Origin of the sequence: Naasia sp. SYSU D00057, from assembly GCF_017916505.1 — a bacterium.
Classification (GTDB): Bacteria; Actinomycetota; Actinomycetes; order Actinomycetales; family Microbacteriaceae; genus Naasia.
This window is the reverse complement of sequence record NZ_JAFMSZ010000004.1, coordinates 1-55,071: the sequence shown is the minus strand read 5'-3', so window position 1 is coordinate 55,071 and position 55,071 is coordinate 1. Positions and strand designations below refer to the sequence as shown.

The 55,071-nt window shown below is 73.4% G+C and carries 57 protein-coding genes and 1 tRNA gene (1 of these 58 only partly in view); 29 read left to right on the top strand and 29 right to left on the bottom strand.

The features are described 5' to 3' along the window. The 4 genes from lysA to argS form a co-directional block, all read right to left on the bottom strand. Positions 1-890, bottom strand: partial view of a diaminopimelate decarboxylase gene (gene lysA, locus J3P36_RS13140; RefSeq protein ID WP_210508664.1) — the 5' portion only. Its footprint begins 532 nt before the window's first position; only the first 890 of its 1,422 coding nucleotides appear in the window; it begins with the start codon at positions 888-890; the stop codon falls past the left edge of the window. A gap of 94 nt (positions 891-984) precedes the next feature. Then, positions 985-1,212 (bottom strand): hypothetical protein, encoded by a 228-nt coding sequence (locus J3P36_RS13135; protein ID WP_210508663.1) that lies wholly within the window; start codon positions 1,210-1,212, stop codon positions 985-987. A gap of 45 nt (positions 1,213-1,257) precedes the next feature. Further along, positions 1,258-1,773: an LmeA family phospholipid-binding protein gene (locus J3P36_RS16410; RefSeq protein ID WP_210508662.1), complete on the bottom strand. Its 516-nt coding sequence runs from the start codon at positions 1,771-1,773 to the stop codon at positions 1,258-1,260. Beyond that, positions 1,770-3,446, bottom strand: a complete 1,677-nt coding sequence (gene argS, locus J3P36_RS13125; protein ID WP_307807094.1) for an arginine--tRNA ligase — start codon at positions 3,444-3,446, stop codon at positions 1,770-1,772. Before argS ends, J3P36_RS16410 begins: the two co-directional genes overlap by 4 nt. A 208-nt stretch (positions 3,447-3,654) precedes the next feature. Between argS and J3P36_RS13120 the strand changes: the two genes are divergently transcribed. The 4 genes from J3P36_RS13120 (at position 3,655) to J3P36_RS13105 (ending at position 5,500) form a co-directional block, all read left to right on the top strand. Further along, a complete protein-coding gene (locus J3P36_RS13120) occupies positions 3,655-4,251 on the top strand; it encodes an iron ABC transporter ATP-binding protein (RefSeq protein ID WP_210508660.1) in 597 nt (198 codons plus the stop codon). 117 nt (positions 4,252-4,368) lie between these two features. Continuing rightward, positions 4,369-5,016 carry an NADPH-dependent F420 reductase gene (locus J3P36_RS13115; protein WP_210508883.1) on the top strand — a complete coding sequence of 216 codons (648 nt, stop codon included), beginning with the start codon at positions 4,369-4,371 and terminating at the stop codon, positions 5,014-5,016. Between the two features lie 65 nt (positions 5,017-5,081). After that, positions 5,082-5,153 (top strand) — tRNA-Arg (locus J3P36_RS13110). A 107-nt stretch (positions 5,154-5,260) separates the two neighbouring features. Next, the gene (locus J3P36_RS13105; RefSeq protein WP_210508659.1) at positions 5,261-5,500 is read left to right on the top strand and encodes a hypothetical protein; all 240 of its coding nucleotides are present in this window, start codon (positions 5,261-5,263) and stop codon (positions 5,498-5,500) included. A 2-nt stretch (positions 5,501-5,502) separates the two neighbouring features. Here the strand turns inward: J3P36_RS13105 and J3P36_RS16640 are convergent, their stop codons facing one another. After that, positions 5,503-5,634, bottom strand: coding sequence for a hypothetical protein (locus tag J3P36_RS16640; RefSeq protein ID WP_282595183.1), 132 nt, complete (start codon positions 5,632-5,634; stop codon positions 5,503-5,505). Positions 5,635-5,822: 188 nt separating this feature from the next. Here J3P36_RS16640 and J3P36_RS13100 point away from each other — a divergent pair, with 188 nt between their 5' ends. Genes J3P36_RS13100 through J3P36_RS13080 form a run of 5 tightly spaced genes read left to right on the top strand, consistent with a single transcriptional unit; the run spans position 5,823 to position 10,189 of the window. Beyond that, positions 5,823-6,644, top strand: a complete 822-nt coding sequence (locus J3P36_RS13100) for an arginase family protein (protein WP_307807093.1) — start codon at positions 5,823-5,825, stop codon at positions 6,642-6,644. Between the two features lie 11 nt (positions 6,645-6,655). Beyond that, positions 6,656-7,447 carry a crotonase/enoyl-CoA hydratase family protein gene (locus J3P36_RS13095; RefSeq protein ID WP_210508658.1) on the top strand — a complete coding sequence of 264 codons (792 nt, stop codon included), beginning with the start codon at positions 6,656-6,658 and terminating at the stop codon, positions 7,445-7,447. A gap of 20 nt (positions 7,448-7,467) precedes the next feature. After that, the gene (locus tag J3P36_RS13090) at positions 7,468-8,904 is read left to right on the top strand and encodes an NAD(P)/FAD-dependent oxidoreductase (RefSeq protein WP_210508657.1); all 1,437 of its coding nucleotides are present in this window, start codon (positions 7,468-7,470) and stop codon (positions 8,902-8,904) included. After that, the gene (locus J3P36_RS13085; protein WP_210508656.1) at positions 8,901-9,287 is read left to right on the top strand and encodes a Fe-S oxidoreductase; all 387 of its coding nucleotides are present in this window, start codon (positions 8,901-8,903) and stop codon (positions 9,285-9,287) included. Before J3P36_RS13090 ends, J3P36_RS13085 begins: the two co-directional genes overlap by 4 nt. Then, positions 9,284-10,189, top strand: a complete 906-nt coding sequence (locus J3P36_RS13080) for an SDR family NAD(P)-dependent oxidoreductase (protein WP_210508655.1) — start codon at positions 9,284-9,286, stop codon at positions 10,187-10,189. Before J3P36_RS13085 ends, J3P36_RS13080 begins: the two co-directional genes overlap by 4 nt. Here the strand turns inward: J3P36_RS13080 and J3P36_RS13075 are convergent. The 6 genes from J3P36_RS13075 to J3P36_RS13050 all read right to left on the bottom strand — a co-directional run bounded on the left by J3P36_RS13075 (position 10,149) and on the right by J3P36_RS13050 (position 15,177). Continuing rightward, positions 10,149-11,090, bottom strand: a complete 942-nt coding sequence (locus tag J3P36_RS13075; protein WP_210508654.1) for a siderophore-interacting protein — start codon at positions 11,088-11,090, stop codon at positions 10,149-10,151. The genes J3P36_RS13080 and J3P36_RS13075 overlap by 41 nt on opposite strands. A 61-nt stretch (positions 11,091-11,151) precedes the next feature. Beyond that, the gene (locus J3P36_RS13070; RefSeq protein WP_210508653.1) at positions 11,152-12,579 is read right to left on the bottom strand and encodes an amidase; all 1,428 of its coding nucleotides are present in this window, start codon (positions 12,577-12,579) and stop codon (positions 11,152-11,154) included. Next, a complete protein-coding gene (locus J3P36_RS13065; protein WP_210508652.1) occupies positions 12,580-13,158 on the bottom strand; it encodes a GNAT family N-acetyltransferase in 579 nt (192 codons plus the stop codon). Between the two features lie 28 nt (positions 13,159-13,186). Continuing rightward, positions 13,187-13,885, bottom strand: coding sequence for a uracil-DNA glycosylase (locus J3P36_RS13060; protein WP_210508651.1), 699 nt, complete (start codon positions 13,883-13,885; stop codon positions 13,187-13,189). Between the two features lie 18 nt (positions 13,886-13,903). Further along, a complete protein-coding gene (locus J3P36_RS13055; RefSeq protein WP_210508650.1) occupies positions 13,904-14,632 on the bottom strand; it encodes a Type 1 glutamine amidotransferase-like domain-containing protein in 729 nt (242 codons plus the stop codon). 23 nt (positions 14,633-14,655) lie between these two features. After that, positions 14,656-15,177, bottom strand: a complete 522-nt coding sequence (locus J3P36_RS13050) for a phosphoribosyltransferase (RefSeq protein ID WP_210508649.1) — start codon at positions 15,175-15,177, stop codon at positions 14,656-14,658. Positions 15,178-15,229: 52 nt separating this feature from the next. Between J3P36_RS13050 and J3P36_RS13045 the strand changes: the two genes are divergently transcribed. Further along, positions 15,230-15,775 (top strand): helix-turn-helix domain-containing protein, encoded by a 546-nt coding sequence (locus J3P36_RS13045; RefSeq protein WP_210508648.1) that lies wholly within the window; start codon positions 15,230-15,232, stop codon positions 15,773-15,775. Then, positions 15,772-16,461: a hypothetical protein gene (locus J3P36_RS13040; RefSeq protein ID WP_210508647.1), complete on the top strand. Its 690-nt coding sequence runs from the start codon at positions 15,772-15,774 to the stop codon at positions 16,459-16,461. Before J3P36_RS13045 ends, J3P36_RS13040 begins: the two co-directional genes overlap by 4 nt. A gap of 23 nt (positions 16,462-16,484) precedes the next feature. Here J3P36_RS13040 and J3P36_RS13035 read toward each other — a convergent pair whose 3' ends face one another. Continuing rightward, positions 16,485-17,258 (bottom strand): SDR family oxidoreductase, encoded by a 774-nt coding sequence (locus J3P36_RS13035; protein WP_210508646.1) that lies wholly within the window; start codon positions 17,256-17,258, stop codon positions 16,485-16,487. An 81-nt stretch (positions 17,259-17,339) separates the two neighbouring features. Between J3P36_RS13035 and J3P36_RS13030 the strand changes: the two genes are divergently transcribed. From J3P36_RS13030 to J3P36_RS13020, 3 genes are all read left to right on the top strand, one after another. Beyond that, positions 17,340-18,428 carry an acyltransferase family protein gene (locus J3P36_RS13030; protein ID WP_210508645.1) on the top strand — a complete coding sequence of 363 codons (1,089 nt, stop codon included), beginning with the start codon at positions 17,340-17,342 and terminating at the stop codon, positions 18,426-18,428. Between the two features lie 81 nt (positions 18,429-18,509). Further along, complete coding sequence (locus J3P36_RS13025) at positions 18,510-19,823, top strand: bifunctional o-acetylhomoserine/o-acetylserine sulfhydrylase (RefSeq protein ID WP_210508644.1); 1,314 nt, start codon at positions 18,510-18,512, stop codon at positions 19,821-19,823. A 129-nt stretch (positions 19,824-19,952) separates the two neighbouring features. Further along, positions 19,953-21,170, top strand: coding sequence for a homoserine O-acetyltransferase (locus J3P36_RS13020; RefSeq protein WP_210508643.1), 1,218 nt, complete (start codon positions 19,953-19,955; stop codon positions 21,168-21,170). On the opposite strand, the gene J3P36_RS13015 is transcribed toward J3P36_RS13020, so the two are convergent. Further along, positions 21,160-21,351 carry a hypothetical protein gene (locus J3P36_RS13015; RefSeq protein ID WP_210508642.1) on the bottom strand — a complete coding sequence of 64 codons (192 nt, stop codon included), beginning with the start codon at positions 21,349-21,351 and terminating at the stop codon, positions 21,160-21,162. The genes J3P36_RS13020 and J3P36_RS13015 overlap by 11 nt on opposite strands. A gap of 289 nt (positions 21,352-21,640) precedes the next feature. Between J3P36_RS13015 and J3P36_RS13010 the strand changes: the two genes are divergently transcribed. The 4 genes from J3P36_RS13010 (at position 21,641) to J3P36_RS12995 (ending at position 25,659) form a co-directional block, all read left to right on the top strand. Further along, positions 21,641-22,267, top strand: coding sequence for a response regulator transcription factor (locus J3P36_RS13010; protein ID WP_307807092.1), 627 nt, complete (start codon positions 21,641-21,643; stop codon positions 22,265-22,267). A gap of 209 nt (positions 22,268-22,476) precedes the next feature. Continuing rightward, a complete protein-coding gene (locus J3P36_RS13005; protein ID WP_210508640.1) occupies positions 22,477-23,682 on the top strand; it encodes a sensor histidine kinase in 1,206 nt (401 codons plus the stop codon). Further along, positions 23,679-24,953, top strand: coding sequence for a hypothetical protein (locus tag J3P36_RS13000; protein WP_307807091.1), 1,275 nt, complete (start codon positions 23,679-23,681; stop codon positions 24,951-24,953). Before J3P36_RS13005 ends, J3P36_RS13000 begins: the two co-directional genes overlap by 4 nt. Positions 24,954-25,005: 52 nt before the next feature. Next, complete coding sequence (locus J3P36_RS12995) at positions 25,006-25,659, top strand: response regulator transcription factor (RefSeq protein ID WP_210508880.1); 654 nt, start codon at positions 25,006-25,008, stop codon at positions 25,657-25,659. Positions 25,660-25,837: 178 nt separating this feature from the next. Here J3P36_RS12995 and J3P36_RS12990 read toward each other — a convergent pair whose 3' ends face one another. The 4 genes from J3P36_RS12990 to J3P36_RS12975 all read right to left on the bottom strand — a co-directional run bounded on the left by J3P36_RS12990 (position 25,838) and on the right by J3P36_RS12975 (position 29,222). After that, positions 25,838-27,091: an MFS transporter gene (locus J3P36_RS12990; protein WP_210508639.1), complete on the bottom strand. Its 1,254-nt coding sequence runs from the start codon at positions 27,089-27,091 to the stop codon at positions 25,838-25,840. A gap of 100 nt (positions 27,092-27,191) precedes the next feature. After that, the gene (locus J3P36_RS12985; protein ID WP_210508638.1) at positions 27,192-27,578 is read right to left on the bottom strand and encodes a DUF1801 domain-containing protein; all 387 of its coding nucleotides are present in this window, start codon (positions 27,576-27,578) and stop codon (positions 27,192-27,194) included. 16 nt (positions 27,579-27,594) lie between these two features. Beyond that, the gene (locus J3P36_RS12980) at positions 27,595-27,927 is read right to left on the bottom strand and encodes a thiamine-binding protein (RefSeq protein ID WP_210508637.1); all 333 of its coding nucleotides are present in this window, start codon (positions 27,925-27,927) and stop codon (positions 27,595-27,597) included. A gap of 29 nt (positions 27,928-27,956) precedes the next feature. Beyond that, entirely contained in the window at positions 27,957-29,222 is a 1,266-nt protein-coding gene (locus J3P36_RS12975) for a glycosyltransferase 87 family protein (protein ID WP_210508636.1), read from the bottom strand. 72 nt (positions 29,223-29,294) lie between these two features. On the opposite strand from J3P36_RS12975, the gene J3P36_RS12970 reads away from it, so the two are divergent. Genes J3P36_RS12970 through J3P36_RS12960 form a run of 3 tightly spaced genes read left to right on the top strand, consistent with a single transcriptional unit; the run spans position 29,295 to position 31,764 of the window. Further along, positions 29,295-30,146: an ABC transporter substrate-binding protein gene (locus J3P36_RS12970; protein WP_210508635.1), complete on the top strand. Its 852-nt coding sequence runs from the start codon at positions 29,295-29,297 to the stop codon at positions 30,144-30,146. Beyond that, positions 30,143-31,003 carry an amino acid ABC transporter permease gene (locus J3P36_RS12965; RefSeq protein WP_210508634.1) on the top strand — a complete coding sequence of 287 codons (861 nt, stop codon included), beginning with the start codon at positions 30,143-30,145 and terminating at the stop codon, positions 31,001-31,003. Before J3P36_RS12970 ends, J3P36_RS12965 begins: the two co-directional genes overlap by 4 nt. Next, on the top strand, positions 31,000-31,764 hold the full coding sequence (locus tag J3P36_RS12960; protein WP_210508633.1) for an amino acid ABC transporter ATP-binding protein: 765 nt from the start codon (positions 31,000-31,002) through the stop codon (positions 31,762-31,764). Before J3P36_RS12965 ends, J3P36_RS12960 begins: the two co-directional genes overlap by 4 nt. Before the next feature lie 28 nt (positions 31,765-31,792). Here J3P36_RS12960 and J3P36_RS12955 read toward each other — a convergent pair whose 3' ends face one another. The 4 genes from J3P36_RS12955 to J3P36_RS12940 all read right to left on the bottom strand — a co-directional run bounded on the left by J3P36_RS12955 (position 31,793) and on the right by J3P36_RS12940 (position 35,529). Further along, entirely contained in the window at positions 31,793-33,292 is a 1,500-nt protein-coding gene (locus J3P36_RS12955; RefSeq protein ID WP_210508632.1) for an FAD-dependent oxidoreductase, read from the bottom strand. Next, positions 33,289-34,152 (bottom strand): FAD:protein FMN transferase, encoded by an 864-nt coding sequence (locus tag J3P36_RS12950; protein WP_210508631.1) that lies wholly within the window; start codon positions 34,150-34,152, stop codon positions 33,289-33,291. Before J3P36_RS12950 ends, J3P36_RS12955 begins: the two co-directional genes overlap by 4 nt. Next, positions 34,139-34,609 carry a hypothetical protein gene (locus J3P36_RS12945; protein ID WP_210508630.1) on the bottom strand — a complete coding sequence of 157 codons (471 nt, stop codon included), beginning with the start codon at positions 34,607-34,609 and terminating at the stop codon, positions 34,139-34,141. Before J3P36_RS12945 ends, J3P36_RS12950 begins: the two co-directional genes overlap by 14 nt. Before the next feature lie 80 nt (positions 34,610-34,689). Continuing rightward, positions 34,690-35,529, bottom strand: coding sequence for an ADP/ATP-dependent (S)-NAD(P)H-hydrate dehydratase (locus J3P36_RS12940; protein WP_210508629.1), 840 nt, complete (start codon positions 35,527-35,529; stop codon positions 34,690-34,692). 140 nt (positions 35,530-35,669) lie between these two features. Here J3P36_RS12940 and J3P36_RS12935 point away from each other — a divergent pair, with 140 nt between their 5' ends. Continuing rightward, the gene (locus J3P36_RS12935; RefSeq protein WP_210508628.1) at positions 35,670-36,752 is read left to right on the top strand and encodes an NADH:flavin oxidoreductase/NADH oxidase; all 1,083 of its coding nucleotides are present in this window, start codon (positions 35,670-35,672) and stop codon (positions 36,750-36,752) included. A gap of 36 nt (positions 36,753-36,788) precedes the next feature. On the opposite strand, the gene J3P36_RS12930 is transcribed toward J3P36_RS12935, so the two are convergent. The 3 genes from J3P36_RS12930 to J3P36_RS12920 all read right to left on the bottom strand — a co-directional run bounded on the left by J3P36_RS12930 (position 36,789) and on the right by J3P36_RS12920 (position 39,835). After that, positions 36,789-37,826 carry a hemolysin family protein gene (locus J3P36_RS12930; protein WP_210508627.1) on the bottom strand — a complete coding sequence of 346 codons (1,038 nt, stop codon included), beginning with the start codon at positions 37,824-37,826 and terminating at the stop codon, positions 36,789-36,791. Next, a complete protein-coding gene (locus J3P36_RS12925; protein ID WP_210508879.1) occupies positions 37,823-39,130 on the bottom strand; it encodes a hemolysin family protein in 1,308 nt (435 codons plus the stop codon). The genes J3P36_RS12930 and J3P36_RS12925 overlap by 4 nt, the downstream gene beginning before the upstream one ends. Positions 39,131-39,421: 291 nt before the next feature. Beyond that, the gene (locus J3P36_RS12920) at positions 39,422-39,835 is read right to left on the bottom strand and encodes a hypothetical protein (protein ID WP_210508626.1); all 414 of its coding nucleotides are present in this window, start codon (positions 39,833-39,835) and stop codon (positions 39,422-39,424) included. A gap of 30 nt (positions 39,836-39,865) precedes the next feature. On the opposite strand from J3P36_RS12920, the gene J3P36_RS12915 reads away from it, so the two are divergent. Further along, positions 39,866-40,363 carry a hypothetical protein gene (locus J3P36_RS12915; protein WP_210508625.1) on the top strand — a complete coding sequence of 166 codons (498 nt, stop codon included), beginning with the start codon at positions 39,866-39,868 and terminating at the stop codon, positions 40,361-40,363. Between the two features lie 73 nt (positions 40,364-40,436). Here the strand turns inward: J3P36_RS12915 and J3P36_RS12910 are convergent, their stop codons facing one another. Continuing rightward, on the bottom strand, positions 40,437-41,873 hold the full coding sequence (locus tag J3P36_RS12910) for a GuaB1 family IMP dehydrogenase-related protein (protein WP_210508624.1): 1,437 nt from the start codon (positions 41,871-41,873) through the stop codon (positions 40,437-40,439). Positions 41,874-41,990: 117 nt separating this feature from the next. On the opposite strand from J3P36_RS12910, the gene J3P36_RS12905 reads away from it, so the two are divergent. Then, positions 41,991-45,974 carry a multifunctional oxoglutarate decarboxylase/oxoglutarate dehydrogenase thiamine pyrophosphate-binding subunit/dihydrolipoyllysine-residue succinyltransferase subunit gene (locus J3P36_RS12905; protein ID WP_282595182.1) on the top strand — a complete coding sequence of 1,328 codons (3,984 nt, stop codon included), beginning with the start codon at positions 41,991-41,993 and terminating at the stop codon, positions 45,972-45,974. Between the two features lie 134 nt (positions 45,975-46,108). On the opposite strand, the gene J3P36_RS12900 is transcribed toward J3P36_RS12905, so the two are convergent. Together J3P36_RS12900 and J3P36_RS12895 are read right to left on the bottom strand one after the other, a co-directional pair. Further along, positions 46,109-46,348, bottom strand: coding sequence for a zf-HC2 domain-containing protein (locus J3P36_RS12900; protein ID WP_210508622.1), 240 nt, complete (start codon positions 46,346-46,348; stop codon positions 46,109-46,111). Next, on the bottom strand, positions 46,345-46,986 hold the full coding sequence (locus tag J3P36_RS12895; protein ID WP_210508878.1) for a sigma-70 family RNA polymerase sigma factor: 642 nt from the start codon (positions 46,984-46,986) through the stop codon (positions 46,345-46,347). The genes J3P36_RS12900 and J3P36_RS12895 overlap by 4 nt, the downstream gene beginning before the upstream one ends. Positions 46,987-47,337: 351 nt before the next feature. Here J3P36_RS12895 and aroA point away from each other — a divergent pair, with 351 nt between their 5' ends. From aroA to hisN, 3 genes are read left to right on the top strand one after another with little or no spacing between them, the layout of a single operon-like run. Beyond that, entirely contained in the window at positions 47,338-48,744 is a 1,407-nt protein-coding gene (aroA, locus tag J3P36_RS12890) for a 3-phosphoshikimate 1-carboxyvinyltransferase (RefSeq protein ID WP_210508621.1), read from the top strand. Positions 48,745-48,757: 13 nt separating this feature from the next. After that, positions 48,758-49,861 (top strand): ribosome small subunit-dependent GTPase A, encoded by a 1,104-nt coding sequence (rsgA, locus tag J3P36_RS12885; protein WP_210508620.1) that lies wholly within the window; start codon positions 48,758-48,760, stop codon positions 49,859-49,861. A gap of 9 nt (positions 49,862-49,870) precedes the next feature. Beyond that, positions 49,871-50,653 (top strand): histidinol-phosphatase, encoded by a 783-nt coding sequence (hisN, locus tag J3P36_RS12880; RefSeq protein ID WP_210508619.1) that lies wholly within the window; start codon positions 49,871-49,873, stop codon positions 50,651-50,653. 198 nt (positions 50,654-50,851) lie between these two features. On the opposite strand, the gene J3P36_RS12875 is transcribed toward hisN, so the two are convergent. Next, positions 50,852-51,805, bottom strand: coding sequence for a glycosyltransferase family 9 protein (locus J3P36_RS12875; RefSeq protein ID WP_210508877.1), 954 nt, complete (start codon positions 51,803-51,805; stop codon positions 50,852-50,854). Next, positions 51,805-52,941 (bottom strand): glycosyltransferase family 9 protein, encoded by a 1,137-nt coding sequence (locus J3P36_RS12870; RefSeq protein ID WP_210508618.1) that lies wholly within the window; start codon positions 52,939-52,941, stop codon positions 51,805-51,807. The genes J3P36_RS12875 and J3P36_RS12870 overlap by 1 nt, the downstream gene beginning before the upstream one ends. Positions 52,942-53,060: 119 nt before the next feature. Here J3P36_RS12870 and rfaE2 point away from each other — a divergent pair, with 119 nt between their 5' ends. Further along, complete coding sequence (gene rfaE2, locus J3P36_RS12865; RefSeq protein ID WP_210508617.1) at positions 53,061-54,629, top strand: D-glycero-beta-D-manno-heptose 1-phosphate adenylyltransferase; 1,569 nt, start codon at positions 53,061-53,063, stop codon at positions 54,627-54,629. Further along, positions 54,626-55,071: glycosyltransferase family A protein (locus tag J3P36_RS12860; protein WP_307807090.1), on the top strand; the 446-nt coding region annotated here is incomplete at its 3' end. The genes rfaE2 and J3P36_RS12860, both read left to right, overlap by 4 nt.

Below are 55,071 nucleotides of genomic sequence, written 5' to 3'. Positions count from 1 at the left end.
ACGATCTCCGCCATCCCCCGGGCGATGTCGCCGATCGGAGCCGGGTCGTCGGCGACGGTGTAGGCGATGCCGAAGCCGCCGCCGAGGTTGAGCTCGGGCACCGGGCCGCCCTCGAGCAGCTCGGCCTGCAGCTCGAGCAGGCGGCGGGCGGCCTCGCCGAAGCCGGCGGTGTCGAAGATCTGCGAGCCGATGTGCGAGTGCAGGCCGAGGAACGTGAGGTTCGGCTCGGCGCGGATCGCGGCGACGATCTCGGGGATGTCCTGCACGGGCAGGCCGAACTTCTGGTCCTCGCGCGCGGTGGCCAGGAACTCGTGGGTCGAGGCGTGCACGCCGCTGTTGACGCGGATCCGCAGGCCCTGGCGCACCCCGCGCTCGCGGGCGGCGCGCAGGACGTGGTCGAGCTCGGCCCGGTTGTCGAGGATGATGCTGCCGACTCCGGCCTCGACGGCCGCCTCGATCTCGCGCACCGACTTGTTGTTGCCGTGGTAGCCGATCCGCGCCGGGTCGAACCCGGCGGCGAGGGCGACCGCGAACTCGCCGTCGCTCGCGACGTCGAGCCGCAGCCCGAGCTCCTGCATCCAGCGGGCGACCCCGACGGAGAGGAACGCCTTGGCGGCGTAGTACACCTTCACGGTGGTGCCGATGCCGGCGAACGCGTCCGTGAACACGCCGAGGATCTCGGCGGCGCGGCGGCGCGCATCCGCCTCGTCCACCACGTAGACGGGCGTGCCGTAGGTCGCGGCCAGCTCGCTCGCGCGGATGCCGCCGACGGTCAGCTCGCCGCCCCGGCGGGTCGCGCTGCCCGGCCAGATGGCGGGATCGAGCGAGTTCGCGTCGGCGGGCACGCGCAGCCAGGCGGGCGCGAGCGGATTGGTGGTGGGGGAGGTCACGAAAGCTCCGGTGGTGTCGGGAAGGCGAGCGAACCCGGATTGGTCCCTGAAGCCGATGTGATCGCGGAAGATCCTACCGAACGGCGGCGCGCCGTCAGGTGCAGGCCCCGCGCTGAGCGAGCCCCTGCTCGGTGAGCACGACGTCCTCGCCCGAGAAGGTGACGCGGGCGGAGCCGTCGCCGACCTGCAGCGAGTCGAGCACGATGGTGTCGGGCAGGTACTCGGCGAGGCAGACGGACAGGCCGTCCGGCGCCACCCGGTCGAGGAGGGCGCTCGCGTCGAGGTCGACGTCGCCGCTGCGGACGGCGGCCGAGGTCGGCACGAGGTCGAGCCGACCGCCCTCGAGGTTGGGCCGCGCGGTGATCTCTTACTCGACCGTCGCACCGAACAGCTGGGCGTCGTCGGTGTACACGATGCCGCCGTCCGCGATGGCGGCGGTGCCGGGATAGCCCTGCGCGGTGAGGATCGCCTGCACCGCTCGCTCGTCGAGCCGGACGCTGCCGGTCGCGCGCTCGACCGGCTGCGAGCGGTCCACCGGCACTCCCTCGAGCTCCACCCGCGCCTCGACGGGAACCCCCTGCACCTCGAGGTTCTCGGAGGTGAGGCGCACGTCGTCCAGGCGGCCGCTCAGGTACTGGGCGACGAGGGAGACGCCGCCCAGGCGGGCGTCGACGTCGCCCTCGACGCCCTCGGGCAGGTTCCGCTCCACCTCCTCGGCGATGTAGCCCTCCGCCCAGGCCCGGGCGGCGATGCCGAGCACGACGGCGAGGACCGCGAGGACGACCAGGACGGCCAGCGGGGCGATCAGCCAGAGACGGCGGCGACGGCGCGGGCTCGCGTCCCGATAGCGGATCGCCCGCTGCTGCTCCTCGCCGGAGGTCACATCCGCTCCGGCGCCGAGACGCCGAGCAGGCCGAGGCCGGAGCGCAGGACCTGGCCGACGGCGTCGTTGAGCCACAGCCGGCTGCGGTGCACGTCCTCGATCGGCGCGTCGCCGAGCGGGATGACGCGGCAGCTGTCGTACCAGCGGTGGTAGGCGCCCGCGAGCTCCTCGAGGTAGCGCGCGACCCGGTGCGGCTCGCGCAGCTCCGCGGCCTGGGCGAGGATGCGCGGGAACTCCTGCAGCACCCCGAGCAGCACCGACTCCGTCTCGTGGCCGAGGGTCGCCGGGTCGAAGGCGGGCTCGCCGCCCTCGACGCGGTTCACGCCCGCCGAGGCCGCGTTGCGGTCCACCGCGCACGTGCGGGCGTGCGCGTACTGCACGTAGTAGACGGGGTTGTCGTTGGTGTGCTTCGCGAGCAGGTCGAGGTCGACGTCGAGCTGGGAGTCGGCGGAGGAGCGCACGAGCGCGTACCGGGCGGCGTCCACGCCGACCGCCTCGACGAGGTCCTCCATGGTGACGACGTTGCCGGCGCGCTTGCTCATCCGGACCGGCTGACCGTCCTTGACGAGGTTCACGAGCTGCCCGATGAGGATCTCGAGGTTCACCCACGGGGTGTCGCCGAACGCGGCGACCGCCGCCATGAGGCGGCCGATGTAGCCGTGGTGGTCGGCGCCGAGCATGATGATGTTCCGCTCGAACCCGCGCTCGCGCTTGTTCAGGTAGTAGGCGAGGTCGCCCGCGATGTACGCGGCCTCCCCGTCGCTCTTGATGACGACCCTGTCGCGGTCGTCGCCGAACTCGGTGGTGCGCAGCCACACGGCGCCGTCGGCGTCGTAGATGTGGCCGAGCTCGCGGAGGCGGGCGACGGCGTGCTCGACGGCTCCGGTCTCGTGCAGCGAGTTCTCGTGGAAGTAGACGTCGAAGTCGACGCCGAAGTCGTGCAGCTGGGCCCGGATGTCGCCGAACATCAGCTCGACGCCGACCGCGCGGAACACCTCCTGCGCCTCGTCGCGGGGCAGTGCGGCGAGGTCGCCCGGGTAGTCGGTGACGACCCGGGCCGCGATGTCGGCGATGTACCCGCCGGCGTAGCCGTCCTCGGGCGTCGGCTCGCCGAGGAAGGAGGCGAGGAGGCTGCGGCTGAACCGGTCGATCTGGGCGCCGTGGTCGTTGAAGTAGTACTCACGGGTCACGTCGGCGCCCTGCGCCTGCAGGATGCGCGCGAGGCTGTCGCCCACCGCGGCCCACCGGGTGCCGCCGAGGTGGATCGGGCCCGTCGGGTTCGCGGACACGAACTCGAGGTTCATCCGCACGCCGGCGAGCGCGTCCCCGCGGCCGTACTCCCCCGCCCCGTCGACGATGGTGCGCGCGAGCCCGCCCGCGGCGGCCGTGTCGAGGGTGATGTTGATGAAGCCGGGACCGGCGACGTCCACGGCGCGCACGCCGTCGACGGCGGCGATGCCCGAGGCGAGCTCCGCGGCGAGCTCGCGGGGCGCGACACCGAGCCGCTTGCCGAAACGCATGGCCACGTTGCTCGCCCAGTCGCCGTGCTCGCGGTTGCGGGGCCGCTCGAGGGCGACCTCGGCGGGGCTCGGAGTGACGTCCGCGACCCCTCGTCGGGCCGCGGCTTCGGTGACGAGGCGGGCGACGGTGTCGGCGAGGGCGGCGGGAGTCACGGGGGTCAAGCCTAGAACGTGTGCCGGAGCGGCGCGTGCGGCGCGGACCCCGCTGACGCGCCCTCGGCGAACGGAACGCCGGGACGCACGGGCCGCGCGTCCCTCCCGGCGGAGGGGCCGCCCGTTGCTACCCTTCTGCGGATGCCGCCGGAGGCTCGCCGGCGCGACCGGCGGACGCCCCGGCGGGTGCACGGAGGGGGATCCGACAGTGGCGGTACGCGCGATCACGGCGACGGTGGTGGTGCTCGGCATGCTGAGCCTCGCGGGCTGCACGTCGAACCCGGTGCAGCCGGTGACCCCGTCGGCTTCCGGTTCGCCCGCGCCGGTCGTGGACACCCCGGGCACCGAGCCCGAGCCCACGCCCACCCCCACGCCGACCGGCCCCACGGCCACGCCGGTCACCCAGACGTGCGACGAGCTCGTCACCCTGGACGACCTCTACGAGTTCAACCCGAACTACGCGGCGAATCCCGACTACACGCCCGCGCCCGGTTCGGACGCCGAGCTCATCGCGTCCTACGACGGGGCCGTGTGCGGCTGGGTGAACCTGTCGAGCGGCGACACCGTCGAGATCGCGGTCGCCCACCTCGCCGCCGAGGACATCGAGAAGCTCCAGAACGAGCTCGTCATGACGACGCCCCCCGTGCCCACCTACGGCGGCGTCGACTACTTCGAGAACAAGGACGGCGTCGGCACCGCCAACGTCTTCTCCGGCGACTACTGGATCGTCGCCCGCTCGGTGGAGTTCTTCGAGCCCGGCGACGCCGAGTCGCTCATCACCGCGGTCAAGTCCCACCTCGGCTGACCCCCGGGCCGGCCTGCCGCCCGCGCGCCCGCCCAGCCCGGCTCGCTCCCCGCGGAATGCCCCCGCCGGAATAGGTCGGCCTGCGGCCCGGTTGGCGCGAGCATGACCGTCGCAGGAGTGCACACCATCGGCCTCATCGGGGCCGGCCGTATCGGATCCCAGCTCGCCCGTCTCGCCGTCCGCAGCGGCTACGAGGTGGTGATCGCCAACTCGCGGGGGCCGGAGACGCTCGCCGACCTCGTCGCGGAGCTCGGTGAGCACGCCCGGGCGGCGACGCCGGAGGAGGCGGCCGCCGCGGGCGACGTGGTCGTCGTCACGATCCCCCTGAAGAACATCGGCACGGTCCCCGTCGAGCCGCTCGCCGGCAAGATCGTGATCGACACGAACAACTACTACCCGCGGCGCGACGGCTCCATCCCGGAGCTCGACGACGAGTCGACCACCACCGCCGAGCTGCTGCAGGCGCACCTGCCCACCTCCCGCGTGGTGAAGGCCTTCAACCACATCGGCGCCCCCGACCTGACCACCGACTCCACCGCCCCCGGCACGCCGCACCGCCGGGCGCTCATCGTCGCGGGCGACGACCCGGTGGCCCGAGCCACCGTGGGCGGCATCATCGACGAGTTCGGCTTCGACGTCGTCGACCTCGGTCCCCTCGCCGAGGGCTGGCGCATCCAGCGCGACACCCCCGGCTACGTCAAGCGGGACGACGCGAACCAGCTGCGCGAGCACCTGGCCCAGGCCCGGCGCTACCGCGACATGTGACCGCAGGGCGGGCGCCCGGTCGGCTCCGGGGCCGGCCGGGTGCTAGCCTTGATCGGTCCCACCGAGCCCCCATAGCTCAGGGGATAGAGCACTGCCCTCCGGAGGCAGGGGCGCAAGTTCGAATCTTGCTGGGGGCGCAGAAGGAACACGAGAGGGCTCGGCTTCGGCCGGGCCCTCTCGCGTTCCCGGGCGGCTAGGGTCGGGCTACCCCGGGCCTCGCGCCCGACTACCGGAAGGACGACCCATGGCCTCGGATCTCGGCGCGGACCTGCCCGAACACCTCACCGTCGCCCGCCGGGCACAGCGCGCACTGCTCGCCGCCCGGGCCGCCGGGAAGCAGGATGCGGTCGCGGGCGTGCTGCTCACCGCGATCGCGGAGCTCGAGCAGGAGCTGATCGCCGTGCGGCACGAGATCGGCGAGACGCACTCGACCCGTTTCGCAAGCGACGGCCGGCGCCCGGTCGTCGACGACGACCTGCTCTGAGCTCACCGCCCCCAGTGGGTGATGAGCACGGTGACGATGACGCCCACCAGCACGGCGACGAAGCCGAGGAACCAGCGTGGGATGCCCGCGTGCTGCACGCGGAGCCATCGGGTGACGGCGGACAGCGGATCCATATGCCGAAGCGTATCGGCAGTGTGTTTCACGCAGGTGAAGCACCCGTCACGGAGCGACACGCCCCGCGAATCCGGCGGAACGGTGCGCCGAGTGCGCCCCGGCGCACCGACTGCGCCCGGTGCACGGGCCGCACTCGGTGTTCGCGGGCGCACTCGGCCGGACGTCGGGGTCGGATAGCCTCGGCAGGGTGAGGTTCGTCGTGGTCCCCCAGTGGCAGGGGTCCGGCTCCGCCCGGGCCATGAGGTTGGCGGACGGCGCGACCGCCATCGCGGGCGACCTGCCCTCCTCCCGCACCGTCTCGGTCGAGGTGCCGCTCGGCGCCGGTGAGGCGCTCGACACCGGGGTCGCCCGGTTCAGCTCGCTGCGGCTCGTGCACGACCGCGTCGCCGAGACCCTGAGCGGCAGCGACGAGCCGGCGATCGTCATCGGCGGCGACTGCGGGGTCGAGCTCGCCGCCGTCGAGCACGCACTGCGGAGGGACGGCGATGCACCGGCCGTCGTCTGGCTCGACGCGCACCCCGACCTCGGCGCCGTGGACGCCGCACGTCCCCGCGCCTTCTGCGGCACCGTCGCCCGCGCCATCCTCGGCGAGGGAGCGGACGGCCTCGCCGCCGACCCCGCCCTGCCCGCCGACCGGCTCGTGCTGGCCGGCACCCGCTCGATCGACGACGACGAGAGCGAGCTGATCGACGCCCGCGGCATCCCGGTCCTTCCGGTCGACGCCCTCACCGGCACCGCCCTCGCGGACGCGGTCGCGGCCACCGGCGCGACCTCCGTATACGTGCACATCGACCTCGACGTGCTCGACCCCGGCGTCCTCGCGAACGTCGCCGAGCCGCAGCCGTTCGGCGTCGGACTCCCCGAGCTCGTCGCGGAGCTGCGCGCGCTCGTCGCCCGCTTCCCGCTCGCCGGAGCCGGCATCGCCATGTTCTCCCCGGACGGCCCCGACGCCGCCTCCGAGGACCTGCCCACCGTGCTGCGGCTGCTGTCCGCACTGACGGCCGCCTGAGGAAGAAGCCGATGGACGACGAGGCCGCGCCGCGGGTGATCATCGAGCGGCGCGGCGCCGTGCTCCTCATCGGCCTCGACCGGCCCGCCAAGCGCAACGCGGCCGACCTGCGGATGCTGCAGGAGCTCGCGCTGGCCTACGGCGAGTACGCGCGCGACGACGCGCTGCGCGTCGCCGTCGTGCACGCGGCCGGAGACCACTTCACGGGCGGGCTCGACCTCGCCGACCTGGCCCCTCGCCTCGCGGACGGTCTCGACCTGATCCCCGAGGGGGGCGTCGACCCCTGGCAGCTGACCGGACCTGTGCTCGACAAGCCCGTCCTCGTCGCGGTGCAGGGCACGTGCCTCACCCTCGGCGTCGAGCTGATCCTCGCGTCCGACCTCACGATCGCGGCCGACTCCACCCGGTTCGGTCAGATCGAGGTGAGCCGCGCGATCCTGCCCTTCGGCGGCGCGACCCTCCGCTTCCCGCGCGCCGTCGGCTGGGGCGACGCGATGCGGTGGATGCTGACCGGCGAACTGTTCGACGCCGCCGAGGCGCACCGGATGGGTCTCGTGCAGGAGGTCGTGCCGCACGGCGCGCAGCTCGACCGCGCCCTGGAGCTGGCCGAGCGCATCGCGGCCCAGGCGCCGCTCGCCGTGCGCGCCACCCTCGCGAACGCCAAGCTCGCCGTGCGCGAGGGCGACCGCGCCGCCATCGAGCGGCTGCCGGGCGAGCTGGCCCGGCTCTCGGCCACCGAGGATGCGCGCACCGGCATGGCCGCCTTCCTCAGCCGCACGGCTCCGAACTACCAGGGGCGCTGACCCACCCGCGAGGAGGACGCATGACGAGGACCTACGACCTGATCGTGATCGGCGCCGGTCCCGTCGGCGAGAACGTGGCCGACTACGCGCAGAAGCGCGGCCTGTCCGCCGTGATCGTCGAGAGCGAGCTCGTCGGCGGCGAGTGCTCGTACTGGGCGTGCATCCCCTCCAAGGCGATGCTGCGTCCCGGCTTCGCCCTCGACGGCGCGCGCCGCGTTGCGGGCGCCGCCGAGGCGGTGACCGGCACGCTCGACGCCGCCGCGGTGCTGCGCCGCCGCGACTCGTTCGTGCACGACTGGGACGACGGCAGCCAGGTGGACTGGCTGAAGGGCGCGGGCATCGACCTCGTCCGCGGGCACGGCCGCATCACCGGGGTGCGCACCGTCGAGGTGACCACCCCGGACGGCGCGACGGTGGAGCTGGTCGCGACCGCCGCGGTCGCCGTCGCCACCGGCAGCGCCGCGCTCCTCCCCGACGTGCCGGGACTGCTCGAGACGGACCCCTGGACGAGCCGCGAGGCGACGGAGGCGAAGTCGGTCCCCCGCTCGCTCGCGATCCTCGGTGGCGGCACCGTCGGCGCGGAGATGGCGACCGCCTACACGGCCCTCGGCAGCGAGGTGACCCTGCTCGCCCGCAGCACGGTCCTCAGCGCGCTGGAGCCCTTCGCGGGAGAGCTGGTCACCGATCAGCTGCGCTCGGCGGGCGCCACCGTGAAGACCGGCGTCAGCGCCGTGCGTGCGGAGCGGACCGCTTCCGGCGTCACCCTCGAGCTCGACGACGGCACCTCCGTCACCGCGGACGAGCTGCTGGTCGCGACCGGACGCCGCCCGCGCACCGACGACCTGGGCCTCGGAAGCGTCGGGCTGGAGGACGGCTCCTGGCTCGACGTCGACGACACGCTGCTCGTCCGGGCGGGAACGAACGACGGCGACCCGTGGCTCTACGCCACGGGCGACGTCAACCGCCGCGCCCTCCTCACGCACCAGGGCAAGTACCAGGGCCGGGCCGCCGGCGAGGCGATCGCCGCCCGCGCCCGGGGACGCAGGATCGACGACGGACGCTTCGGCCTGCACGTCGCCAGCGCCGACGACGGCGCAGTGCCCCAGGTCACCTTCACCGACCCCGAGGTCGCCTCCGTCGGCAGGACCGAGAAGTCGGCGCGGGAGGCCGGGCTGCCCGTCCGCGTCGTCGACTACGACCTCGGCGCTGTCGCCGGCTCGTCGCTCGCGGCGGACGGCTACACCGGCCGCGCCCGGCTCGTCGTCGACGCCGAGCGGGAGGTCGTCCTCGGCGCGACGTTCGCCGGCCAGGACGTCGCCGAGCTGCTGCACTCGGCGACCATCGCCGTCGTCGGGGAGGTGCCGCTGCGGCGGCTGTGGCACGCGGTCCCCTCGTATCCGACGATCAGCGAGGTGTGGCTGCGGCTGCTGGAGGAGTACGGGAGGCCCGACGCATGACCACCGACACCGGCCGGCCCCCGCGGCCGCGCCCGCTGCGCGAGCTCGGGTTCCGCTACGCGACCCTCGTGGCGCTCGTCTGGGGCCTGCCCCTCTCCACCGGGCGCGTGCGCGTCGAGGGCGACCTCATCGTCCTCACCGGCCTGCCCCGCTGGGCGTTCCGCCGCGGCGGCACGACCGTGGGGCGCGTCTACCTCACTCGCGACAACGACTCCCCCGGCGTCCTCCGGCACGAGCGCGTGCATGTGGAGCAGTGGCGGCGCCTCGGGCTGTGGATGCCGGTCCTCTACCTGCTCGCGGGCACCGATCCGCTCCGCAACCGGTTCGAGATCGAGGCCGGCCTCGAGGACGGCGGCTACGTGCGTCGCGGCCGGCGCGCGTGAGGCGGCTCCCGCCGCCCGGCGACGCGTCCGGCCGGGTGGTCGTGATCACCGGCGGCAGCTCCGGCATCGGCGCCGCCGCGGCGAGGGCGATCACCACGCTCGGCGGCACCGTCGCGCTCGTCGGCCGGAACGAGGAGCGCACGCGCCGGACGGCCGCGCAGCTCGGCGCCGAGGCGTTCACCGCCGACTACGGCCGTCTGCACGAGGTGCGGGACCTCGCGGAGCGGCTGCTCGAGCGCTACCCGCGCATCCACGTGCTCGCGAACAACGCAGGCGGCATCAACCCACGCCGGGAGCGGACCGTCGACGGCAGCGAGCGCACCCTGCAGGAGTCGGTGCTCGGCGGCTTCCTGCTCACCGAGCTGCTCCTCCCCCGCCTCCTCGAGACGGCGGAGGGGGAGCCGGCGGGTTCGGTGCGGGTGGTCGCGACCGCGAGCGCCGCCAACCTCGGCGGCCGGATCCGGTTCGACGACCTGGACGTGGAGCGCCGGCCCTGGCTCGGCGGCTGGACGGCGTACAACCAGGCGAAGCTCGCGAACATCGCGCTCGCCCGCGACCTGGCCCGCCGGCTCGCGGCCACCGGGGTCGCGTCCTACTCGTTCCACCCCGGCCTCGTCCGGACCCGCTTCGGGAAGCACACGCGATCCTTCGCGGTGGCGTCGGCCCTGACCGGCGGGCGCTACGGCATCAGTCCCGAGCAGGGCGCCGAGCCTCTGGTGCGGCTCGCCACGGCACCGGACGTCGGCTCACCGACGGGCACCTACTTCACCCGGCTGACCGCGGACGGCCCGACCTCGCCGCAGGCACGGGACGCGACGGTCGCGCGCCGTCTCCGGCGGGTCGCAGAGGAGCGGACGGGCCTCAGGCCGCTTCGGCCCGGCCCTCCCGCCAGTACCCCATGAACGCGACCTGGCGGCGGTCGAGGCCGCACTCGCGCACGAGGAATCGGCGGAGGTCCTTGATGACGCCCGCCTCGCCCGCCATCCAGGCGTAGAGCGCGGCGGTCGGCGGCTCGACCGGGGTCTCCCACAGCACCGACGAGTCGATGTCGATGTCGGCGAGCTCCTCGCGTGCGGCGGCCTGCGCGGCGGCGGCCAGGTGCCCGGCGATCCACTCGCGGACGGCGGGCTCGAGGACGGCCCCGACAGGTGCGCCGTCCCGGCACAGCCAGGTCACCGAGACCGAGGCCGGCACGTCGAGCAGCAGCGCGTCGTCGGTGCACGGCACCTCGAGGATCGCGGTCGCGGGGGTGCCGGCGGGCAGCGACTCGAGGATCGCCGAGATGGCGGGCACCGCGGTCTCGTCGCCGACGAGGAGCAGGCTCGTCGCCGAGCCCGGCTTCCACTCGATGCCGACGGTCGGGTCCTCGCTGCGGGAGTCGGGGCCGACGATCACGAGCTCGTCCCCCACCTCGGCGCGGCGGACCCAGGCGGATGCGGGTCCGATGTCGCCGTGGGCGGCGAAGTCGACGTCGACCTCGCCCTGCTCGGGGCGGACGGCGCGCACCGTGTAGGTGCGCAGCGGGTTGCGGTGCGAGTCGGGGAGCTCCCGCCAGCGCACGTACCAGTCGCCGCTCTCGAGCACTTCCGGGTCGTCGACGCCGAGGTGGTCGTAGCCGAGGCCGGGCAGAGGCAGCAGCAGCTTGACGCGCTGGTCGAGTCCGGCGGTGCCGAAGTCGACGAGGTCCGGGCCCGCGAACGTGACGCGGAAGAACGAGGGGGTGAGCCGGTCGATGCGGCGGACGCTGACCCGGAACGGCCGATACGCGGGGCGCGGCCGCGCCGGGGCGAGCGAGGTAAGCATTGCCTAACCTTACCTCGCGCACCTCCGTGTGCAACAGGAGATCCGCACCTTCCGGTGACCTCTACCAGTGCGGCGGGTGCCGGCGCTGCCAGCTGAGGCGGCGCTCCAGCTGACGGCCGATGGACACGAGCACCGCCTCTCCCCCGGGCCGCCCGATGAGCTGGACCCCCATCGGCAGCCCCTCCTCGGTGGTGGCGACGGGGAGGACGATGGCGGGCAGGCCGGTCGCGTTCACGAAGGACGTGAACGGGGTGTACTGCACCTGCTGCTCGAAGTTGCGCGCCCCGTCCTCGAGGTCCCACCAGCCGATCGGCCGCGGGGGGAGGGCGGTGGCCGGTGTGAGCACCGCGTCGAGGCGGGGCCGGAGGAAGAGCCGCTCGAGCACGGCCCGCTCGTAGCGGCCGAGGGCGGCGAGGGCGCCGGCGAGGTCGGCGGCGGTGAGGGCGCGCCCGGCGCGGATGAGCCACGCCGAGAGCGGCTCCACCTCGTCGAGCGCGGCGTCGGGCACGGGCAGCGTCGCGGCCCCCGCCTGCCAGATCGTCCGGAATGCGGCGGGGTAGTCGCTCGAGTCGGGCATGCCCACGTCCTCGATGCCGTGACCCAGCTCGGTGAGCGCCTCCTCCGCGAGCCGGAGCGCGTCCCTCGCCTCGGGCGAGACGACGATCTCGTGGGCGTCGTCCCACGGGCTCTGCAGGGTGCGCCCGATCGCGAAGCGTCCCTCGCCGCGCACCGCGACCCCGAGCAGCCGCCCGGGGTCGGGCGCCCGCAGCGTCATCGGGTACTCGACCGCCTCGCCGCGGCGGGCGGTCATCGCGTCGAGGAGCATCGCGGCGTCGGGGACGGACCGGGCGAGGGGGCCGGGCACGACGAGCCCGGCGAGGCTGTCGGCGACGGCCGCCGCGGGCACCAGGCCGCGCGAGGGCTTGATCCCGACGAGTCCGGTGGCGGCGGCGGGGATGCGGACGGATCCCCCGCCGTCGCTGCCCGGAGCGAAGGGCAGGAGCCCGGCGGCCACCGCGACCGCCGCTCCGCCGCTCGACCCGCCGGCGCCGAGCCGCACGTCGTACGGGTTGCGGGCGGGTGGGCGGCCGATCGGCTCGGTGTAGGAGGGGAAGCCGAACTCGGGCGCGGTGGTGGCCCCGAGGCTCACGGCTCCCGCCGCGTCGAGCACGCGGACGATCGCGTCGGTCTCCTCCGCGAGGGTGCCGGCGAAGAAGCGTGAGCCGCCCGTGGCCGGGTGCCCGGCGCGGCGGGAGAGCTCCTTCTCGGCGAACGGGAGCCCCCACAGCTCGACCGAGTGCGGCAGTGCCGCCACCTCCCGGGCGCGCTGCAGCGCGGCGTCGGCGTCGACCCGGGAGAGGGCGCCGAGCTCGGGGTTGAGCCGCTCGATGCGGCGCAGGTAGTGCTCGGCGAGCTCGACGGGCGAGACGTCGCCCCGCTGCAGCCAGTCCCACTGGTCCTGGGCGCTGAGGTGGTGGAGCTCGAACACCTACTTGAGGCTCTTCTGCAGCAGCACCGTGCCGAGCCACCGGTCGAACTTGAACCCGACGCGGCCCATCCGGCCGATCTCGGTGAAGCCGAACGCCTCGTGCAGCCGGAGGGAGCCCTCCGCGCCCTTGTCGGCGACGACGGCGAGCATCTCCTTGAGCCCCGCCTCCCGCGACCGCTCGATGAGCGCGGCGAGCAGGGCGCGGCCGAGACCCTTGCCGGTCGCGGCCGGCCGCAGGTAGATGGAGCTCTCGACCGTGTAGCGGTAGGCGCGCTTCTGCTTCCAGGGGCTCACGAGGGCGTAGCCGAGCACCTGCTGGCTCGGCGAGACGGCGACGAGGAAGGGCATCCCGAGCTTCGCGAGGTAGGCGAACTTCGACCGCCACTCCCGGAGCGACATCGCGTCCTCGTCGAAGGTGACGACGCTGTTGGTCACGTAGTAGTTGTAGATCTCACGGACGTCGGGCAGGTCGCGCGGGGTGGCCGCCCGGATCTCGAACGAGAACGGGGCCTCCGGCTCGGGCTGCTTGCGCAGGTGCCGCGGCAGCACGCGCCGCTGCTCGTATTCCTCTTCGAGCACCTGATCCTCCGTTCCGGTCCGCACCAACCTACTCGGCGCGGTCCACCCGCCAGTCGACGGGCGCAGCGCCCTGGGCGGCGAGCGCCGCGTCGACGCGGCTGAACGGCCGCGAGCCGAAGAAGCCGCTCGAGGCCGACAGCGGGCTCGGATGCGCGGACGCGATCACCGGCACGTCGCCGAGCAGCGGCTGCAGGGTCTGCGCGTGCCGGCCCCAGAGCACGGCGACGAGGGGGCCGCCGCGCTCGACGAGCCGGGTGATCGCGAGCTCGGTGACCGCCTCCCAGCCCCTGCCGCGGTGCGAGCCGGGCGCACCCGGCCGGACGGTGAGCACGCGATTGAGCAGCAGGACACCGGAGCGGGTCCAGGCCGACAGGTCGCCGTGCTCGGCGGGCGGGATGCCGAGGTCGTCCCGCAGCTCCCGGTAGATGTTCGCGAGGCTGCGCGGGACCGGCCGGACGTGCCGGTCGACCGCGAACGCGAGCCCGATCGGGTGGCCCGGCGTCGGATAGGGGTCCTGCCCCACGACGAGCACGCGCACCTCGTCGAGCGGGGTCCGGAAGGCGCGCAGCACGTCGGAGCCCGCGGGCAGCGAGGGGCGGCCGGCGGCGTGCTCGGCGCGGAGGAAATCGCCGAGCGCGGTGAGCCGATCCTGGGCGGGGGCGAGCGCCTCCGCCCAGCCGGGGTCGAGGTCGCCGTCGGCCGCCAGCTCGGCGAGGGTCCTGCGCACAGTCCGCGGAGAAGCCGGTCAGTCGGCGGAAGCGAGGACGTCGACGACGACGCCCCGCTCGGCGGGGGCGACGCGCCAGACGTTGCCGGAGCCGGCGACACTCAGGCCGGACGCGCCGACGATGAGGGCGGTCGACTCGTCGATCGCCACGCCTCCGTCGGTCAGCCCGGCCGCGGTGGCCGCGACGAGCCGGGACAGCGTCCCCCACTGCGCGGTGTGCACCTCGACCGTCACGTCGAGGAGCCCGATGCCGTTGACGATCGTCACCTCGTCGAGCTCCTCACCCGCCTCCTCGGGGCTGACCGGGATGCCGCCGATCCGCCAGCCGCCGACGAGCGCCCTCTCCGGTGCGATCATCGCTCCCGCGGAGAAGCCGAGGTAGGGCACCCCCTCGCTGACGCGCTCCCGGATCTCGTCGAAGAGCGGGGCGAGGCTCTGCAGATAGGCGGGGGTCAGCCCGCCGCCGACGAGGATGCCGTCCGAGTCGGCGAGGACCCCGGGAGCCGCGGTCTCGCCCTCGGCGAGCGCGATGACGCGCTCATCGATCGGTCCCGCGTGCGCGGCCTCCGCCACCAGCGCCGCGCTGTGCTCCAGCTGGTCGCCGTCGCGCACGACGACGACGGCGATCCGCGGACCGCCGAGCACCCCGGCTTCCCGTGCCCGGGCGGCGGCCTCCTCGACGAAGGCCCGGAAGGCCGCTCCCCCGCCGTTCTCGGGCCATCCTCCGCCGACCAGGTGCACGCTCACCGGTCCAGGCTAGCCGGACCGGGCTACGCGCTCTCGGTGACCGGGGGAAGGGCGGACCAGGGGAAGACGATCCAGCGGTCGGTGGTGCGCCAGGTGTAGTCGGGCACGAGGATCGTGCGCGGCTTCGTGTAGAGGGTGACGCTGCGGACGTCGGCGTCGAGGCCCTGGAGCAGCTCGACGGCGAGCGCGAGGGTGCGGCCGGAGTCGGACACGTCATCGACGAGCAGCACGCGCCGGCCGGCGAGCGAGGCGCCGTCGAGGAGCGGGGGCAGGATCTCCGGCTTCGCGAGGCGCTCGTCGACGCCGGTGTAGAACTCGACGTTGAGGCTGCCGCAGCTCTTCACGCCGAGCGCGTAGGCGATCGACCCGGCTAGCAGGAGCCCGCCGCGCGCGATGGCGACGACGATCTCCGGGGAGAAGCCGGACTCCGCCACCGAGTGGGCGAGCTGCCGGGACGCGTCCCCGAACTCGAGCCAGCCGAGCACCTCGCGCGCGGGCCGCACCTCGTCGACCGCCGTTCCCGCTTCTGCACCCTCGATCGACATGCGGCTACGTTAGCGGCTCCTTTTCTTCTCACTTCTGATAATGTTCTCAACCATGAGAACGACCAGGGCGGACGCCATCCTGCACCCGCAGCGCCTCGCCATCCTGCGCGCTCTCGCCGCGGGGCCGGGCACCGCGAAGAAGCTCGCCCGCGCCCTGCCGGACATCCCCCAGGCCACCCTCTACCGCCACCTCGGCGTCCTCGCGGCCGCCGGCCTCGTCGCCGCCGTCGAGGAGCGCGCCGTGCGCGGCACCCTCGAGCGCACGTTCGCCCTCACCGGGTCCGCCGTCGTCTCCGCCGACGAGGTCGCGGGCGCGAGCCGGGACGACCTCTTCCGCCACTTCGGCACCTTCCTCGCCGGTCTCCTCGGCGAGTACGGGCGCTACCTGGAGAAGGGCGAGGTCGACCTCGCCGCGGACGGCGTCGGCTTCCGCGAGCACGTGCTCCGCCTCTCCGACGAGGAGCTCCCCGAGTTCCTCGCCGAGCTGCGGGAGGTCATCGCCCGCTGGAGCGACCGCCCGCCGGAGCCCGGGCGGACGCCCCGCCTCCTCGCCACCGTCACCCTGCCCACCATCGACTCTTCCGGAGCCCCCGAATGACCGACACCGTCGACGCCCGCCTCGCCCCGCGCCTCCGCCTCAATGCTGTGGCCGTGCTGCCCGCCGCGGTTCTCGCCGCTGTCGTCCTGCTCGTCGTCGTCGGCGCGCCCCCGGCGCTGCCCCTGCTCGCCGGCGCCGGCGGCTGGCTGCTCGCGCTGATGCTCCGGCAGCCGGTCGCGCTCCTCGCCGCACGCCGGCTGCCGCGGGACCGCGCAGCGGCGGTCGTCGGCTGGTTCTCCGGCCCGGCGGAGGAGCTCGTCCGCGTGCTCCTCGTGCTCCTGCTGATTGGCTCCGTGCCCGACGCGCTCTGGGCCGGCTTCGGCTGGGCGGCGATCGAGGTGCTGCTCGTGGCCGTCAACACCTTCGTGATCGCCGGCCTCGTGAACCGCGACGACGAGAAGTCGCGGGAGGCCCGCGAGCTGCTCGCCGCGCAGGGCATGATGACGCCGCATCACCCGGCCTGGGGCTTCCTCGAGCGGGTGAGCGCGATCGCCCTCCACCTCGGCTTCACGCTCGCGCTGTTCGCCGCACCCTGGCTCGTCGTGCTGACCATCCCGGTGCACTCCGCGGTCAACATGCTCGCCGTGCGCGGCGTGCGGACGAACCTCGCGCTCACCGAGGCCGGACTCGCGGTCGCGGGCGCCGCGGTGCTCGCCGGCGGGCTGGCGCTCGCCCTCGCCGGCTGAGGGGCGGCGCCGCCGGCTCCAGGTCAGCGCGGCGCGAGCGGCCCGCGGACCACCTTGTCCCGGGCCGCCTGCGCGACCGGACGGATCGTGATGTGGTCGAGGTTCACGTGACCGGGCAGCTCGATCGCGTACGCGATCACGCCGGCCACGTCCTCGGCGGACAGCGGATCGGCGACGCCCGCGTACACCCGGTCGGCCCGCTCCTGGTCGCCGCCGAAGCGCCGCAGGGAGAACTCCTCCGTCTTGACCATCCCCGGGGCGATCTCGATGACGCGCAGCGGCTCCCCCGCGAGCTCGAGGCGCAGCACCTTCGACAGGGCCGCCTCGCCCGCCTTCGCCGCGTTGTAGCCGGCGCCGCCCTCGTAGACCTCCGCCGCGGCGACCGACGTCACGTTGACGATGTCGGCGCTGCCCGCCTCGGCCGCGGTCGAGCGCAGCAGCGGCAGCAGCGCGGCGGTGATCCGCTGGACGGCGAGGACGTTCGCCTCGAACATCCACCGCCAGTCGTCCGGGTCGCCGTCCTCGACGCGGTCCATGCCGCGGGCGCCGCCCGCGTTGTTGACGAGCGCGTCGAGCCGCCCGAGACCCTCGAGGTGCGCGCGGAGCCGCTCGACGTCCGCGGCGTCCGTGAGATCGGCGGCGACCACGTCGGCGCCGGTGGCCTCGGCGAGCGCGGAGAGGCGGTCCTCGCGCCGGGCGACGCCGGTCACCTCCCACCCGTGCTCGCGCAGCAGGGCGACCGTGGCCCAGCCGATCCCCGTGCTCGCTCCCGTGACGACCGCTCGCTTGCCCGACACGCGACTCCCTTCCGTGCGGGCGCAGCGCCCGCGACCGTGCGTTGCCGCTCCACGCTAGCGGGCCCGCCCTAGGCTGGGCGGGTGAGCACCGCCGGCGCCCCGGGGTCCGCCCCGCAGCGGGTGCGCGTCCCGCTCTGGGACAACGCCCGGTTCGCCGCCATCTACCTCGTCGTCGCCGGCCACGCCGTGCAGCGGATGGCCGGGAGCCTCGACGAGGCCCTCGCCGTCTACCTCTTCATCTACTCGTTCCACATCCCGCTGTTCGTGCTCGTCAGCGGGCACTTCGCGAAGGCGCGGCTCGAGACGAAGGACCTCAAGCGCCTCATCTCGGACCTGCTCATCCCCTACCTGATCTTCGAGACGATCTGGTCGGTCGTGCAGTGGATCGTCGAGGGCAACGACACCGTCAACTTCGTCAACGCCTCGTGGACCCTGTGGTTCCTCCTTGCCCTCATCCTGTGGCGCCTCGTGCTGCCGGTGATCGCCATCCTGCGCTTCCCGCTCCTCTGGTCGACCGTCGCCGCCGTCGCGGCCGGCTACACCGAGGAGCTCGACAACACGCTGGCCCTGTCCAGGACCGTCCAGCTGCTGCCGTTCTTCGTGCTCGGCTGGCAGCTGCGCCAGCAGCGCGCCGGCGAGCGGTGGCAGGAGGCGTCGCGGCGGACCGTGACCCTCGTGCGGGCGGGCGCGGCGCTGCTCCTCGTCGCCGTTGCGATCGTGATCGTCGCCGGCCTGCCCCTCTGGCGCGAGGAGACGGTCAAGGACTTCTTCTTCGCCAACGAGGCCTACCAGCGCTTCGGCTACACCGAGTGGTGGGCGGGACTCGTCCGCCTCGGCGTGATCGCCCTGTCCGCACTGCTCTGCCTCGCGGTCCTCGCGCTCATCCCCCGCCGCCAGACGTGGTTCACCCCCCTCGGCACCGCGACGCTGTACGTCTACCTGCTGCACACGTTCCTGCTGTACCCGCTCCGCGAGACCGGGACGCTCGCCGACTACGCGACCGTGCCCGGCCTGATCCTCGCGCTCGTGCTCGCCGCCGCGATCACCCTCCTGCTCTCCTCGCCCGTGATCGGAAGGTTCTTCCGGCCGCTCATCGAGCCCCAGGTCGACCGGCTCTTCCTCCGCGAGAAGCCCGAGAAGCCGCCTGCCGCCCCCGCTCGGCGGGAATGAGCACGGGCCCGATGCTCGGGCGTATTACGCCGGGTTGCGGAATGCGTTGAGGGCCCTCCGCCCCCTCCCTAGGCTCGCGCCATGACCAACGACTGGAAGTTCGAGACCCGGCAGATCCACTCCGGCGCCGCTCCCGACCCGGTGACCAACGCCCGGGCGACCCCGATCTACAAGACGACCTCCTACGTCTTCAACAGCGCGGACCACGCGAAGAACCTGTTCGCGCTCGCCGAGTTCGGCAACATCTACAGCCGCATCCAGAACCCGACCCAGGCGGTCGTCGAGGAGCGCATCGCCGCGCTCGAGGGCGGCACCGCCGCTCTCCTCCTCGCCTCCGGCCAGGCTGCGGAGACGTACGCGGTGCTCAACATCGCTCAGGCGGGCGACCACATCGTCTCGTCGAGCTCGATCTACGGCGGCACGTACAACCTCTTCAAGTACACGCTCGCGCGCCTCGGCATCGAGACGACGTTCGTCGAGGACCAGGACGACGCCGACGAGTGGCGCCGCGCCGTCCGCCCCAACACGAAGCTGTTCTTCGCGGAGACGATCGGCAACCCGAAGATCAACCTGCTCGACATCTCGCTCGTCGCCGACGTGGCGCACGAGAGCGGGGTGCCGCTGATCGTCGACAACACGATCGCGACGCCCTACCTCATCCGCCCCTTCGAGCACGGCGCCGACATCGTCGTGCACTCGGCGACGAAGTTCCTCGGCGGCCACGGCGTCGTCATCGGCGGTGTCATCGTCGACGGCGGCAAGTTCGAGTGGTCGAAGAACACGGAGAGGTTCCCCGGCCTGTCGACGCCCGACCCGTCGTACCACGGCGCGGTGTACACGCAGGCCGTCGGCGACCCGCTCGCCTACATCATCAAGGCGCGCGTGCAGCTGCTGCGCGACCTCGGCGCCGCGATCTCGGCCGACAGCGCCTTCACGCTGCTGCAGGGCATCGAGACCCTCTCGCTGCGCATCGAGCGCCACGTGCAGAACGCCCAGGAGGTCGCGGAGTGGCTGGAGAACCACCCGGACGTCGCGAGCGTCAGCTACGCCGGCCTGCCCTCGAGCCCCTGGTACGCCGCCGCCAACAGGTACGCCCCGAAGGGCGTCGGCGCCGTCGTGTCGTTCGAGCTGAAGGGCGGCGTCGACGCCGGCCGCCGGTTCGTCGAGAGCCTCACGCTGTTCAGCCACCTGGCCAACATCGGCGACGTGCGCTCGCTCGTCATCCACCCGGCGTCGACCACCCACTCCCAGCTGACGCCCGAGCAGCAGCTGACGAGCGGCGTCACGCCCGGCCTGGTGCGCCTCTCCGTCGGCCTCGAGAACATCGACGACCTGAAGGCCGACCTCGAGGCGGGCCTCGCCGCGGCGCGCGCCCTCTCGGCCGTCGAGGCGTAACACTCCTCCCCCGGACCGCCCGGTCCCCGTCCCGCGCACGCGCGCGGGCGGGGGCCGGGCGGTTCCGCGTTCCCCGCCCGCGTAACACGGTCCGGACGGCGGCCGGCGCTCCCGCATACTGAACGAGCGATGGACTGGCAGATCCCCGAGGACGCGGTGCCGTCCGCGATCATCACAGAAGCGGATCAGCGTGCCGTGCTCGGGAAGCCGCCGGCCACCGGCGCCTGGCGGGAGGGCGACCCCGTCGCCGGCCGCCGCTTCGTCCCCATCGGCACGATGCAGCTCGAGAGCGGCGCGACACTGCCGGGGGTGCGCATCGCCTACGAGACGTTCGGCGAGCTGTCCCCCGCGCGCGACAACGCGGTGCTCGTGCTGCACGCTCTCACCGGCGACCCGCACGTCGCCGGTCCCGCCGGTCCCGGACAGCCGACGGGCGGCTGGTGGTCCGGAATCGTCGGGCCGGGCCTCGCCGTCGACACCGACCGCTGGTTCGTGGTCGCCCCGAACGTGCTCGGCGGATGCCAGGGCAGCACCGGTCCCGCGTCCCTCGCACCCGACCTCCGCGAGTGGGGGCCGCGGTTCCCGCACGTGACCATCCGCGACCAGGTGGAGGCCCAGCGTCTCTTCACCGACGCCATCGGCATCGACCGGTGGGCCGCGGTGATCGGCGGCTCCATGGCCGGCATGCACGCCCTGGAGTGGGGTCTGATGCATGCGGAGCGCCTGGAGCGGCTCGCGGTCCTCGCCGCACCGCCCTCCGCGAGCGCGGACCAGATCGCCCTCAACTCGGTGCAGCTCGAGGCGATCCGGATGGACCCGCGCTACCGGTCCGGCTGGTACTACGGCGCCGCGGACGGCGACGGGCCGCACGCCGGCCTCGCCCTCGCCCGGCGGATGGCGCTGCTCAACTACCGCAGCCCGAGCGAGCTCAACGCCCGCTTCTCGCGGTCGTGGCAGAGCACCCTCGATCCGCTCGGCTCCGGCGGCCGCTTCGCCGTCGAGTCGTACCTCGACTTCCACGGCAACAAGTTCACGCGCCGCTTCGACGCGAACAGCTACATCCGGCTCGTGCAGGCGATGAGCTCGCACGACGTCGGGCGCGATCGCGGCGGTGTCGAGGCGGCGCTGTCCCGGCTCACCACCCCGACGCTCGTGCTCGGCACCGACAGCGACCGCCTGTTCCCGGTCGCCGACCAGCGGGTCATCGCCCGCCACGCGCCGGGCGCCCTCGACGGGGATGAGCCCGTGATCCTCGAGAGCGAGTACGGCCACGACGGCTTCCTCATCGAGAACGACGGCGTCGGCCGCGCCCTCGCGCGGCTGCTCGAGGTGCCGGCTAGAAGTTGATGTAGTGCCGCTCGTTGAGCGGGTCGCTGCGCTCTGCGCGGATCTCGCGGGCCGTGCCAAGCAGCGCGGCGGCGGCGGTCAGGCCGACGACGGAAACACCGATCAGCACCAGGTTGCCCGCGACGCTCGCGGTGAGAGAAGTGCTGTCGAGCTGCGCGGCAAGCGCGGCGAGTAGTGCCATCCGGGTCCCCCTGTGCGCGCCCTTCCGTGGGCGTCGCTCCAAGATAGGGGCGCGGTCCCGCCCCGACCCGCGCCGCGGCCTCCCCAGTCCGGGGGGAGCGCTGCGCGGGATGCGGGAGGGGCTGTCCGCGCACGCCGAGGGGGCGCCGGTCCGGACGCCGCAGGCGCGTTCCATGGCCCGAGAACGGGGGTGCCGGACGGGGGCGCGACCCCTAGACTGCTCGCTGAGGTTAGAAGGTGACAACCCTGTGCCTATCCCCCAGACGCCCCGCCGCCCTCCTCGGCTGAGAGTGGCACTCGTCGACGACCACCGCCTGGTCCTGGACGGACTCGAGGCGCGCCTCGGCGCGCCGCGGACCGGCCTGCAGGTCGTCGCGGCGGTCTCATCGTGGGGCGCGCTCGTGTCGCACCCGGAGTTCCCGGTCGATGTCGTCATCCTCGACCTGAACCTCGAGGACAACATCCCCGTCTCGACGAAGCTGCGGGTGCTGACGGCCGCGGGCAGCAAGACGGTCGTCATCTCGCGGCACGCCGACTCGGGCTCCATCTACGGCGCCATCCAGGCCGGCGCCGCCGCCTTCGTCGGCAAGACCGAGTCCGCGGACGCCCTCATCGCCACCGTGCACGCGGCGGCCGACGGCCGCGCCGAACCGAGCGACGCGGTGCGCAAGGCACTCGACGACTTCGAGAGCAGCGTCGAGCCGAACCTCGGCAAGCAGGAGCAGCGCGCCCTCGTGCTCTACGCCTCCGGCCGCTCCATCAAGGAGGTCGCCTCCGACATGAGCACGACCGAGGAGACGATCAAGTCGTACATCAAGCGCGGCCGCCGCAAGTACCGCGCCATCGGCGTGGACCTCGGCACCAAGGTGCTGCTGCGCCGCCACGCGATCCGCGAGGGCTGGATCACCCCGGAATAACCTCGCCCCCACCCTCTGCAGCAGGGACGGCCGTTCGGGCGCGCATCCCACGCGCTCTCGGAGTGGCTTCCCAGCTTCGGACGCGGCCGATGTCAGCATGAGCGCACGGACCGCCCGAGGTCCGCTCCGCCGACCCGTCGGCGGCCACGGAGCCCCGCACCGCGGGCCCGGATCCACACGGACCCCCGCCCCGACTGCGCAGGAAGCCCATGGAACGCATCGTCAAAGAGCGCGACCGCCTCGTCTCGCGGAGCGCCCGCCTCATCGGCATGACCGGCGCCGTCGTCGCCCTCCTCTGCCTCGCCATGCCCGGCGCCGTCGCGCCCGCCACCCTCGTCCTCCTCGTGCCGCTGTTCGGGGCGTTCACGGCTCTCCTGTACCAGCTCGGCCGCACCCGCTCGCTGCTCTGGCCACCGCTCGCCGCAGGGACGGGCATCCTGCTGCTGCTCGTGATCCACCTCGCCGACGTCGGCGCCCTCCAGGCGGTGACCGGCGTAGCCGCCTCCCCCACCGGGCTCAGCACCGCGGCGATCATCGGGATCCGCATCCTCGTCGGCTGGGCGATCGCGAGCGTCGGCATCGTGCTCACGATCTCGCTCGGCCGCATGATCGTGCTCGGGCTCGCGTTCACGGCCACCCTCGTCGTCCTGCTCGTCACCCTCGCGGGCCGCGCCACCATGCCGCTCACGGTCGCGGTGCTGTTCGGCGGCTGGGCGATCGCGGTCGTCATCGGCCTGCTGCTCAACGCGGGTGTGGTGCGCGCGGCCCGCCGCATCTCGAACATCGGCCGCGCCCACCGCGCCGAGCGGCAGGCGAGCGAGACGGAGGCCCAGCGCCGCCAGGGCGCCCGCCTCCTGCACGACACGGTCCTCGCGACGCTCACGCTGCTCGCCCACTCGGGCGTCGGGGTGTCGGCGAACGCGCTCATCCACCAGGCGGGCGACGACGCGCGGCTGCTCCGCCAGCTGCGCCTCGGCACCACGCCGACGCCGAAATCGAGCGGGCAGTACGCGCTGCAGCCGACCTCCGAGTCCGCGCTCGGCAACACGCTCGAGAACGTGAAGCAGCGCTTCGGCCGGATGGGCCTCGGGGTCAGCTGGCACGGCACGGGTCAGGTCCTGCTGCCGAGCGACGTGCTCGACGCGTTCCTCGGCTCGCTCGCCGAGTGCCTCGAGAACGTCCGGCGGCACGCCGGGGTGTCGGAGGCGCACGTCACGATCACCGACGACGACACCACCATCCGCGCCCTCGTCACCGACCAGGGCGTCGGCTTCGACGTGTCGGCGATCGGCGAGGGCCGTCTCGGGTTCAAGGAATCGGTGCTCGCCCGGCTGCGCGAGGTGGGCGGCAACGCCCGCGTGTTCTCGGCGCCCGGCTCGGGCACCACCGTCGTGCTGGAGGTGCCGCGCCCGTGACCGCGATCAGTGACCTGGCCCCGAACGGGCTCGAGGAGAACACTCTCGGCGCCGTGCCCGGGCAGCAGCAGCGCAAGCGCTCGGCGCTGCGCCTGCCGAGCTTCGCGAGCTCGCGCATCATCGACGAGAACGCGGGCAGCCTCGGCACCGGCTTCCTCGGCATCGGCGCGATGGCGGTGTGCGTCATCATCTCGACGTACGACCTCGTCCGCTTCACGCTGCAGTGGGACACGTATCCGATCCCCGCGGCCGCGGCGGTCGCCTGGCTGCTCTACGCGGCGCTGCTCGTCGCGGTCGGCGTCGTCATCCGCAGGAACGACGACCGCCTCCCCGACCGGATGTTCCTCGGCTTCCTCGGCGGCCTGGCCGTCGTCATCGTGCTCGACGTCGTCTCGGCGTGGTCCCTCGGCAACGTCGCCGGCAACGCGACCGCGTCCATCTCCGCCGGGGTCGGGCTGCTCGCGGTCGCGGGCGTCCGGCCGACCCGGCAGATCCTCGCCGCGGCGGCCGTGGTCGGCGGGATCCTGGTCGCCGCCGACGTCCTCGACGGCGTCGTGGACCCGGACGATCTCGCCCCCGGCATCGCGATGCTGGCCCGCGCCGTCGCCCCGGCGGTGCTCGGGGCGCTCATCCTCCGCACGTTCCGCCGCATGGTGACGCTGGAGCTCGACCGCGTGCTCGTGCAGAGCACGGTGTCCGCCCCCCGGTTCGCGGTCGGCATGCTCGCCTCCGAGGAGCTCGCCCGCCTCGACCTCGCCGCCGAGCAGCTGCTCGAGGGCGTGGCGAGCGGGCGGACCCCGCTGCCGCTCACGCCGAAGCTCGCCCAGACGGCCGCCTCGCTCGCCACCGAGCTGCGCCTGCACCTCATCGAGGGCCGCCGTGAGACGTGGCTGTACCACGCCGTGTCGGAGTCCGAGCTGCTCGGCCCCGCCGTCACGCTCAGCGACCCGGCGAGCCTCGCCGGCCTCCTCGACCCGCGCCAGCGCGACGGCCTGCTGTCGACCATCTGGCTGCTCGTCGCCGACCGGGCGCCCCGCGAGGCGGGCGTCCGCAAGGCCCGCATCACGCTCGGCCCCGTCCAGCCGCTCGAGGGCGCCCTCCGCCGCATGTGCGTGCCGATCCTCATCGAGACGTCCGGCGTGGCGCGGGGCCGTGTCGACCCGGCTGCATGGGACGCTATCCGCAAGGTCGGCCGGCACACCGACTCGGTGCGGGACGGAAGCCTCCGCCTCGAGATCGAGTGCCTCGTCGACAGCCCCAGCGACTCATGACCGCGTCTCGCCCGAGGACGGCCGCCCCCGGAAGTATTCAGGAGATCCAGTGATCGAACCCCGACCCCCGATCCGACTCGCCCTCGTCGACGACCACAAGATGCTGCTCGGCGCGCTGACGGAGTGGATCCGCAACGCCGCCAGCGACATCGAGATGGTCGCCGCGGTCGCGAGCTGGCCGGAGCTCCTCACGCACCCGGAGTTCCCGGTGGACGTCGTGCTGCTCGACCTGGACCTGAAGGACAACATCCCGGTCTCGCTGAAGCTCTCGACGCTGAAGACGACCGGCGTGAAGACCGTGATCATGAGCACCTACGCCGAGCCGAACGTGGTCCGCGAGGCCCTCGCCGCCGGCGCCCTCGGCTACCTGGTGAAGAGCGAGGACGCGTCGATGATCGTCGACGCCCTCCGCGCCGCCTACCGGGGCGAGTCCTACATCTCGGCCGAGCTCGACCTGGCCCTGCACGCGGGCGACGTCGGCGGCGCCCCGAAGCTGAGCGCCCAGGAGCGCCGCGTCATGGCGCTCTACGGCGGCGGCGAGCCGGTGAAGACGGTCGCCTACGAGCTCGGCATCTCCGAGGAGACCGCGAAGAGCTACCTCAAGCGCATCCGCGAGAAGTACCGCGTCGCCGGCTTCGACGTGGGCACCAAGGTCGCCCTCCGTCGCCGCGCCATCCAGGACGGCATCCTCCTGCAGACCGACTGACGCGACCCGCGTCCCTCCGAAGGCACCGAGCGCGACCGCGCCGGTGCCTTCGGCGTTTCCGGGAGGGTACCGCTACGCCTGCGCGTCCCTCGTCGAATGCGCCCCGAAACGCCGAGTGCGCCCTGGGCCCGGGGTGCACTCGGTGCGCAGGGGCGCACTCGGCGCACTCAGTCGCGGGCTACGCCCGGTCGCCGACCAGCTCGGGCGCCCGCTCCGCCGGTGCGGCGGCCGCGGCGCGGCGCTGCCGGGCGTCCACGGTGAAGCTCACGACCGCGAGCAGCAGGCCCGCGATGCTGAGCGCGAGGCCGACCGTGATCGGGGCGACGTAGCCGAGGCCCGCCGCGACCACCGCGCCGCCGAGGGCGGCGCCGAGCGTGTTGCCGATGTTGAGCGCCGAGTGGTTGACGGCGGCGGCGATGGTCTGGCTGTCGCCCGCCACGTCCATGAGGCGCACCTGGAGCGCGATCGAGCCCGCGCCGACCGCGGCGCCGAGGAGGAAGCAGCACGCGAACAGCCCGGCGACCGTCGACACGGTGAGCAGCAGCACGACGAGCGCCGCGACGACGCCGCCGAAGGCGGTGAAGAGCGCCCGCCGGACGCCGCGGTCCACGAACCAGCCGCCCGAGAAGTTGCCGGCCGTCATGCCGAGGCCGAAGACGATGAGCACGATCGGCACGGTCGCGAGCGGCAGCCCGGTGACGTCCGTGGCGATCGGCGAGACGTAGGTGTAGACCGCGAACAGGCCGCTGAACCCGATCGAGCCGACGCCGAGCGTGAACCAGACCTGCGACCGGCGGAACGCGCGGAGCTCCCCCCGCACGGTGGCACCCGGATTGCCCGGCTGCGCCGGGACGACGAGGGCGACCGCCACGAAGGTCAGCGCGAACAGAGCGGCGACCACGACGTACGCGAGCCGCCAGCCCGCGTGCTGACCGAGCCAGGTGATGGCCGGGACGCCGACGACGTTCGCGATCGTGAGCCCGCCCATGACGAACGCGGTGCCCTGGCCCCGCTTGCCGGGGCCGAGCAGGGAGGCGGCGACGAGGGCGGCGACACCGAAGTAGGCGCCGTGCGGCAGGGCGGCGACGAAGCGCGCGGCGAAGACGAGGCCGAACGAGGGCAGGACGGCCGCGGCGAGCGTCGCGACAGTGATCACGGCGAGCAGCACGAGCAGCAGCCGCTTGCGCGAGAAGCGCGCGGCGAACGCGGCGATCGTCGGGGCGCCCACCACGACACCGAGCGCGTAGGCGGCGATCAGGTTGCCGGCCTGCCCGTTCGCCTGCTCCGGCGACGCCGCGTACACGTCCGGCAGCAGGTCGCGCGCGAGGTCGGGCAGGAGCCCCATCGCGACGAACTCGGTGCAGCCGATGCCGAAGCCGCCGAGGGCGAGGGCGAGCAGCGCGAAGCGGACGCGAGCGGGACTGTAGGGCACGAGGCGCTCCTGAGGGGGAAGAGGAAGGAGGCGCCATCGCCGGTCCTCCAGGCTACGTGCCGATCGGCGCCGGCGCGAGCGTTCCCGGCGAGCGGGCGGATCAGCGGGAGAGCCGGAGCACGATCGACTCCTCGACGAGCGCGGACAGCATCGCCGGATCCACGCGGTCGCCCGGCCTCAGCCGCACGTAGCGCACCCGCCTCGAGCTGGACGTCCCCTCCTCGAGCGCGCCCCACGGGTCGCTCAGCCGGTGCCCCTCCTCGAACGCGATGTCGACGCGGTCGTCGAACGGGAAGATCGCACAGACGTGTCCCGCCTGCGGATGCCGCACGTTGAGGGAGTGCCAGCCCGGCGCGGCCCGCACCAGGAGCCCCGGGGTGGCGTCGAGGATGGCGGCGGCCGCGTCCCGGGCGAGCTCGCGCACCTCGGGCGGATGTCCGGGGAGCAGCCGCTCGAGCTCGTCCTCCGCGCGCAGCCTGTCGCTCATGGATCCGCCTCCTCGCTCATCGACCGGCCGGGCCCGGTGAGTCCTGCTGCCGATTCAGCGCCTCCTCGAGCCGCTGCACCTTGCCCTCCAGCTCGCCGGTGCGGCCGGGCCGGATGTCGGCCTTCAGCACGAGGGACACGCGCGTGCCGTAAGCGCCGACCGCCTCCGTGGCCCGTTTGATCACGTCGAAGACCTCGTCCCACTCGCCCTCGAGAGTCGTGAACATGGAGTCGGTGGAGTTCGGCAGCCCCGACTCGCGGACCACGCGGACCGCCGCCGCGACGGCGTCGTGCAGGGAGTCGCCGGCGGCCTCCCTCCCGCTCGGGGCGACCGAGAATGCGACGAGCATGATGCCTCCTGGGCGGATCGGGGGTCGGTTCAGGTGCGGTCGGCGGTCAGGACCGTCGGGGTCCGGTCTACCGGGTCCGGGTGCGAGGATCCGGGGAGCCGCCACAGCGCGCGGACCGCGAGGGCGAGCACCGCGACGAGCCCGAGGTTCCGCAGCGTGAGCACGGAAGCCGCGAGGGAGTCGCCTCGGATGAGCGGGCCGTACGCCCACGGGTAGACGATCTGCGTGAGCAGCGCGATCGCGAACACCGACCCGGCCCAGACGAGCGCGTCCGGCCGCCGCAGGACCAGCGCGAGCAGGACGGGCGCGGCGAGCCACGCGACGAACTGCGGCGAGCCCACCTTGTTGAAGACGAGCATCGCGACGACCAGGGCGAGGGTCAGCGGAACGAGCAGCGCCTCGGTGCCGACGTCGCGGCGCATCGCGCGCAGCGCGAGCAGCAGCAGCACCGCGACGGCCGCGACGAGGAGGGGCGTCATGGCGGCGGACGCGGTCGCGACCCCGTCGCCGAGCACCTGATAGGTGAGGATCTCCTGGTCGTAGTAGATCCGCGCGCCGTCGAGGCCGAGCACCGACTGCCACAGCCACCACGAGCTGACCGGCGCCTCCACCTGCAGGCCGCGGCTCCCCTGCGTCGCGATGAAGCCGAGGATGTTCGCGCCGCCGCCGAGGACGAGCGCGGCCGCGAGCACCGCGAGGCTCACGCCGGCCCCGCCGAGGACGAGGGCGGATCGGCGGCGGACCGCCAGCACCCCGGCGGCGAGCAGGGCGGCCGGCCACACCTTGATCCAGGCGCCGAGGCCGAGCAGGGCGCCCGCGAGCACCGGGCGCGAGGACAGCCACAGCAGGCCGAGGATGGCGAGCGGCGCGGTGACGGAGTCGAGGCGGCCGAGCGCGACCGGGCCGAGCGCGGCGAGGAACGCGACCCACCACCACGCGGCGGCGGGGCGCCGGCGCAGCAGCACCGCGAACGCGGCCGCGTCGAGCAGCGTGACGAGCCCGAGCCACACGACGCCGTACGGCTCGGGCCCGAACAGGTAGGCGATCCCCATCGGCAGCAGGGCCCCCACCGGGTACACCCAGCCGGTGTCGATGCCGACCAGGACGCCGTTCTCGGCGGCGTAGTCCATCCAGAAGCGGTACACCTGCACGACGTCGCCGAAGGGCAGGTGCACGGTGTCGAGCAGGTTGATCAGAGCGAGCGCGGAGTGCACCAGGACGAACGCCGCCCAGGCGCCGATCGGCCCTGTAACAATTCGACGCGCTCTGCTGACCGAGACCCCTCGTTCGGTCATGCTGTATCCCGGCGCGGCGGCACCACAGCACGCTACCGCAGCGCCCCCTTCCGCCTGCACCGAGGAGACGCCATGACCCTGTCCTTCCGCCGCGTCGGCACGATCGCCGCCCTCGCCGCCGCCGGCCTCGTCCTCGGCGGCTGCGCCTCCTCCCCCGCCTCGTCCGGCGGCACCGGCGGTGAGTCGGACAGCGGATACGTGACCGAGGGCAAGTTCACGGTCGCCACCGGCGAGCCCGCCTACTATCCGTGGGTCATCGACGACGCACCGGAGTCGGGAGAGGGCTACGAGGCGGCCGTCGCCTACGCCGTCGCCGAGCAGCTCGGCTTCGACGAGGACGACGTGGTCTGGGTCCGCACCACCTTCGACGAGGCGATCGCGCCCGGTCCGAAGAACTTCGACGTGAACCTGCAGCAGTTCTCGATCACCGAGGAGCGTGCGCAGAACGTCGACTTCTCCTCGCCCTACTACGAGACCACGCAGGTGGTCGTGACCACCGGGTCCTCCAAGGCGGCCGACGCCGCGTCCCTCGCCGATCTCAAGGACCTGCTCGTCGGCGCGCAGACCGGCACCACGAGCTTCACCGCCGTCGAGGAGCAGATCGCGCCGACCGCCGGGGCGCAGGCGTTCAACACCAACGAGGACGCCGTACTCGCCCTGCGAAGCGGCACCGTCGACGCGATCGTCGTCGACCTGCCGACGGCCTTCTTCATCGCCGGCGTCGAGCTCGACGACGGCGTGCTCATCGGCCAGCTCCCCCAGGGCAGCGGCGAGAGCGACCGGTTCGGCCTCGTGCTCGAGAAGGACAGCCCGCTCACCGAGGACGTGAGCGCCGCGGTCGACGCGCTGCGCGAGGACGGCACGCTCGACGAGCTCGCGCAGGAGTGGCTCGCCGACGCGGGCGACGCGCCCGTCCTGGAGTGACCGCCCCCGCTCCGGCGGTCCCGAGCGAGCTCGAGCTCGGCCGGCGGCGCTACCGGCGGCGGCAGACGGCACGGTCCGTCCTCGTCGCGGCGGCGTCCACGGTCGTGTTCGCGCTCGTCGTCTGGCTGACCCTCGTCAACACGCCCGGCTGGGCCGCGGTCCAGGGGACGTTCTTCGACCCGTCGGTCGCCGCCCGCGCCTGGCCGCGCGTGTTCCAGGGGCTGCTGCTCAACCTCACGGTGCTCGTGTTCGCCGCGGCCGGCGTCCTCGTCGTCAGCATCGTGATCGCGACGCTGCGCACCCTCCGCGGGCCCGTGTTCTTCCCGCTGCGCGCGATCGCGGCGGGCTACACCGACGTCTTCCGGGGCATGCCGCTCATCATCGTGCTCTACCTGGTCGGCTTCGGGATCCCGGGCCTCGGCTTCACCGACGAGCGCCCGCCGGCTGCGGTGCTCGGCACCGTCGCGCTCGTGCTCGTCTACTCGGCCTACGTGTCGGAGGTGTTCCGGGCGGGCATCGAGGCGGTGCACCCCTCCCAGCGGCTCGCGGCGCGCTCCCTCGGACTCAGCCACGCCCAGTCGATGCGGCTCGTGATCCTGCCCCAGGCCGTCCGCAAGGTGACGCCGGCGCTCATGAACGACCTCGTCGCGATGCAGAAGGACGTCGGTCTCATCTCCGTGCTCGGCGCTGTGGACGCGGTCCGGGCCGCCCAGATCGAGACGGCCGCCGCCTTCAACTTCACGCCGTACGTCCTCGCCGGGCTGCTCTTCGTCCTGCTCGCGCTGCCGCTCATCCGGCTCACCGACTGGTACACCGCGCGGATGCGGCGCCGGGAGCAGATGGGAGCGGTCGTATGAGCGAGCTGCTGAGGCTCTCCGGCATCCGCAAGTCGTTCGGCGACCGCGAGGTGCTCCGCGGCATCGACCTGGCCGTGGCCGAGGGCGACGTCGTCGCCCTCATCGGGGCGAGCGGGTCGGGCAAGTCGACGCTGCTGCGGGTGGTCAACCTGCTGGAGCCGATCGATGACGGACAGGTCCTGCTGGGCGGCGAGGACATCAGCGACCCGCGCGTGAAGCCGGACCCCGTCCGGGCGCGGATCGGCGTGGTCTTCCAGCACTTCAACCTGTTCCCGCACCTGTCCGTGCTCGACAACGTGACGCTCGCCTCCCGGCACGTGCTGCGCCGCAGCCGCGGAGACGCGGAGCGGCGCGCCCTGGATCTGCTCGAGCGCATCGGGCTCGCCGAGCACGCGCGCTCGTATCCCGACCGGCTCTCCGGCGGCCAGCAGCAGCGAGTCGCCATCGTCCGGGCGATCGCGACCGACCCGGACCTGCTGCTGCTCGACGAGGTGACGAGCGCCCTCGACCCCGAGCTCGTCGGCGAGGTGCTCGAGCTCGTGCGCGAGCTGGCCCGGGCCGGCACGACGATCCTCATGGCGACGCACGAGATGGCGTTCGCCCGCGACGTCGCGGACCGGGTCGTGTTCCTCGACGGCGGTCTCGTCGCCGAGGAGGGCACGCCCGACGAGGTGTTCGGCAGCCCGCGCGAGCCGCGCACCCGTGAGTTCCTCGCCCGGGTCGGCGGCCGGACCGGGCTGCCGCCGGCCGCCGAGACCTAGCCCCGGCCGCCGCGCCGCCCGGTCCCGCTCAGTAGCCGGAGAAGAGGTCCGTGTGCACGCGGCCCGCGCCGGCCGTCTTGAGCGCCCGCCGCGCGCGGTCGAGGAAGGACGGGGAGCCGGACGCGTACACCCGGCGGTCGCCCAGCCGGTCGACCTGCGCGAGCGCCTCCTCGAGCGACCGCGCCCAGCGCACGCCGGGCTGCTCGCGCTCCGGCGGCTCCGGCGTGACGAGGAACACGGCGTCCGCGAGCGCCGCCAGCCGGTCGAGGTAGGCCGCCTCGGCCGGCGAGGGCGCCCGGAGGAGCACGACCACATCGCGGTCGACGCCCGCGACCGCATCCGCCTCGAGCTGCCGCACGAACGGCGTCACGCCGATCCCGCCGGCGACGAGGAGCACGGGCACCGCGGGATCGTCCGGCAGCAGGAAGTCGCCGCCGACCGTCGTCAGCCGCACCTCGTCGCCCGGGTCGAGCGCGGCGAGGGCGCGCTTGAACGAGCTGCCCGGCTCCGGTGTGCGCACGGCGACGCGCAGCTCGCCGTCCTCGGCCCCGACGACGGTGAGGTGACGGCGGCGGCCGCGCCGGTCCGCCTTCGCGTGCGGCAGGTCGAGCTCGACGTACTGGCCCGGCAGCACGCGGACGGGCCGGTCGGGCGCGAACGAGAACTCGCTGACGCCCGGCGCGACCTCCCGCCGCCCCGTGAAGCGCAGCTTCGCGCCGAGCGGCAGTGCGAGCAGCGCGGCGACCGCGTTCCCGGCGACGACCGCGAACTCAGAGCTGAGATAGAAGGTGCCGACGGAGAAGCCGAAGGTGAGCGGGAGCGCGAACAGCACAGCGACGACCGCGGCGACGACGAGCCGCTGCCACCGCCGCGGTGGCAGCGTCTGCGGCTCGGTGAGCAGAAAGCCCGCGAGGAAGAGGATCGGGTACGAGCCGAGCGCGAGTCCCGCGGCCTCCGCGATGCCCGAGGTGAAGGGCAGCAGCTGCGCCACCACGAGGACGAAGGCGAGACCGGCGAACAGCGCGCCGGTGCCGAGGGTCCGGGTCCGGGCGAGCACCAGCAGCGCGAGCACCGCGGTGAGCGGCGCGAGCGCGGGCGTCGCCACCCACCAGCCCGCCGCGCCGAGTCCGGTCAGCCCCACCAGGAACGCGGCCCCCGCGGCCGGGTTGAACAGGTGCCGGCGGTGCCGGACCAGGAGGAACTTGCTCGCGGCGGCCAGGACGCCCGCGAAGGCGATCACGCTGAGCCCCACCGGCTCGAGGGTGGGCAGGAACAGGAAGAAGAGGATGAGTCCGGTGATGACCGAGGACTCGTCGTGCGGCCGCACGCCGAACGCGATCCCGAGCAGCCGGCTGGCGCCCCACGTGGCCCCGACCGCCACCAGTCCCGACAGGACGAGCGCGAGCGGCGGGTAGAAGATGCCGCCCGTCGCCGACAGCACGAGGGACACGGCGGCGAGCATCAGCAGGGCGAGGGTGACGAGCCGGTACATCGGCACGCTCCCGGTGAAGCGGTCGAGGAGCCTCACGCCGTGAACACCTCGCCCGGCAGGTCGGCGGACCACTCGGCGGCACCGTCGGTGAACATCCGCACGTAGGAGAAGTCGAAGTCGTCGAGAAGGGCGGCCGGCTCGGCGAGGAACAGGGCGGTGGCGAGGCCGTCCGCGACGAGGGCGGTGTCGGCGAGCACCCAGGTGGCGGCCACCTCCCGGACCGGGAGGCCCGTGCGCGCGTCGAGGACGTGGTGCAGCCCGTCGCCCCAGGCGCGCCGGTTCGCCGCCGAGGCGCAGAGCGCTCCCCGAACCTCGACGACCCCGATGGCCCGCTTCGGGTCGTAGGGGTGCTCGAGCGCGACGCGCAGCGGCTGCGGGCCTGCGTGCCGGAGGTCGCCGCTCGCGTCGACCGTCGACTCCGCTGCGCCGAGCGCGGCGAGCTCCCCCTGCACGAGATCGACGAGGCGGCCCTTTCCGGCCGCTCCGAGATCGAGAAGCACCGGATGCGCCGCCGTCACACGGGTGCCGTCCACCGTGATGCTGTCGGCCCAGGCCGGGCTCGGCAGGGCGGGGCCTGCCGGACCGAGCCGGTAGTCCGCGTCGTAGCCGAGGCGCTCGAGCGACGCCCCGACGAGCGGGGTCATGGCGCCGCCGGTGAGGCGGTGGAGCGCGTCGTACAGCTCGAACAGCGCGCGGTCCTCCTCCGGGAACTCGACGGTGCCGCCATCCCGGGCCAGGCGGCGGACGAGCGAGTCGGCGCGGAAGCGCGAGTAGGCGCGGTCGAACCCGTCGATGCGCGCGAGGATCGCCGCGAACACGGCGTCGCCCAGCGGCTCGGCGGTGTCGATGCGCCAGGACGTGCCGATCGCGTCGAAGCGCCGCTCACGAGGCGGCATCGGCCTTGATCGCCTCCAGCGCGTCGTTGAAGCCCCCGCTCGTGAGCGACGATCCGGCGACGCGCGACACCTCCAGCGAGTCGATGTCCTTGCCCACCACCTCGCCCGCGATGGCGCCGGCGAACTGCGTCTGGAACTGCTTCGCGTTGCCGCTCGTCGCGTGCGGCGTCACGGTCACGGCCGTGACGACGTCGTCCTCCAGTGTGATGCTGACGCCGACGCTCTCCTGCCCGCCGGGCGAGGTGTAGCTGCCGTCCGCCTCATAGGTGCCGTCCGCGTAGGTGCCGTCTCCGCCCGTGCCGGTGTCCGCGCTCGAGCCGCTGCCTGCGTCGGTGCCCGTGTCGGCGCCCTCCGCGACGGCGTTGCCGGAGCAGCCGGCGAGCGCGCCGATCAGTCCGAGTCCGGCGAGGGACAGCAGGGCGGTGCGGCTGCTCCGGATGGTGGGCACGGCGGTCATGGGCTCTCCTTCGGTCGTCGTGTCGGATCCATTCAAGGTGATGGACCCTTCTCCCAGCACGAGGTGCGCCTGAGAATCGTTCAAGAGTCGTGCAGGAGTGCCGCGATGGCGCCCGGCAGGGCCTCGGCGATGTCGAGGGCGACAAGCGGACCGCCGCCCGACGCCCGCTCCCCCGCCCGGCCGTGCAGCCAGGCGCCCGCCGCGGCGACGCGGGCGAAGCGGGCGGGATCCGCGACGAGGTCGTCCGAGCGCGCGGCGGCGAGCGCGCCGAGGATGCCCGCGAGCACGTCCCCGGAGCCGGCGGTGGCGAGCCACGCCGGCCCTGCCTGCAATCGGTGGCCGCTGCCGTCCGGCCGGACCACGAAGGTCGTGCTGCCCTTGAGCAGCACCGTGACGCCGAGCAGCTCCGCCGCGCGCGCGGCCCAACCCGCGCCGTCCGCCTCGACGGCCCGTCGCTCCACCTCGACGCCGCGGTCGCCGAGGAGCTTCGCGAGCTCGCCCGCGTGCGGGGTGACGAGCGTCGGCCCCTCCGTGCCGCGGGCGAGGTCGAGCGCACCGGCGTCGAGCACGACGGGCAGCCCCTGCGACAGGGCTGCCTCGATCTGCTCGCGCAGCTCGCCCGAGCGCTGCTCGGCGTCCATGCCCGAGCCGATCACCCACGCCTGAACCCGGCCGGGCGCGGTCACCGCCTCGGGCCTCCGCTGCAGCACGAAGCGGGCGGCGCCCTCGTCGCCGAGGTAGCGGATCATGCCTGTCCCCGCGCGGGCCGCACCCTCGACGCCGAGCACCGCGGCGCCCGGATACCGGGCCGATCCGGTGAGGATGCCGACGACGCCGCGCGAGTACTTGTCGTCGCCCGGGACGGGCACGCGGTACTCCGCCGCAGTGTCCGCGTCCGTCCAGCCCGAGATCGCCGTCATGGGGACACCCTATTTCCGGCCCCGCACCGGGACTCGCGCGGTGCGGGGCCCGGCGGCGCGGCCCGGCCCGCTCCCTCGCGGGGCTAGCGTGGACAGAGCCCGCCGTCGGGCCTTCCTTTCCACGCCGACCTCGGAGCCGCATGCCGTCCGTCCTGTTCACCCCGCTCACGCTCCGCGGCGTCACCGCCCGCAACCGGATCTGGGTCGCGCCGATGTGCCAGTACTCGGTGGACCGGCACGACGGCGTGCCGACCGAGTGGCACCTCGTGCACCTCGGCAGCCTCGCGCGGGGCGGAGCAGGGGGCGTCATCGTCGAGGCGACGGCCGTGGTGCCGGAGGGGCGTATCACGCCCGAGGACACGGGCCTCTGGAACGACGAGCAGGCCGAGGCGTGGCGACCCATCGTCCGATTCCTGCACGGCCAGGGCGCTGTCGCGGGGATCCAGCTGGCCCACGCCGGGCGGAAGGCGTCGACCTGGCGGCCCTGGGCACCGGTGTCCGGCTCGGTGCCGCTCGACCAGGGCGGCTGGCCGACCGTCGCGCCGTCCGCCGTCGCGTTCGACGGGTACGCGGAGCCGAGCGCACTCGACGCCGCCGGCATCGACGCCGTGGTCGACGCGTTCGCGGCCGCGACCCGGCGGGCCGTCGAGGCGGGCTTCGACCTCGTCGAGGTGCACGCCGCGCACGGCTACCTGCTGCACCAGTTCCTGTCGCCGCTCAGCAACTTCCGCGAGGACGAGTACGGCGGGAGCCTCGAGAACCGGGCGCGCCTGCTGCTGCGCGTCGTGCGGGCGGTGCGCGAGGCGGCCGGTGCGGACGCGCCCGTGCTCGTCCGGTTCAGCGGCACGGACTGGGCGCACGGCGGCTGGACCGTCGAGGACACGGCCGCCGTCGCCGACTGGTGCCGGGAGGCGGGCGCCGACCTGTTCGACGTCTCGAGCGCGGGTCTCGTGCCCGGCGTCGACATCCCCGTCGGCCCCGGCTACCAGGTGCACCTCGCCGAGCACGTGCGCGAGGCGATCGAGTCGCCCGTCGGCGCGGTGGGGCTCATCACCGATCCGCATCAGGCGGAGGAGATCGTCGCCTCCGGCCGGGCCGACGTGGTCCTGCTCGCCCGCGAGCTGCTGCGCGATCCGCACTTCCCGCTCCGCGCCGCGCACGAGCTCGGTGCGCAGCTCGACTACTGGCCGCCGCAGTACCTCCGGGCGCGCTGGCGCGGCTGAGGGCCGGGACTCCTCGGCCAAGGGCCGCGCGCGCGCTCAGCGGCGACGGGTCGCGTCCTGCACCTCGCCGACGAGCTCCTCGATGATGTCCTCGAGGAACAGCACGCCCGCCGTCGCCCCCTGCTGGTCGAAGGCACGGCCCAGGTGGGCGCCCGCGCGGCGCATGGTGGCCAGGGCGTCCTCCAGCTCGGTGCCCTCGTAGACGGACACCAGCTGGCGGATGAACTTCGGCGGCACCGGCCGGTGCGCCTCGTCGTCGTCGAGCTCGAGCACGTCCTTGAGGTGCAGGTAGCCGGTCGGCTCCCCCGTCTCGTCGACGAGCACGTAGCGGGAGAAGCCGTGCTGGCTGACGGCGCGCTCGAGGGCGGCGGGCGTCACGTCCTCGGGGAGGCTGACCAGCTGGCCCACCGGGATCGCGACGTCCGACACGCGCTTCTCGGTGAACTCGAACGCGGCCGTCAGCGCGCCGGTGCGGTCGGTGAGGACGCCCTCGCGTGTCGACTGGTCGACGATCGTCTGCACCTCCTCGAGGGTGAACGTGCTGTTCGCCTCGTCCTTCGGCTCGATCTTGAACAGCCGGACGAACGCGTTCGCGATCGCGTTGAGGGCCCGGATGATCGGGCGGAACACGGTCGCGAAGAACACGAGCGGCGCCGCGAGCAGCAGCACGGCGCGATCCGGCACCGAGAAGGAGAGGTTCTTCGGCACCATCTCGCCGAAGACCACGTGCAGGAACGACACGAGGAGCAGGGCGATCACGAACGAGATCGCGCCGATGGCGCCCTCCGGCAGCCCGGTGTAGTGCAGCGGGACCTCGAGCAGGTGGTGGATCGCCGGCTCGGACACATTGAGGATCAGCAGCGAGCAGATCGTGATGCCGAGCTGCGTGGTCGCGAGCATCAGCGTCGCGTGCTCCATCGCGAACAGCGCGGTCCGCGCGCTGCGCTTGCCCTTCTCGGCGAGCGGCTCGATCTGCGACCGGCGCGCGGAGATGACGGCGAACTCGGCCGCCACGAAGAACGCGTTGATGGCCAGCAGCACGAAGAGTGCGGCGATGCCGCCCCAGTCGCTCACGATGCGCTCCCGTCCTCGTTCGGCTCGTCGGGGTTCGGGGTGAATCGGATCCGGTCGATGCGGCGGCCGTCCATCCGCACGACGCGGAGTGTTCCCGCGGGGATCGCCACCTCGTCGCCGACGGCGGCGATGCGGCCGAGCTCGCTGAGCACGAAGCCGGCGACCGTCTCGTAGGGGCCCTCCTCGGGCACCTCGATGCCGGTCTGGTCGAGCAGCTCGTCGGGGCGGAGGCTGCCGGGGAAGGACAGCGACGTCTTGGTGCGGACGACGCCGGCCCGCGTCCGGTCGTGCTCGTCGACGAGGTCGCCGACGAGCTCCTCGACGAGGTCCTCGAGGGTGGCGACACCCGCGGTGCCGCCGTACTCGTCGACGACGACAGCCATCTGGTAGCCGCGTCCGCGCAGCTCCTCGAGCAGGGTGTCGAGGTGCATCGTCTCCGGCACACGGAGCGCCTCGGTCTCGAGCGCGCCGACGGGAACGGTCGCGCGCCGGTCGCGGGGAACGCTGACCGCCTGCTTGATGTGCACGAGGCCGACGATGTCGTCGAGGCCGCCGTCGGTGACGGGGAAGCGCGAGTAGCCGGTGCGCCGGGCGAGCTCGAGCACGTCGGTGGCGCTGTCGGAGCGCTCGAGGCTCGCGATCCGCGGGCGCGGCGTCATGACGTCCGCCGCCGTGTGGTCGGAGAAGCCGAGGGTGCGGGTGAGGAGGGTCGCGGTGTCGCGGTCGAGGACGCCCTCCTGCGCCGAGCGCCGCACGAGCGAGCTCAGCTCGTCCGCGGTGCGGGCGCCCGACAGCTCCTCCTTCGGCTCGACGCCGAGGAGGCGCAGGACGGCGTTCGCGGTGCCGTTCAGCAGTGCGACGGCGGGCCGGAACACGGTCGTGAACAGCACCTGGAACGGGATCACGACCTTCGCGGTCATCCGCGGCACCGACAGTGCGAGGTTCTTCGGCACGAGCTCACCGAAGATCATCGACAGCAGGGTCGCGAGCAGCACGCCGGCGATCGTGCCGATGGGCCCGATCAGGGCCTCCGGCACTCCGGCGGTGCCGAGCGGCCCGCGCAGCAGCGAGCTGATCGCGGGCTCCATCGTGTAGCCGGTGAGCAGCGTCGTGATCGTGATGCCGAGCTGCGCGCTCGACAGGTGCGTGGAGGTGACGCGGAGCGCGCCGATGATGACGCCGAGGTGCCGCTCCCCCTTCGCCTCACGCGCCTCGAGGTCGCCTCGGTCGAGGTTGACGAGCGCGAACTCGGAGGCGACGAAGAAGCCGGTGCCGATCGTGAGAACCACGCCGGCGGCGAACATCAGCCAGTCAAACAGCACGAGTCAGCCCCATCCACCGCGAAGGTGCGGGGCGACTGGTATGGGCGTTCGGAGGGTCGTCCATAAGTCGAACCAGTATACGGACGCCCACCCGCCGCGGCGCCGTGCGGGGTCTTGCGAGGGTGAATCGCAACGTCGCGTGCAAAACGCAACGCTCCCCTGTTGCGTTTTGCACTTGGCGTTGCGGTCAGCCCGAGCACCGGGGTCCGTCCTGCACCCTCGGCGGGACGCGCGCCTCTCCACGGATGGGAGACGGCGGCCGCGCACCGGGTTCTACGCCTGGAAGGTGGTGCCATGTCTGCGCACCTGGAGATTCCGCCGGCCGAACTTCTGCTGGCCGCTGAGTACCGGCGTCGAGGCGGTGACTCGCGCTCGCTGTCGCGAGCCGTCGACGACGGCCGGCTGGTCCGCGTGCGTCGCGGGGTGTACGTCAGCGCCGAGACCTGGAGGCCGCTCTCTAAGGAGCAGCGCGCAGTCCTGCACCTGCAGGCGTTCGCTGCGATCGCCGACACCGAGCCGCTGTTCTGTCATCAGTCGGCCGCCGTCCTCCACGGCCTGCCGCTCCTCGAATTGGATGCCTCCGCCATCCACATCGCAGGTCGAACCGGGTCCGGCGGGCGCCGGGACGACGGAGTGCACCGGCACGTTCTGGGCGGGTCCTGGCGAGGCGGAGAGGACGTTCGCCATGGGCTCAAGGTCACTTCGCTGGCGCGGACGATGTTCGACCTCGCAGCAGCTCTTCCGTTCCGGGATGCGGTCGTCGTCCTCGACGCCGGACTTCGCGCGGGCGCGAATCGGCGATTCCTGCAGCACCTGGCCGGTGCGTCCGGCTACCGCGCAGTGCGCCGTGTCGCTCGTGCACTCGAGTTCGCGACGCCTCTCGCCGAGTCGCCGGGTGAGTCACTCAGCCGGGTGGTGATCCACGAGCTCGGGCTTCCGGCGCCGATCCTGCAGCAGGAGTTCCGCGACGGTCGCGGGTTCATCGGCCGGGTCGACTTCTGGTGGCCCGAGCAGCAGGTCATCGGCGAGTTCGACGGAGCGATCAAGTACGGGACCCGTCTACCCGGGGCGCCGGAGGACCGGCTCTGGCAGGAGAAGCTTCGGGAGGATCGGCTCCGCGGGGTGAACCCGAAGGTCGTCCGGTGGGTGTGGGACGACCTGAAGGTGCCCCAACGCCTCGCCGCGCTGCTCGCCGCTGCTGGAGTGCGCGCGTGAGCAACGCAACCGCAGGTGCAAATCGCAACCGGGGAACGTTGCGAATCGCGCCGGACGTTGCGTCCAGTCGCGACTACCAGCTGGCGGGGAGGGCCTTGCCCTCCTCGTAGCCGGCCGCGGACTGGATGCCGACCCGGGCGCGCTGCTGGAACTCCTCGACGGTGCGGGCGCCCGCGTAGGTGAGGGAGGAGCGGACCCCCGAGGTGATCATGTCGAGGAGGTCCTCGACGGAGGGGCGCAGCGGGTCGAGGTAGATGCTCGAGGCCGAGATGCCCTCCGCGAAGAGCTCGCGGCGCGCCAGCTCGGAGGGGTCGAGGCGGTTGAAGCGCTCGCGGACCGCCTTCGTCGACGCCATGCCCCAGCTCTGCTTGTAGAGGCGGCCGTCCTCGTCCGTCTCCAGCTTGCCGGGCGCCTCGATCGTGCCCGCGAACCAGGAGCCGATCATCACCGACGCCGCGCCCGCGGCGAGCGCGAGCGCCACGTCGCGGGGGTAGCGGATGCCGCCGTCCGCCCAGACGGTGACCCCCGCCTCGCGCGCCGCCTCCGCCGTCTCCAGCACCGCCGAGAACTGGGGCCGGCCGACCGCGGTCATCATGCGCGTCGTGCACATCGCGCCGGGGCCGACGCCGACCTTGACGATGTCCGCGCCGGCCGCGGCGAGATCGCGGACGCCCTCCGCGGTCACGACGTTCCCCGCGACGATCGGGATGCCGAGCTGCAGCGCCCGGATCTTCGCGAGGGCGCGGAGCATGCCCTCCTGGTGGCCGTGCGCAGTGTCGACGACGAGCACGTCGACCCCGGCCGCCGCGAGGGCCTGCGCCTTCGCGGCGGGATCGCCGTTCACGCCGACCGCTGCCGCGACGCGGAGCCGGCCGGACGAGTCGACCGCGGGCCGGTAGATCGCGCCGCGGAGCGCGCTCGTCCGGCTCAGGGAGCCGACGACACGCCCGTGCTCCAGAACGGGGGCGAACGAGATTCCGGCGGTCGCCATCGCGTCGAAGGTGGCCCGCGGCGAGTCCAGGTCGCCGGCCTCCAGCGACGTCGCCCGGCCGGCGACGAGGTCGCCGATGCGCGCGTCGGGAAGGGCGCTGCCGAGCCGCGGGGCGGGCACCACCCCGACCAGGGTGCCGTCCTCGACCACCACGATGCCGTGGCCGTCGAGCGGCGGCAGCAGCTCGCGGGCGGCGGCGACCGTCGCGGTCGGCGGCAGCGTATGCGCGCTGTCGTATGCGGTCGGCTGGGCCTTCACCCAGCGGATCGCGGCGTCGAGCTCCTGCAGCGGCAGATCCTGCGGCAGCACGCCGAGACCGCCGCGGCGGGCCAGCGCTCCGGCCAGCCGGGGGCCGGTCACGGAGTTCATGTTGGCCGCGACGATCGGCAGCGTCGCCCCGCTCCCGTCCGGCGGCGTCAGCGACACGTCGAGCCGGCTCGGCACATCCGACCGACTCGGCACCAGGAAGACGTCGGAGTAGGTGAGGTCATGACTCGGCACGGGGCCGCAGAACTCCATGACTCCACGCTAACGCCCAGCCTGAAAGCCCCGGCCGGGGGCGCCGAGCGATTAGGCTTGAGCGCTGGACGGGGAACCCGAAAAAGTGAGAGTGGGCGAGGCACCGTGTCAAGTCAATTGACCGGAACTGATGAGGGTGCGGCCGCGGAATTCGGCGCCAACGAATGGCTCGTGGATGAGCTGTACGAGCGCTACCAAGCGGACAAGAACAGCGTTGACCGGTCGTGGTGGCCGGTGCTCGAGAGCTACCACCCGGTAGAGACGCATGCCGTGGAGGGAATTCCCGCCACGGACGCGACGACGAGCACCGACGCGACGAGCACCGCAACGACGAGCACCGAGGGGGCGGCCGGCAACGGCCAGGCGGCCAAGACGCAGGCGTCGGCGGGATCGGCGCCCGAGCAGTCGATCAACCCGCCGGGGGTGCCGGAGGGCCCGAGCGTCGCTCCGGGCGGCCCGAGCGAGCCCAACCCGGCGTACCCGGTGGAGCCGACGGCACCGAACCCCAGCGAGCCGACGATCCCGCTGCCGCCGGAGCCGGAGACGCAGCCGGAGCGCGGCGCCGCCCCGGGCCGTGCGAGCGCGGCGCAGACGGTCGACCCGGCCCAGGTGTCTCCCTCCGCGCCGGCGACGGTGGCCGCGCGCACCACGTCGATGGCGCCGCGCGCGCAGCCGATCCCGGCGGATGCGCCCGCCGTGAAGGCGCAGGCGGGCGCCGCGGCCGATGACGTCACCACTCCCCTCCGCGGGATGGCGAAGACGCTCTCGGCCAACATGGACCAGAGCCTCACGATCCCGACGGCGACGAGCGTCCGGACGATCCCGGCGAAGCTGATGATCGACAACCGGATCGTCATCAACAACCACCTGAAGCGCACGCGCGGCGGCAAGATCTCGTTCACGCACCTCATCGGCTGGGCGATCGTGCAGGTCCTCAAGGACTTCCCGAGCCAGAACGTGCACTACGCCGAGGTCGACGGCAAGCCGTCGGTCGTCCAGCCCGCACACGTCGGACTCGGCATCGCGATCGACGTGCCGAAGCCCGACGGCACCCGCGCCCTGCTCGTGCCGAGCATCAAGCGCGCCGACACGATGGACTTCGGCGAGTTCATCGCCGCCTACGAGGCGCTCGTCCGCAAGGCGCGCGCGAACAAGCTCGAGGCGGCCGACTTCTCCGGCACCACCATCTCGCTGACGAACCCGGGCGGCATCGGCACGGTGCACTCGGTGCCGCGCCTGATGAAGGGCCAGGGCACCATCGTCGGCGCCGGCGCCCTCGAGTACCCGGCCGAGTTCCAGGGCTCGAGCGAGAAGACCCTCGTCGAGCTCGGCATCGGCAAGACGATCACGCTCACCTCGACCTACGACCACCGGGTCATCCAGGGTGCGGGCTCGGGCGAGTTCCTCAAGCTGGTGCACGAGCTGCTGATCGGCAAGCGCGACTTCTACGACGAGATCTTCGCGGCGCTGCGCATCCCGTACGCCCCGATCCGGTGGAACCCGGACATCAACGTCGACCTCTCCGAGCGGGTCTCGAAGACGGCGCGCGTCCAGGAGCTCATCAACTCGTACCGGGTCCGCGGCCACCTGATGGCCGACACCGACCCGCTCGAGTACCGGCAGCGCTCCCACCCCGACCTCGAGATCGAGAGCCACGGCCTCACCTTCTGGGACCTCGACCGCGAGTTCGTCGTGGGCGGCTTCGGCGGCAAGCGCTCGGCGAAGCTGCGCGACATCCTCGGCATCCTCCGCGACTCCTACTGCCGCACGGTCGGCCTGGAGTACATGCACATCCAGGTGCCCGAGCAGCGCAAGTGGATCCAGGAGAAGGTCGAGCGGCCGTACGTCAAGCCGACGCACGACGAGCAGATGCGCATCCTCAGCAAGCTCAACGAGGCCGAGGCGTTCGAGACGTTCCTGCAGACGAAGTACGTCGGCCAGAAGCGCTTCAGCCTCGAGGGCTCCGAGTCGCTGATCTCGCTGCTCGACACCGTCATCCAGGGCGCGGCCGAGGACGGCCTCTCCGAGGTCGGCATCGGCATGGCCCACCGCGGCCGCCTCAACGTGCTGACGAACATCGCGGGGAAGACCTACGGGCAGATCTTCCGCGAGTTCGAGGGCACCCAGGACCCGAAGACGGTCCAGGGCTCCGGCGACGTCAAGTACCACCTCGGCACCGAGGGCACGTACCAGGGCGTCGACGGCACCACGATCCCCGTCTACCTCGCCGCGAATCCGTCACACCTGGAGGCCGTCGACGGCGTCCTCGAGGGCATCGTCCGCGCGAAGCAGGACCGCTTCCCGGTGGGCACCTTCCCCGTGCTCCCGATCCTCATCCACGGCGACGCCGCGATGGCCGGCCAGGGCGTCGTGGTGGAGACGCTGCAGATGTCGCAGCTGCGCCCGTACCGGACCGGCGGCACGATCCACATCGTCGTCAACAACCAGGTCGGCTTCACGACCGCCCCGTCGGAGTCGCGCTCGTCGATCTACTCGACGGACGTCGCGAAGACGATCCAGGCGCCGATCCTGCACGTGAACGGCGACGACCCGGAGGCGGTGTCCCGCGTCGCGGAGCTCGCCTTCGAGTACCGCCAGACGTTCCACCGCGACGTCGTCATCGACCTCGTCTGCTACCGCCGACGCGGCCACAACGAGGGCGACGACCCGTCGATGACCCAGCCGCTCATGTACAACCTCATCGAGGCGAAGCGCAGCGTCCGCAAGCTCTACACGGAGTCCCTGGTCGGCCGCGGCGACATCACCCAGGAGGAGTACGACCGGGCGCACCGCGACTTCCAGGACCGCCTGGAGCGCGCCTTCGCGGAGACGCACGCCGCGCAGACGTCGTCGACGCCGGTCGTGCCGCAGGGCACGGACGAGGTCGAGGGCCTCGACCTCCCCGACGCCCAGCAGGGCGAGGCGGATCCCGACGTCGAGCCGCGCTCGACCGCGGTCGACGAGTCGGTGATCCAGCTGATCGGCGACGCCCACCAGAACCGGCCCGCCGGCTTCACGGTGCACCCGAAGCTCGAGGCGCTGCTCAAGAAGCGCGCCGAGATGAGCCGCAGCGGCGGGATCGACTGGGCGTTCGGCGAGCTGCTCGCGATCGGCTCCCTCCTCACCGAGGGCACGCCGGTCCGCATGGCGGGTCAGGACAGCCGCCGCGGCACGTTCACGCAGCGCCACGCCGTGTTCCACGACCGGGTCAACGGCCAGGAGTGGCTGCCGCTGTCGAATCTCGCGGAGGACCAGGCGAAGTTCTGGATCTACGACTCGCTGCTCAGCGAGTACGCCGCGATGGGCTTCGAGTACGGCTACTCGGTGGAGCGGTCGGACGCGCTCGTGCTGTGGGAGGCCCAGTTCGGCGACTTCGCGAACGGCGCCCAGATCGTCATCGACGAGTTCGTGACCTCGGCCGAGCAGAAGTGGGGCCAGCACTCGTCCGTCGTGCTGCTGCTGCCGCACGGCTACGAGGGCCAGGGCCCGGACCACTCGTCCGCCCGCATCGAGCGCTACCTGCAGATGTGCGCCGAGAACAACATGACGGTCGCGCAGCCGTCGACGCCCGCGTCGTACTTCCACCTGCTGCGCCGCCAGGCCTACCAGAGGCCGCGCCGGCCGCTCGTGGTGTTCACGCCGAAGTCGATGCTCCGCCTCCGCGGTGCGACGAGCGACGTGGCAGCGTTCACCTCGGGCCGCTTCGAGCCGGTGATCGACGACGCGAGGATCACCGACAAGGCCGCCGTGAAGCGCGTGGTGCTGCACGCGGGCAAGCTGCACTACGACCTGGTCGGGGAGCTCGCGAAGCGGGACGACCCGAACTCGGTCGCGCTGGTGCGCCTCGAGCAGTACTACCCGGTGCCCGAGCGCGAGCTCGGCGAGATCATCGCATCCTACCCGAACGCCGAGCTGGTGTGGGCGCAGGACGAGCCGGAGAACCAGGGCGCCTGGCCGCTCGTCTGCCTGGTCGCGACCAAGAAGCTGCAGGACCGGTCGATCTCCGTGGTCGCCCGCCCGGCCGCGGCCTCCCCGGCCGCCGGCTCCGCGAAGCGCCACGCGGTGGAGCAGGCCGACCTGGTCCGCCGCGCGCTCGGCTAGCAGGCCGCCGCAACGACGAAAGCCCCGCCGACCGGAAGGTCGGCGGGGCTTTCGTCGGCTCGGGCGCGAGCGTCCCGGATCGGGGCGGCTCTGAAAGCGGCCGAGCACCGGGCGTGCACGGGCACGCCTTTAGGTCAGTGGGTCTGCAGGACCCGCAGTCGCTCCAGGACCTGGACGCGCAGTTCTTCGGGCGCGGCGTCCTTGCACGCGCGCTTCACGGCGTCGGTGAGCACAAGACCCACCTTCAGCTCGGCGGCGCAGTCGGGGCAGTTCTCCATGTGCTCACGAATGTCCGCGGCATCCTCGCCGCGGAGCTCGTTGTGGAGATACTCCTCGAGCTCGGCCTTCGCCTTCTCGCAACCGCAGTCGGTCATCCCTGCGCTCCGTCCTTCTTCTTCGGGGAGCGGCGCCGCGACGTCGCCCCGACCTGGATTCCGCGCTCGCGCGCGTATTCGCCCAACAGCTCCCGCAGGAGCCTCCTGCCTCGATGCAGCCGGCTCATGACGGTGCCGACAGGGGTCTTCATGATGTCCGCGATCTCCTGGTAGGAGAAACCTTCCACGTCCGCGAGGTAGACGGCGAGGCGGAAGTCCTCCGGAACCGCCTGCAGCGCGTCCTTCACCGCCGAGTCGGGCAGGTGATCGATCGCCTCCGCCTCGGCGGACCGGCTGACCATCGACGTCGTCGCCGACTCGGCGCTGCCCAGCTGCCAGTCCTCGAGGTCGTCGAGAGTGCCCTGGTACGGGTCGCGCTGCTTCTTCCGGTAGTTGTTGATGAACGTGTTCGTCAGGATGCGGTACAGCCAGGCCTTCAGGTTGGTGCCCTGCTGGAACTGGCGGAAGGCGCTGAAGGCCTTCACGAACGTCTCCTGGACGAGGTCCTGCGCGTCGGCCGGGTTGCGGGTCATCCGCATGCCGGCGGCGTAGAGCTGGTCGAGGTAGGGCAGCGCCTGGCTCTCGAAGAGGTCGCGCAGGTCGGCCGGGCTGGAGGTCTCCTCGATCGCCTCGACGATCGTCGCCTCCGCCTCCGCCTCCGCGGCGTCCTCGTCGGCCGGGACGTCCTCGTCGACGGGCTCGTCGTTCTCGCCGGCCAGATCCTCGTCGGCGGCGAGGTCCTCGTCCCCCGCCCCGAGCTCGGCGTCGAGCTCCTGGTCGAGGTCGGTCGACTCCGCGTCGGTCGACTCCGCGTCCGCTCCCCCGGCGTCAACTCCCTCGCTCAGGGTGTCGTCACTGTCGAGGGGCGTCTCGCCCGGATCGGTCACGCTGCTCATCGCAGGCCAGCTTAGTTCCGGCGCACGGGAGGGCATGGTGAGAGTCACGGGCCCTCCCTTCGGTTGTCGCGGCCGCCGTTATTGTGGGAACCGATGGGGATCCTCGGATATTCCTCGCCCCGCTTCGAGCTGCCGGGCGACGACCACGGCACACGCGACCAGGACGGGCCGCGCAGCCCCGTCTGGTCGGCACCGGTGGCACGCGAGCCGCTGTCGGCGCGCCTCGCTCTGCCCGGCTCCAAGAGCCTCACCAACCGCGAGCTGGTGCTGTCGGCCCTCGCCGACGAGCCCACCCTGCTGCGGGCACCGCTGCACTCCCGCGACTCGGCGCTCATGGTCGACGCGCTCCGCTCCCTCGGCACGACCATCGAGGAGTCCGGCGGGGGCCCGTACGGGCCGGACCTGCTCGTCACCCCCGGCGAGCTCTCCGGCGGGGTGCCGATCGACTGCGGTCTGGCCGGAACCCTCATGCGGTTCGGCCCGCCGGTCGCCGCTCTCGCGCTCGGCCCGGTCACCTTCGACGGCGACGCGGCCGCCCGCCGCCGCCCGATGCGCACGACCATCGACTCCCTGCGCGGGCTCGGCGTGGACGTCGTGGACGACGGTCGCGCGGCCCTGCCGTTCACCGTGCACGGCACGGGACGCGTGCCGGGCGGCGAGCTCGGCATCGACGCGTCGGCGTCGAGCCAGTTCGTGTCCGGACTTCTGCTCGCTGCCCCCCGCTTCGACGAGGGTCTCCTGCTGACGCACACGGGCGACCGCCTGCCGAGCCTCCCGCACATCGAGATGACGCTCGCGGCCCTGCAGGCCCGCGGAGTGGATGCGCGCGCCACCGGCGAGGCCTCGTGGCGGGTCGCTCCCGGGCCGATCGCGGGAGGCGAGGTCACCCTCGAGCCGGACCTCTCCAACGCCGCGCCGTTCCTGGCGGCCGCGCTCATCGCCGGCGGCACCGTGCGGATCGCCGACTGGCCGCGCACGACGACGCAGGTCGGCGACTCGCTCCGCGAGCTGCTGACCGAGTTCGGCGCCGAGGTGAGCCGTGACGGCGACGACCTCGTCGTCGACGGCGGTCCCGGCCTGGTCGGCGGCCGCGAGCTTCCCGGCGTCACGCTCGACCTCTCCGCCGGCGGCGAGCTGGCGCCGACGATCGTCGCCCTGGCCGCCCTCGCCTCGGGCCCCAGCCGGATCACCGGCATCGGGCACCTCCGGGGCCACGAGACGGACCGCCTCGCCGCCCTCGCGACCGAGCTGAACGCGCTCGGCGGCCGGGTGACCGAGGAGGAGGACGGCCTCTCCCTCGAGCCGGCGCCGCTCTCCGCCCGGCCCGGCCGGCCGTGGCAGAGCTACGAGGACCACCGGATGGCGACCGCGGGCGCGCTCGTGGGTCTCGCCGTGCCCGGAGTCGAGGTCGCCGACATCGGCACCACCGCGAAGACCCTCCCCCAGTTCCCGGAGCTGTGGGCCCGGCTGCTCGGCGCGACGCCCATCGTCCCCGCATGACCCGGCCCCCGCGATGAGCTGGCTCGACGGCGACGAGGACGAGACGCCCTACGCCGACTACGACGAGACGGCCGCCCGCGTCCGCCCGAATCCGCGGGGCAGCCGCCCGCGCTCGAAGCACCGGCCCGAGCACGCGGACGCCGAGCGCGGCCGCGTCCTCACCGTCGACCGCGGCCGCGTGACCGTGCTGCTCGGCGAGGACACCGAGAAGGAGCGGGAGGTCTCGGCGAAGCGCGCGCGGGAGCTCGGGCGCAACTCGATCGTCACCGGCGACTTCGTGGACCTCGTCGGCGACACCTCCGGGGCCGAGGGCACTCTGTCGCGCGTGGTCCGGATCGCCGAGCGCACCACGCTCCTCCGCCGCAGCGCCGAGGACACCGACGACGTCGAGCGGATCATCGTCGCGAACGCCGACCAGATGATGATCGTCGTCGCCGCGGCGAACCCCGAGCCGCGCGCGCGGCTCGTCGACCGCTACCTGGTGGCCGCGTTCGACGCCGGCCTCGATCCGCTCCTCGTCGTGACGAAGGCCGATCTCGCGGACCCCGCCCCGTTCCTCGCCGAGTTCGAGGTGCTCAACCTCGACGTCGTGACGAGCGCGGCCGGCGAGGTGCCCCTCGCCGAGCTGCAGGAGCGGCTCGTGGGCCGCACGACGGTCGCCGTCGGCCACTCCGGAGTGGGCAAGTCGACGCTCGTCAACGCGCTCGTGCCCGGAGCCGATCGCGCCATCGGCTCGGTCAACGAGGTGACCGGCCGCGGCAGGCACACCTCCTCGTCGACGGTCTCGCTGCGGATGCGGGATGCGGAAGGTCGCACCGGCTGGATCATCGACACCCCGGGCGTCCGCTCCTTCGGCCTCGGCCACGTCCAGTCCGAGAACGTGCTGCGCTCCTTCGCTCAGCGTGCGATCGCCGCCGAGCCACCGGAGGGCGAGGTGCCGCTCGTGGAGGCGCACGACTGGGAGATCGTCGACCGGGTGCGCGGAGGGGAGCTCGGCGAGTCGGGCCGGCGCCGCCTCGAGTCGCTCGTCGGCCTGCTCACCACGCTCGATCCGCGCTCCCAGCAGGACTGGGACGACGACCCGGCGGACGATCGCACCGGGGACGTCACGCCATAGGCTGGGCGCGTGAGCTACGCCGACGATCTGAGGCTCGCGCGCGACCTGGCCGACATGGCCTCCGTCGTCGCCATGGACCGGTTCCGCGCGCAGGATCTGCGCGTCGAGACCAAGCCGGACCGCACCCCTGTCACCGACGCCGACCAGGCGGTCGAGCAGGCGCTCCGCGCCGCGCTCCAGGAGTCCCGATCCGACGACGCCATCCTCGGCGAGGAGTACGGCGGCGACCGGGCGTCCGGCCGGCAGTGGATCGTCGACCCGATCGACGGGACCGCCAACTTCCTGCGCGGCGTCCCGGTGTGGGGCACGCTCGTCGCGCTCGCGGTCGACGGCCGCCCGGTCGTCGGCGCCGTCGCGGCACCCGCGCTCGGCCGGCAGTGGTGGGGTGCCGAGGGCGAGGGCGCGTGGACCGCGGACCGCATCGGCGGGACGCCCCGCCGGCTCGCCGTGTCGGGGGTCCGCGAGCTGACGGATGCGTCGTTCAGCTACAACAGCCTCAAGGGCTGGCAGGAGGAGGGCCGCACCGAGGAGCTGCTCCGCCTCGCCGACTGCGTGTGGCGCACGCGCGCCTACGGCGAGTTCTGGTCCTACCTGCTCGTGGCGGAGGGCGCGCTCGACGTCGCCGCCGAGTTCGACCTGAAGCCGTACGACATGGCGGCCCTCGTGCCCATCGTCGAGGAGGCGGGCGGCCGCTTCACCTCGGTCGACGGCTCCCCCGGCCCATGGCACGGCAGCGCGCTCGCCACCAACAGCCACCTGCACGACCAGGTGCTGACCATGCTCGGCCGCTAGCCAGTCCGGCGAGGTTCTTCAGCAGGCACGGCGAGCCCCTTCAGCAGGCACTCCGCTCCTTCAGCAGGCGAAACAGGGCCGCGTATGCCTGCTGAACCCGGTCTGTGCCTGCTGAGGCGGGGGGGGGAGCGGCGGAGAGCGACCGTCGCCCGCCGCGAGCGCACCCAATGGAGCGGGCCGGCTCACCTGGCCGGCACCTCAGCCACGGCCCTCGCGGTTCAGCAGGCCGGCCGCCGCGGCGAGCACGTCCTCGGCCGTCACCGCGAGCAGCGCCGGGTCCGGCTCGCTGCCGAACGTGTCGCCCACGCGCAGCCGCGCGTCGGTGAGCACGACGTGCGGCCCGGGCGGCGGACCCCACTCCTCGGGCGGGGCGGGTCCGAAGATCACGACCGACGGCCGCCGGTACGCGGAGGCGAGGTGGGCGGCGCCGGTGTCCACGGAGACGACGATCTCGGCCGACGCGACCGTCGCCGCCATCTCCCGCAGCCCGATGCGGCCGGCGAGCACCTGCTCGTCGCGGAGGCCGGCGAGCTCGGCGACCTGGAGCGCCCGATCCCGCTCGCGCTCGCTGCCCGTGACGACGGCGCGGATGCCGTCCCGCTCGAACGCGCGCGCCACCTGGGCGAAGCGCTCCACCGGCCAGAAGCGCGAGCCGTAGAAGGCGCCGACGTGGATGACGGCCGAGCCGAGGTTCTCGGCGGGGCCCGGGTCGCCGATGCCGACCTCGTTCTCGTCGGCGGGCATCCCGTGCTCGGTGACGAGGCGGGCCCAGCGGTGCCGCTCGTGAATCCCGTCGAGCCAGACCGGCCCCTCCCAGCCCTCCGACCGGTGCCCGACCCGGCGCCGCGGCCGGATCGCCTCCAGCAGTCCCTTGCTCTCCCCGCCGTTGCCGTGCAGGTTCACCGCGATGTCGATGCGGCCGGGCTCGATCTCGAGCGGCCGGTCGAGCCCGGGTGCGGGGAGGAGCGCGTCCACCCCGGGGACGAGGTCGACGATCGGCTCGAGCCAGCCCGGCATCGCCAGGATGAGGCGGTGCTCCGGGTTCGAGCGGCGCAGCGCGTGGATCGCCGGCACCGCGACGAGGAGGTCGCCGAGCTTGAGGGTGCGGAGGGCGAGGAGCTCGGGACGTCCGTCCGGCTCGCCGAGCAGCATCACAGGAGGTCCTCCACGTCGTCCCACACGGCGTCCACCTCGATGGAGGTGAGGAAGGACGGGTCGTGCTCGCAGCGCTCCGCCGTCCAGCCGACCTGGGTGACGTCGATGCCGCACACCGGGCAGGTGCTCCGCCAGTCGAGGTGCACCCGATGCAGCGTCCGGCCGAGCGGGCCGGCGTTGATCAGGTTGCCCGCCCAGTAGAGGCCGACCGTCGGGCAGCCGACGGCCTGCGCGAGGTGACGCGGGCCGCTGTCGTTCCCGACGAGGGCGACGGCCTGGTCGAGGATCCCGACGAGCTGGCCGAGGTCGCCGAGCCCCGCCAGTGAGCGGACGCCGCCCTCCGGCGCGCCGTCGGCGATCGCGGCCTGCACGACGGCGTCGGCGAGCTCCTCCTCGCCCTCGGCGCCGAGCACGACGACGCGGACGCCCCGCCCGGTGGCGCGGGCGGCGATCGCTCCGAACCGGTCAGCGGGCCAGCGGCGGCGCGGATCGGTCGCGCTCGGGTGGATCGCGAGCACGGGCGGGCCGTTCCCGAGCAGCTCGGCAGCGCGCGCGACGTCGTCGTCGGTCGCGGTGAGCACCGGCTCGAGGGTCGCCGGCCGCGCCCCGACGAGACCGACCACCTCGAGGGCCCGCAGCACCTCGTGCTGGTAGTACCGGTACGGCACCGTGCGGTCGAGCGGGTCCGCGTCCGGGGTCCGCAGCCCGGCGGTGACCCTCGCACCGAGGCGCGTGAGGAACGGGTTCGAGTATCGGCCGCCGCCGTGCACCTGCACGCCGAGGTCGAACCGCCGCTCGCGCATCCGGGCCGCGAACTCCGCGACCTCGTTCGGGTCCGGCTCGGTGCCGGGCGAGAGCCGGACGCCCTCCGACACCGGCAGCACGACGACCTCGTCGACCGGGCCCGGCCGGTCGCGGAGCAGCGCGGCGTGGGCCGGCATGCCGAGCAGGGTGATGCGGGCGTCCGGGTAGCACTGGCGGAGGGCGTCGAGAGCGGGCATCGCGAACAGGAGGTCGCCGAGATTCCCGGCGCGCAGGACGGCGATCCGCTCCACCCCCTCGACGGGCTCGCCGATCGGTCCGAGTGCGGTGCCGGCCTCGGCCGTGCGGCGGGCGAGCGGGCGCTGGGTCATGGAGCCTCCTGCTCTATTTCTCTCATGGCGCCCCCTCCGCTCTCCAGTCGAGCCCCCGTTCGAAGAAGTGACTTCTTCTCGGCCATGCCTCAGAGTGGTCGAGGACGAAAGGAGAGCGGATGGACGACGTGCTGTCCACGACGCCCGCCCTGACCCTCGAGGTCGCGCGCCGGGTGCTCCAGGCCGCGCCTCTCGTCACGGTGTACGGCGAGCCGATGCTCGACGGCTGGTGGCACGGCACGAGCACGCGCCTCGCGCGCGAGGCGCCCGCGCCGATCGTCGCGCTCGGCGCCAAGGACGAGGTCCCGGGCGGCGCCGCGAACACGGCCATGAACCTCGCCGCGCTCGGGGCGCGGGTGCGCTTCGTGGGTCTCGTGGGCGAGGACGAGGCGGGCGCCTCCGTGCGCGCCGCCCTGGCCGAGGCGGGCGTCGACGTGACCTTCCTGCTCTCGGACAGCGAGCTCCGCACCATCACGAAGACGCGCATCGTGGTCGCCGACCAGGTGCTCGTGCGCCTCGACGAGGGCAACGACTCCGGCTATCCCCCGCAGGCGCTCGGGCGCCTGGCAGCCGCCGCCGTCGCCGCGTCCGAGGGCGCGGACGCCGAGATCGTCTGCGACTACGGGACCGGGATGCTGACCGGTCCGGTGCACGACGCCCTCGCCTCCCGCTCCTCCCGCCCCCCGGTGCTCCTCGTCGACGCCCGGGAGGACGGCGGCTGGGCCGACCTGTCCCCCGACCTCGTCACCCCGAACGCGGAGGAGACCGCCGCGCTCATGGGTGTTCCGCTCAAGCGGGGCACCGACCGCGTCGCCACCGTCACCGACCGGGCCGACCGGCTCCTCGCGGTGACCGGGGCGACCGCGGCCGTCGTCACCCTCGACCGGGACGGCACGGTGCTGCTCGACGGCACCGGCACCGTGCACCGCACGTGGGCGCGTCCGGCGAGCGACAAGCAGGCCTCGGGCGCCGGCGACACCTTCGCCGCCGCCCTGACGCTCGCCCGCGCCACGGGCCTCCCCCTCGCCGTGTCCGCGGACTTCGCGCAGGCCGCCGCCGACGTCGTCGTCGGCAGATCCGGCACCTCCGTCTGCTCGGGCGCCGACCTGCTCGGCCACCTCGCCCGCTTCGCCGACGCGGCGCTCTCGGCCGACGATCTCGCCCGCCGCCTCGCGGCGGAGCGAGCGGCCGGACGGCGCATCGTGTTCACCAACGGCTGCTTCGACGTGCTGCACCGGGGGCACACCGCGTACCTCAACCAGGCGAAGCGGCTCGGGGACGTCCTCGTCGTCGCGATCAACAGCGACGATTCGGTGCGGCGGCTGAAGGGCGAGAGCCGGCCCATCAACGCGGCCCCCGATCGCGCCGAGGTGCTCGCCTCGCTGAGCTGCGTCGACTATGTCACCATCTTCACGACCGACACCCCGATCCCCCTGCTCGAGCGCATCCGCCCCGACGTCTACGCGAAGGGCGGCGACTACACGGTCGAGACCCTGCCGGAGAGCCCCGTCGTGCAGTCGTACGGCGGGGAGGTGCGCATCCTCGACTACCTCGCCGACTACTCGACCACCGCGGTCGTCGACCGCATCCGGACGCCCGCGTCCGCGACGGACGACGTGGTGCGGCTCGAGCCCCGGTCGGCGCGTGCCACGCGGGCGCCGCGGACCCCGCGGAGGGCCGGCCTGTGACCGTGTCGCGGCGCTGGTCGGGCGACTGGGGCACCCCGCCGGAGCGGACCGAGCCCGTGGTCGACGTCCTCATCCCCACCTTCGGCCGTCCCGCCGAGCTCGCGGTCACCCTGGCCGGGCTGGCCGCCCAGGACGACCCGCCGTTCGACGTGCTCGTGAGCGACCAGTCGGAGCACGACGCCTCGATCGATGCTCCGGCGGTCCGTGCCATGGCCCGCGTTCTGCGGGCCCAGGGGCGCGGCGTCGAGCTGGTGCGGCACCTCCCCCGGCGCGGGCTCGCGGAGCACCGCCAGTTCCTGCTCGACTCCTCGAGCGCCGAGTACGTGCTGTTCCTCGACGACGACGTGTGGCTCGAGCCCGACTCCATCAGCCGGATGCTCGACGCCCTGCAGACGCTCGACTGCGGCTTCGTCGGCAGCGGCGTGCACGGGCTCTCGGCCCT

Excerpts from the sequence above, each read along its gene's own strand:
- J3P36_RS13105 (WP_210508659.1), top strand. The coding sequence starts at position 5,261 with ATGGCCTCGGATCTCGGCGCGGACCTGCCCGAACACCTCACCGTCGCC.
- J3P36_RS16640 (WP_282595183.1), bottom strand. The coding sequence starts at position 5,634 with ATGGATCCGCTGTCCGCCGTCACCCGATGGCTCCGCGTGCAGCACGCG.
- J3P36_RS13095 (WP_210508658.1), top strand. The coding sequence starts at position 6,656 with ATGGACGACGAGGCCGCGCCGCGGGTGATCATCGAGCGGCGCGGCGCC.
- J3P36_RS13090 (WP_210508657.1), top strand. The coding sequence starts at position 7,468 with ATGACGAGGACCTACGACCTGATCGTGATCGGCGCCGGTCCCGTCGGC.
- J3P36_RS13085 (WP_210508656.1), top strand. The coding sequence starts at position 8,901 with ATGACCACCGACACCGGCCGGCCCCCGCGGCCGCGCCCGCTGCGCGAG.
- J3P36_RS13075 (WP_210508654.1), bottom strand. The coding sequence starts at position 11,090 with ATGCTTACCTCGCTCGCCCCGGCGCGGCCGCGCCCCGCGTATCGGCCG.
- J3P36_RS13050 (WP_210508649.1), bottom strand. The coding sequence starts at position 15,177 with ATGTCGATCGAGGGTGCAGAAGCGGGAACGGCGGTCGACGAGGTGCGG.
- J3P36_RS13045 (WP_210508648.1), top strand. The coding sequence starts at position 15,230 with ATGAGAACGACCAGGGCGGACGCCATCCTGCACCCGCAGCGCCTCGCC.
- J3P36_RS13040 (WP_210508647.1), top strand. The coding sequence starts at position 15,772 with ATGACCGACACCGTCGACGCCCGCCTCGCCCCGCGCCTCCGCCTCAAT.
- J3P36_RS13025 (WP_210508644.1), top strand. The coding sequence starts at position 18,510 with ATGACCAACGACTGGAAGTTCGAGACCCGGCAGATCCACTCCGGCGCC.
- J3P36_RS13020 (WP_210508643.1), top strand. The coding sequence starts at position 19,953 with ATGGACTGGCAGATCCCCGAGGACGCGGTGCCGTCCGCGATCATCACA.
- J3P36_RS13015 (WP_210508642.1), bottom strand. The coding sequence starts at position 21,351 with ATGGCACTACTCGCCGCGCTTGCCGCGCAGCTCGACAGCACTTCTCTC.
- J3P36_RS13005 (WP_210508640.1), top strand. The coding sequence starts at position 22,477 with ATGGAACGCATCGTCAAAGAGCGCGACCGCCTCGTCTCGCGGAGCGCC.
- J3P36_RS12985 (WP_210508638.1), bottom strand. The coding sequence starts at position 27,578 with ATGAGCGACAGGCTGCGCGCGGAGGACGAGCTCGAGCGGCTGCTCCCC.
- J3P36_RS12980 (WP_210508637.1), bottom strand. The coding sequence starts at position 27,927 with ATGCTCGTCGCATTCTCGGTCGCCCCGAGCGGGAGGGAGGCCGCCGGC.
- J3P36_RS12975 (WP_210508636.1), bottom strand. The coding sequence starts at position 29,222 with ATGACCGAACGAGGGGTCTCGGTCAGCAGAGCGCGTCGAATTGTTACA.
- J3P36_RS12970 (WP_210508635.1), top strand. The coding sequence starts at position 29,295 with ATGACCCTGTCCTTCCGCCGCGTCGGCACGATCGCCGCCCTCGCCGCC.
- J3P36_RS12960 (WP_210508633.1), top strand. The coding sequence starts at position 31,000 with ATGAGCGAGCTGCTGAGGCTCTCCGGCATCCGCAAGTCGTTCGGCGAC.
- J3P36_RS12950 (WP_210508631.1), bottom strand. The coding sequence starts at position 34,152 with ATGCCGCCTCGTGAGCGGCGCTTCGACGCGATCGGCACGTCCTGGCGC.
- J3P36_RS12945 (WP_210508630.1), bottom strand. The coding sequence starts at position 34,609 with ATGACCGCCGTGCCCACCATCCGGAGCAGCCGCACCGCCCTGCTGTCC.
- J3P36_RS12940 (WP_210508629.1), bottom strand. The coding sequence starts at position 35,529 with ATGACGGCGATCTCGGGCTGGACGGACGCGGACACTGCGGCGGAGTAC.
- J3P36_RS12935 (WP_210508628.1), top strand. The coding sequence starts at position 35,670 with ATGCCGTCCGTCCTGTTCACCCCGCTCACGCTCCGCGGCGTCACCGCC.
- J3P36_RS12925 (WP_210508879.1), bottom strand. The coding sequence starts at position 39,130 with ATGTTCGCCGCCGGCGTGGTTCTCACGATCGGCACCGGCTTCTTCGTC.
- J3P36_RS12920 (WP_210508626.1), bottom strand. The coding sequence starts at position 39,835 with ATGGCGAACGTCCTCTCCGCCTCGCCAGGACCCGCCCAGAACGTGCCG.
- J3P36_RS12915 (WP_210508625.1), top strand. The coding sequence starts at position 39,866 with ATGTTCGACCTCGCAGCAGCTCTTCCGTTCCGGGATGCGGTCGTCGTC.
- J3P36_RS12910 (WP_210508624.1), bottom strand. The coding sequence starts at position 41,873 with ATGGAGTTCTGCGGCCCCGTGCCGAGTCATGACCTCACCTACTCCGAC.
- J3P36_RS12900 (WP_210508622.1), bottom strand. The coding sequence starts at position 46,348 with ATGACCGACTGCGGTTGCGAGAAGGCGAAGGCCGAGCTCGAGGAGTAT.
- aroA (WP_210508621.1), top strand. The coding sequence starts at position 47,338 with ATGGGGATCCTCGGATATTCCTCGCCCCGCTTCGAGCTGCCGGGCGAC.
- rsgA (WP_210508620.1), top strand. The coding sequence starts at position 48,758 with ATGAGCTGGCTCGACGGCGACGAGGACGAGACGCCCTACGCCGACTAC.
- J3P36_RS12875 (WP_210508877.1), bottom strand. The coding sequence starts at position 51,805 with ATGCTGCTCGGCGAGCCGGACGGACGTCCCGAGCTCCTCGCCCTCCGC.
- J3P36_RS12870 (WP_210508618.1), bottom strand. The coding sequence starts at position 52,941 with ATGACCCAGCGCCCGCTCGCCCGCCGCACGGCCGAGGCCGGCACCGCA.
- rfaE2 (WP_210508617.1), top strand. The coding sequence starts at position 53,061 with ATGGACGACGTGCTGTCCACGACGCCCGCCCTGACCCTCGAGGTCGCG.